Source organism: Nonomuraea corallina (assembly GCF_027620315.1).
Classification (GTDB): Bacteria; Actinomycetota; Actinomycetes; order Streptosporangiales; family Streptosporangiaceae; genus Nonomuraea; species Nonomuraea corallina.
The window spans coordinates 1-57,467 of the sequence record NZ_JAPNNL010000016.1; the positions used below are offsets into that span (position 1 = coordinate 1).

At 70.6% G+C, this 57,467-nt stretch carries 50 protein-coding genes (1 of these 50 running past the window's edge); 20 read left to right on the plus strand and 30 right to left on the minus strand.

Features of this window, described 5'->3' with window-relative positions:
• Window positions 1-316: AfsR/SARP family transcriptional regulator (locus OUY22_RS06540; protein WP_270153876.1), on the minus strand; the 316-nt coding region annotated here is incomplete at its 3' end.
• A 55-nt stretch (window positions 317-371) separates the two neighbouring features.
• Here OUY22_RS06540 and OUY22_RS06545 point away from each other — a divergent pair.
• Window positions 372-1,649 (plus strand): FAD-binding oxidoreductase, encoded by a 1,278-nt coding sequence (locus tag OUY22_RS06545; protein WP_333486620.1) that lies wholly within the window; start codon window positions 372-374, stop codon window positions 1,647-1,649.
• Between the two features lie 112 nt (window positions 1,650-1,761).
• Here the strand turns inward: OUY22_RS06545 and OUY22_RS06550 are convergent, their stop codons facing one another.
• The 5 genes from OUY22_RS06550 to OUY22_RS06570 form a co-directional block, all read right to left on the minus strand.
• A complete protein-coding gene (locus OUY22_RS06550) occupies window positions 1,762-2,511 on the minus strand; it encodes a crotonase/enoyl-CoA hydratase family protein (RefSeq protein WP_270153877.1) in 750 nt (249 codons plus the stop codon).
• 660 nt (window positions 2,512-3,171) lie between these two features.
• Window positions 3,172-3,726 (minus strand): hypothetical protein, encoded by a 555-nt coding sequence (locus OUY22_RS06555; RefSeq protein ID WP_270153878.1) that lies wholly within the window; start codon window positions 3,724-3,726, stop codon window positions 3,172-3,174.
• Between the two features lie 568 nt (window positions 3,727-4,294).
• Entirely contained in the window at window positions 4,295-4,834 is a 540-nt protein-coding gene (locus OUY22_RS06560) for a hypothetical protein (RefSeq protein WP_270153879.1), read from the minus strand.
• Between the two features lie 11 nt (window positions 4,835-4,845).
• Entirely contained in the window at window positions 4,846-6,912 is a 2,067-nt protein-coding gene (locus OUY22_RS06565) for a DUF6571 family protein (RefSeq protein WP_270153880.1), read from the minus strand.
• Window positions 6,912-7,157, minus strand: a complete 246-nt coding sequence (locus OUY22_RS06570) for a hypothetical protein (RefSeq protein WP_270153882.1) — start codon at window positions 7,155-7,157, stop codon at window positions 6,912-6,914. The genes OUY22_RS06565 and OUY22_RS06570 overlap by 1 nt, the downstream gene beginning before the upstream one ends.
• 350 nt (window positions 7,158-7,507) lie before the next feature.
• Between OUY22_RS06570 and OUY22_RS06575 the strand changes: the two genes are divergently transcribed.
• Window positions 7,508-8,014, plus strand: coding sequence for a hypothetical protein (locus tag OUY22_RS06575; protein WP_270153883.1), 507 nt, complete (start codon window positions 7,508-7,510; stop codon window positions 8,012-8,014).
• A 67-nt stretch (window positions 8,015-8,081) separates the two neighbouring features.
• Here OUY22_RS06575 and OUY22_RS06580 read toward each other — a convergent pair whose 3' ends face one another.
• Genes OUY22_RS06580 through OUY22_RS06590 form a run of 3 tightly spaced genes read right to left on the minus strand, consistent with a single transcriptional unit; the run spans window position 8,082 to window position 11,027 of the window.
• Complete coding sequence (locus OUY22_RS06580; protein WP_270153884.1) at window positions 8,082-8,384, minus strand: hypothetical protein; 303 nt, start codon at window positions 8,382-8,384, stop codon at window positions 8,082-8,084.
• Between the two features lie 4 nt (window positions 8,385-8,388).
• Window positions 8,389-8,982, minus strand: coding sequence for a hypothetical protein (locus OUY22_RS06585; protein ID WP_270153885.1), 594 nt, complete (start codon window positions 8,980-8,982; stop codon window positions 8,389-8,391).
• Window positions 8,979-11,027 (minus strand): DUF6571 family protein, encoded by a 2,049-nt coding sequence (locus tag OUY22_RS06590; RefSeq protein ID WP_270153886.1) that lies wholly within the window; start codon window positions 11,025-11,027, stop codon window positions 8,979-8,981. Before OUY22_RS06590 ends, OUY22_RS06585 begins: the two co-directional genes overlap by 4 nt.
• Window positions 11,028-11,346: 319 nt before the next feature.
• On the opposite strand from OUY22_RS06590, the gene OUY22_RS06595 reads away from it, so the two are divergent.
• Both OUY22_RS06595 and OUY22_RS06600 read left to right on the plus strand, forming a co-directional pair.
• A complete protein-coding gene (locus OUY22_RS06595; protein WP_270153887.1) occupies window positions 11,347-11,583 on the plus strand; it encodes a FitA-like ribbon-helix-helix domain-containing protein in 237 nt (78 codons plus the stop codon).
• Window positions 11,580-11,966, plus strand: a complete 387-nt coding sequence (locus OUY22_RS06600; RefSeq protein WP_270153888.1) for a type II toxin-antitoxin system VapC family toxin — start codon at window positions 11,580-11,582, stop codon at window positions 11,964-11,966. Before OUY22_RS06595 ends, OUY22_RS06600 begins: the two co-directional genes overlap by 4 nt.
• A 62-nt stretch (window positions 11,967-12,028) precedes the next feature.
• On the opposite strand, the gene OUY22_RS06605 is transcribed toward OUY22_RS06600, so the two are convergent.
• The 4 genes from OUY22_RS06605 to OUY22_RS06620 form a co-directional block, all read right to left on the minus strand.
• Window positions 12,029-12,322, minus strand: a complete 294-nt coding sequence (locus OUY22_RS06605; RefSeq protein WP_270153889.1) for an antibiotic biosynthesis monooxygenase family protein — start codon at window positions 12,320-12,322, stop codon at window positions 12,029-12,031.
• A 420-nt stretch (window positions 12,323-12,742) separates the two neighbouring features.
• Window positions 12,743-15,073, minus strand: coding sequence for a PKD domain-containing protein (locus OUY22_RS06610; RefSeq protein ID WP_270153890.1), 2,331 nt, complete (start codon window positions 15,071-15,073; stop codon window positions 12,743-12,745).
• A gap of 349 nt (window positions 15,074-15,422) precedes the next feature.
• The gene (locus tag OUY22_RS06615) at window positions 15,423-16,475 is read right to left on the minus strand and encodes a DUF6183 family protein (protein ID WP_270153891.1); all 1,053 of its coding nucleotides are present in this window, start codon (window positions 16,473-16,475) and stop codon (window positions 15,423-15,425) included.
• Between the two features lie 68 nt (window positions 16,476-16,543).
• Window positions 16,544-16,915, minus strand: coding sequence for a DUF5997 family protein (locus OUY22_RS06620; protein ID WP_270153892.1), 372 nt, complete (start codon window positions 16,913-16,915; stop codon window positions 16,544-16,546).
• Between the two features lie 53 nt (window positions 16,916-16,968).
• On the opposite strand from OUY22_RS06620, the gene OUY22_RS06625 reads away from it, so the two are divergent.
• Entirely contained in the window at window positions 16,969-17,745 is a 777-nt protein-coding gene (locus OUY22_RS06625; protein ID WP_270153893.1) for a LysR substrate-binding domain-containing protein, read from the plus strand.
• A 4-nt stretch (window positions 17,746-17,749) separates the two neighbouring features.
• On the opposite strand, the gene OUY22_RS06630 is transcribed toward OUY22_RS06625, so the two are convergent.
• The 3 genes from OUY22_RS06630 to OUY22_RS06640 form a co-directional block, all read right to left on the minus strand.
• Window positions 17,750-19,444, minus strand: coding sequence for an acyl-CoA dehydrogenase family protein (locus OUY22_RS06630; RefSeq protein WP_270153894.1), 1,695 nt, complete (start codon window positions 19,442-19,444; stop codon window positions 17,750-17,752).
• 14 nt (window positions 19,445-19,458) lie between these two features.
• Entirely contained in the window at window positions 19,459-20,433 is a 975-nt protein-coding gene (locus OUY22_RS06635) for a hypothetical protein (protein WP_270153895.1), read from the minus strand.
• A 113-nt stretch (window positions 20,434-20,546) separates the two neighbouring features.
• Window positions 20,547-21,932 carry a glutamate--cysteine ligase gene (locus OUY22_RS06640; RefSeq protein WP_270153896.1) on the minus strand — a complete coding sequence of 462 codons (1,386 nt, stop codon included), beginning with the start codon at window positions 21,930-21,932 and terminating at the stop codon, window positions 20,547-20,549.
• 142 nt (window positions 21,933-22,074) lie between these two features.
• Between OUY22_RS06640 and OUY22_RS06645 the strand changes: the two genes are divergently transcribed.
• The 4 genes from OUY22_RS06645 to OUY22_RS06660 all read left to right on the plus strand — a co-directional run bounded on the left by OUY22_RS06645 (window position 22,075) and on the right by OUY22_RS06660 (window position 25,807).
• The gene (locus OUY22_RS06645) at window positions 22,075-23,130 is read left to right on the plus strand and encodes a zinc-dependent alcohol dehydrogenase family protein (RefSeq protein ID WP_270153897.1); all 1,056 of its coding nucleotides are present in this window, start codon (window positions 22,075-22,077) and stop codon (window positions 23,128-23,130) included.
• 4 nt (window positions 23,131-23,134) lie between these two features.
• Window positions 23,135-24,103, plus strand: a complete 969-nt coding sequence (locus tag OUY22_RS06650; protein ID WP_270153898.1) for an aldo/keto reductase — start codon at window positions 23,135-23,137, stop codon at window positions 24,101-24,103.
• A gap of 52 nt (window positions 24,104-24,155) precedes the next feature.
• Window positions 24,156-25,040 carry a prenyltransferase/squalene oxidase repeat-containing protein gene (locus OUY22_RS06655; RefSeq protein WP_270153899.1) on the plus strand — a complete coding sequence of 295 codons (885 nt, stop codon included), beginning with the start codon at window positions 24,156-24,158 and terminating at the stop codon, window positions 25,038-25,040.
• Window positions 25,041-25,201: 161 nt separating this feature from the next.
• Complete coding sequence (locus tag OUY22_RS06660) at window positions 25,202-25,807, plus strand: response regulator transcription factor (RefSeq protein ID WP_270153900.1); 606 nt, start codon at window positions 25,202-25,204, stop codon at window positions 25,805-25,807.
• Between the two features lie 144 nt (window positions 25,808-25,951).
• Here the strand turns inward: OUY22_RS06660 and OUY22_RS06665 are convergent, their stop codons facing one another.
• The 6 genes from OUY22_RS06665 to OUY22_RS06690 form a co-directional block, all read right to left on the minus strand.
• Window positions 25,952-27,928 carry a prolyl oligopeptidase family serine peptidase gene (locus OUY22_RS06665; RefSeq protein ID WP_270153901.1) on the minus strand — a complete coding sequence of 659 codons (1,977 nt, stop codon included), beginning with the start codon at window positions 27,926-27,928 and terminating at the stop codon, window positions 25,952-25,954.
• Complete coding sequence (locus OUY22_RS06670) at window positions 27,925-29,712, minus strand: ATP-binding cassette domain-containing protein (protein ID WP_270153902.1); 1,788 nt, start codon at window positions 29,710-29,712, stop codon at window positions 27,925-27,927. Before OUY22_RS06670 ends, OUY22_RS06665 begins: the two co-directional genes overlap by 4 nt.
• Window positions 29,709-31,382 carry an ABC transporter ATP-binding protein gene (locus tag OUY22_RS06675; protein ID WP_270153904.1) on the minus strand — a complete coding sequence of 558 codons (1,674 nt, stop codon included), beginning with the start codon at window positions 31,380-31,382 and terminating at the stop codon, window positions 29,709-29,711. The genes OUY22_RS06670 and OUY22_RS06675 overlap by 4 nt, the downstream gene beginning before the upstream one ends.
• Before the next feature lie 76 nt (window positions 31,383-31,458).
• On the minus strand, window positions 31,459-31,590 hold the full coding sequence (locus OUY22_RS06680) for a SapB/AmfS family lanthipeptide (protein WP_270153905.1): 132 nt from the start codon (window positions 31,588-31,590) through the stop codon (window positions 31,459-31,461).
• Between the two features lie 4 nt (window positions 31,591-31,594).
• The gene (gene lanKC, locus OUY22_RS06685) at window positions 31,595-34,258 is read right to left on the minus strand and encodes a class III lanthionine synthetase LanKC (RefSeq protein ID WP_270153939.1); all 2,664 of its coding nucleotides are present in this window, start codon (window positions 34,256-34,258) and stop codon (window positions 31,595-31,597) included.
• 282 nt (window positions 34,259-34,540) lie between these two features.
• On the minus strand, window positions 34,541-35,620 hold the full coding sequence (locus tag OUY22_RS06690; RefSeq protein WP_270153906.1) for a sensor histidine kinase: 1,080 nt from the start codon (window positions 35,618-35,620) through the stop codon (window positions 34,541-34,543).
• Between the two features lie 846 nt (window positions 35,621-36,466).
• Here OUY22_RS06690 and polX point away from each other — a divergent pair.
• From polX to OUY22_RS06710, 4 genes are all read left to right on the plus strand, one after another.
• Window positions 36,467-38,149: a DNA polymerase/3'-5' exonuclease PolX gene (gene polX, locus OUY22_RS06695; protein ID WP_270153907.1), complete on the plus strand. Its 1,683-nt coding sequence runs from the start codon at window positions 36,467-36,469 to the stop codon at window positions 38,147-38,149.
• A 267-nt stretch (window positions 38,150-38,416) separates the two neighbouring features.
• The gene (locus OUY22_RS06700) at window positions 38,417-39,685 is read left to right on the plus strand and encodes a sulfite oxidase (protein WP_270153908.1); all 1,269 of its coding nucleotides are present in this window, start codon (window positions 38,417-38,419) and stop codon (window positions 39,683-39,685) included.
• Between the two features lie 141 nt (window positions 39,686-39,826).
• Window positions 39,827-41,392 (plus strand): WS/DGAT/MGAT family O-acyltransferase, encoded by a 1,566-nt coding sequence (locus OUY22_RS06705; protein ID WP_270153910.1) that lies wholly within the window; start codon window positions 39,827-39,829, stop codon window positions 41,390-41,392.
• 77 nt (window positions 41,393-41,469) lie between these two features.
• Entirely contained in the window at window positions 41,470-42,399 is a 930-nt protein-coding gene (locus OUY22_RS06710; RefSeq protein ID WP_270153911.1) for an aldo/keto reductase, read from the plus strand.
• A 29-nt stretch (window positions 42,400-42,428) separates the two neighbouring features.
• On the opposite strand, the gene OUY22_RS06715 is transcribed toward OUY22_RS06710, so the two are convergent.
• Window positions 42,429-43,448 (minus strand): polyprenyl synthetase family protein, encoded by a 1,020-nt coding sequence (locus tag OUY22_RS06715; protein WP_270153912.1) that lies wholly within the window; start codon window positions 43,446-43,448, stop codon window positions 42,429-42,431.
• A gap of 125 nt (window positions 43,449-43,573) precedes the next feature.
• Between OUY22_RS06715 and OUY22_RS06720 the strand changes: the two genes are divergently transcribed.
• The 7 genes from OUY22_RS06720 (at window position 43,574) to OUY22_RS06750 (ending at window position 51,265) form a co-directional block, all read left to right on the plus strand.
• Entirely contained in the window at window positions 43,574-44,932 is a 1,359-nt protein-coding gene (locus tag OUY22_RS06720; protein ID WP_270153913.1) for a cytochrome P450, read from the plus strand.
• Entirely contained in the window at window positions 44,929-45,813 is an 885-nt protein-coding gene (locus OUY22_RS06725) for a terpene synthase family protein (protein WP_270153914.1), read from the plus strand. The genes OUY22_RS06720 and OUY22_RS06725 overlap by 4 nt, the downstream gene beginning before the upstream one ends.
• Complete coding sequence (locus OUY22_RS06730) at window positions 45,810-47,348, plus strand: prenyltransferase/squalene oxidase repeat-containing protein (RefSeq protein WP_270153915.1); 1,539 nt, start codon at window positions 45,810-45,812, stop codon at window positions 47,346-47,348. Before OUY22_RS06725 ends, OUY22_RS06730 begins: the two co-directional genes overlap by 4 nt.
• 165 nt (window positions 47,349-47,513) lie before the next feature.
• Window positions 47,514-49,919: a sensor histidine kinase gene (locus OUY22_RS06735; protein WP_270153916.1), complete on the plus strand. Its 2,406-nt coding sequence runs from the start codon at window positions 47,514-47,516 to the stop codon at window positions 49,917-49,919.
• Entirely contained in the window at window positions 49,916-50,326 is a 411-nt protein-coding gene (locus OUY22_RS06740; protein ID WP_270153917.1) for a roadblock/LC7 domain-containing protein, read from the plus strand. The genes OUY22_RS06735 and OUY22_RS06740 overlap by 4 nt, the downstream gene beginning before the upstream one ends.
• On the plus strand, window positions 50,323-50,700 hold the full coding sequence (locus OUY22_RS06745; RefSeq protein ID WP_270153918.1) for a DUF742 domain-containing protein: 378 nt from the start codon (window positions 50,323-50,325) through the stop codon (window positions 50,698-50,700). The genes OUY22_RS06740 and OUY22_RS06745 overlap by 4 nt, the downstream gene beginning before the upstream one ends.
• Window positions 50,681-51,265, plus strand: coding sequence for a GTP-binding protein (locus tag OUY22_RS06750; protein WP_270153919.1), 585 nt, complete (start codon window positions 50,681-50,683; stop codon window positions 51,263-51,265). The genes OUY22_RS06745 and OUY22_RS06750 overlap by 20 nt, the downstream gene beginning before the upstream one ends.
• Before the next feature lie 56 nt (window positions 51,266-51,321).
• Here the strand turns inward: OUY22_RS06750 and OUY22_RS06755 are convergent, their stop codons facing one another.
• The 7 genes from OUY22_RS06755 to OUY22_RS06780 form a co-directional block, all read right to left on the minus strand.
• Window positions 51,322-52,941 (minus strand): solute symporter family protein, encoded by a 1,620-nt coding sequence (locus OUY22_RS06755; protein WP_270153920.1) that lies wholly within the window; start codon window positions 52,939-52,941, stop codon window positions 51,322-51,324.
• The gene (locus tag OUY22_RS06760; protein WP_270153921.1) at window positions 52,938-53,267 is read right to left on the minus strand and encodes a DUF485 domain-containing protein; all 330 of its coding nucleotides are present in this window, start codon (window positions 53,265-53,267) and stop codon (window positions 52,938-52,940) included. Before OUY22_RS06760 ends, OUY22_RS06755 begins: the two co-directional genes overlap by 4 nt.
• Before the next feature lie 168 nt (window positions 53,268-53,435).
• A complete protein-coding gene (locus tag OUY22_RS06765) occupies window positions 53,436-54,590 on the minus strand; it encodes a trans-sulfuration enzyme family protein (RefSeq protein WP_270153922.1) in 1,155 nt (384 codons plus the stop codon).
• A gap of 351 nt (window positions 54,591-54,941) precedes the next feature.
• Window positions 54,942-55,520 carry a hypothetical protein gene (locus OUY22_RS06770; RefSeq protein ID WP_270153923.1) on the minus strand — a complete coding sequence of 193 codons (579 nt, stop codon included), beginning with the start codon at window positions 55,518-55,520 and terminating at the stop codon, window positions 54,942-54,944.
• Between the two features lie 111 nt (window positions 55,521-55,631).
• Complete coding sequence (locus tag OUY22_RS36865) at window positions 55,632-55,823, minus strand: NucA/NucB deoxyribonuclease domain-containing protein (protein ID WP_408638115.1); 192 nt, start codon at window positions 55,821-55,823, stop codon at window positions 55,632-55,634.
• Window positions 55,780-57,147, minus strand: a complete 1,368-nt coding sequence (locus OUY22_RS06775) for a DNRLRE domain-containing protein (RefSeq protein ID WP_270153940.1) — start codon at window positions 57,145-57,147, stop codon at window positions 55,780-55,782. Before OUY22_RS06775 ends, OUY22_RS36865 begins: the two co-directional genes overlap by 44 nt.
• A 212-nt stretch (window positions 57,148-57,359) precedes the next feature.
• A protein-coding gene (locus OUY22_RS06780; RefSeq protein ID WP_270153924.1) for a sodium/solute symporter crosses the window boundary here: on the minus strand, window positions 57,360-57,467 show its end. It continues 1,380 nt past the right edge of the window; only the last 108 of its 1,488 coding nucleotides appear in the window; the start codon falls outside the window, past its right edge; it ends in the stop codon at window positions 57,360-57,362.

Genomic DNA, 57,467 nt, shown 5'->3' on the forward strand with positions numbered 1-57,467 from the left:
CCGCGTCCGTCTGCGCCGGGGTGATGTCGAGCAGGTAGCCGGGCTCGCGGGTGAGCAGCAGCCGGGGCGGCGTGCGCGGCCTGCGTCCGGGCTCCAGCACCCGCCGCAGGTGGGAGACGTACGCCTGCAGGGTCGCCGTCGCCTTGGCCGGAGCCTCGCCCGCCCACAGTTCCTCGACGAGCCGGTCCAGCGAGACCGGGCGGCCGGGGCTGAGCGCGAGCATGGCGAGCACCGCCCGCTGCTTGCGGGTGCCGGGGTCCAGCCGCTCCCCGGCGGAGCCGACCACTTCCAGAGGGCCGAGCAGTCGCACGTCCACGAACCCCAAGTCAACCCCAAGTCCCCCGCAAACCGTAAAACGCATGCTGATGCGCATGAACGAACTGAAGAACTTGATCAAGGGCAGGCTGTGGCTCCCGGGCGAACCCGGGTTCGACGAGGCGCGCACGCCGTGGAACCTCTCGGTGGACCAGCCGGTGGCCGCGGTCGTCGAGGCGGCCGGAGCCGACGACGTGGCGGCGACGGTCGGCCACGCCGCGCTGCACGGGCTCACCGTGACCGCGCAGGCGAGCGGCCACGGCGCGGTGGCCGCGCGGGACGTGATCCTGCTGCGCACCCACCTCATGGACGACGTCGAGATCACCGGCGGCGTCGCCCGGGCAGGCGCCGGCGCGCGGTGGGGGCAGGTGCTGTCCGCCGCCGGGCCGCTCGGCCTGACCGGCATCGCGGGCAGCTCGCCGGTGGTGAGCGTGACCGGGTACACGCTGGGCGGCGGGCTGGGCTGGTTCAGCAGGAAGTACGGGCTCGCGTCGGCGCACGTGCTGGCCGCCGACGTCGTGGACGCCACCGGGGCGCCGAGGCGGGTGACGGCCGAGTCGGACCCGGAGCTGTTCTGGGCGCTGCGCGGCGGCGGCGGCGACTTCGCGGTGGTCACCGGGCTGGAGTTCGCACTGCAGCCGGCGCCCGTCCTCTACGGCGGGCGGATGACGTGGCCGGCGGAGCGGGCGGCCGAGGTGCTGGCGGCCTTCCGCGAGGTCACGGCGAGCGCGCCCGAGGAGCTGACGGTCTGGTTCGGCCTGCTGAAGTTCCCCGGCGCGCCGGGGCTCGTCACCGTCGACTGCACGTACCTGGGCGAGCACCCCGGTGAGCTGCTGCGGCCGTTCGACACGATCGGCGGCGCGACCGGCGACACCAGGGCCGTGCTGCCGGTCGCCGACCTGGGCGCGATCTGCGCCGAGCCGACCGACCCGACCCCGTCGGCCGGGCGCGCGGAGCTGCTGACCGGGCTGGACGACGCGGTGGCGGCGGTGCTGCTGGGCGAGTCCATCGAGCCGCTGTTCAGCGTGCAGGTGCGGCACCTGGGCGGCGCCCTGACCCGCCCGTCCGGCGGCGCAGCCGGGAGCGTCACGGAACCGTACCTGGTCTACATGGTGGGCCCGGCCGCGCCCGGCACCGCCGAGCGGATGGACCTGCTGACGAAGGCCCTGATGCCGCACACGAGCGGGCGCAAGCCGTACACGATGCTGCACGGCGACGACCGGGCCGCAGCGGCCTTCGACGCCGGGACCCTCGCCCGGCTACGCGACCTCAAGCGAGCCCGCGACCCGCACGGCGTCCTGCGGGCCAACTACCCGGTCCTGGGCGGCGCGTAGCCTCCGGGGCGGATCGGTCCCGATCCCGCTTGACCCCCCGGCGGTCGGATCGATCCTGCCCCCGTAGCGTCCAGCGGGCGGATCGGTCCTGATCCCCCTTGGCACCCGGCGGTCAGATCTGCCGGAAGTCACCGTGCCGTCCCGCGCCCCCGGCGAAACGGCCGGCGCCGGACGCGGCCTCCGGCAGGGACACCCGGCCATGGCGCAGCTCGTTGCGCATGGCCTCCCCCTCCCCCAGCCCATCCTGCTCCAGCAGGGACATCCGATCCCCGCGCAGGCACGCCTGCGGGAACCGGGCGATCTCCGCGGCCAGCGCCTCCGCCTCCTGCCGGGCCGTCCCGTCGGGCACCACCCGGTTGGCCAGCCCCATCCCGTACGCCTCGCGCGCCCCGACCGGGCGGCCGGTGAGAATCAGGTCCATCGCCCTGCTCTGTCCGACGAGGCGCGGCAGCCTGACCGTGCCGCCGTCGACGAGCGGCACCCCCCACCTGCGGCAGAAGACGCCGAACACCGCGCTCTCCTCGGCCACCCGCAGGTCGCACCAGAGCGCCAGCTCCAGCCCGCCGGCCACCGCGTGGCCCGAGACGGCGGCGACCACCGGCTTGGACAGCCGCAGCCGGGTCGGCCCCATCGGCCCGTCGCCTCCCTCCCCGACGTGGTTGTCCAGTTTCTTGAGGTCGGCCCCGGCGCAGAACGTGCCGCCTTCTCCCCAGAGCACGGCCACGTCGGCGTCGGAGGCGTCGAACGCGCGGAAGGCGTCGGCGAGCGCGGCGGCGGTCTCACGGTCGACAGCGTTGCGCGCCTCCGGCCGGCTGATCACCACCGTGGTGACCGGGCCCCGGCGCTCCACCCGTACGGTCATCGTCCCTCCTCGGAAGAGTGCCGAGCGTACGCCGCCACCGGACCGCGCGGCGAGCGTCGGCCCGCGCTGGCCGGTGTTCGTCTCGTACGCGGGAAGACCTTCTCACCGGGAGAAGGAAGATCCGCGAAACGAGGGCGAGGGCGCCGTGGCGCATGTGGGAGCCCGAACCGGACGGTCCGGCCGAGCCCACGCCGCCTCACTTCCCATCGCGTCGCCACGGCCGCCAGGAGGTGCAGGCCCCGCCCGCCGGTGCACTCGGGGTCGTCCCGGAACCGAAAACCCGACCACCATCCCCGTGACCTCGACCCGGACCAGACCGGCACCGAGCCGCACACGGACCCGAAATGAGCCTTTGCTCCATCGGACGGAGATCGTGTGTCTTATCGCGTGACCGGCAAGCTCGGCCGTAAGCAGACGCAGGTTATCCAGCAACTCTCCGTCGTCAGCCGCCTCGGTAGCGCGACCACAAGCCATCGAGTCGCATAAATGCGTACATCACTCACAATTTCTGGATGTCCAGGAAATTGCATCTCACCGATAACCCGTATGCCGTGCACAGCAATACCTGCACCCATTCGAGAATGTTTGCGCACCAGTAATGATCTGATTGAGATCCTGTTAAATGGATAACGAGTGGACCGATTTCTCGGGTGTGCGATCTCAGGTGGCCCTGTCCAGCAGTAGGGGTTTGAGTTGGCGGAAGAACTCGGTGGCGTCCGCAACAGAGTCCCGCCCAGGGGCGTTCTCGATGATGTTGATCATGAGCAGGCGCTTGTAGTCCGAGGTCCATCCGTAGACGAAGGCGACGGTCTTGTCCTTGGCGTTCTTCCGCCGCGCCACGAAACCAGGCCGCAATTCTGCAGGCAGATCGGTCCCGCGAGCGGATCGCTTGGTGTTTTCCAGTCCTTCCTGGCTGATAGGGGAAGGCTCGAAGACTTCGATTATGAGTCCCAGGCTGCTGTCAGAGACCCCTTCCTCGCGCACGGAGCATGACGCGAAGCGTCGGCCCATATCCCTCTTCGTGCCGTAGGCCGCATAATGGTCAAGACCGGTTGCGATCTTGATCGCGTTCGCGGATATCAAGCCGCATTCCTGGGGAGCGGCGGTTACATCACCCAGTGCACGGGTGTCCGGGAGCACAGGAGAAGGAGACGAACACGCCGCCGCCAAGACGAGTACGGCGAGGCCGAAGCCCACTGACGGCTGGATTCTCATGAGCCACCGTAATAGTTGCCGGAATCGCTGAAGCCATTTGAGATGGCGTCACCTGGTCGGCCGAGCACAGGGCCGACGTCGCCAAGACCAAGCCAGTTGTTGTAAGCCCTGAGCTGATCAGCCGGGGCTCCGCAGTTGGTAGTCACACAGGACTCCAGAAACGGCATCTGACCAGGCAAAACAATGTTACTGGCGAGTACGGCGTGTGCCTACAGCATCGCCAGACACTTCGATCGCCTCTGACCTGCAAGGATGTCGTTTCTGCACGAGAAGATCAAGACTTGTTGTGCCCTGCTCGGGGCGGAACAATGGTGTTGGTTCCTCGGCATGGACACACATCGGAGAATTGAAGCAAAGGCTGGGGGGTGGTGAGGGTGCGTCCTTGCAGGCACAGACGGATCTCCGAAAAGGCCGTGGCGCATCATCGTATCCACCGTGAGATCTTGGAACATATTCTTGGACACTTCTAGAGCGTTTTCTGCGCCTCCGCGAGCCCGGTCTTCGTTACTGGACTTTGTCTTTGCGAAGATTTCCTCCTTAGCTTCGTCGACCATGAACCCCGATAAACTTACCCTGTGGCCCCGTCCAGCAGTAGGGGTTTGAGTTGGCGGAAGAACTCGGTGGCGTCCGCCAGAGAGTCGCGGCCCGGCGCGCTCGTGTAGATGTTGACCGTGAGCAGGCGCTTGTAGTCCGGTGTCCATCCATAGACGAAAGAGACCGTCTCGTCCTGGGCGTTCGTCCGTCGCGCCGCGAAGCCGGGCCCCAAGTCATCGGGCAGATCGTTCCCTTGGGTGGACATCTTTGTGTTCTCCAGGTCTTCCGGGTCATGCGGTGACGGATCGAAGACTTCGACGACAAGCCCCAGATCTCCTTCCGGAGTCAGATCCTCCGCTACCGAACACGAGGCGAAACGCCCTTTGTCCCTTTTCGTCGCCACCGCCTTATAGTCGTCAAAACCTGTGGCGATCTCGATGGCCTTCGCCGAGATGAGTTCGCATTCCTGTGGGGCGGCGGTGATGTCGCCCAGCGGTCGAGTGTCCGATGGCGAGTATGGAGGAGGTGAACAGGTAGCTGCTAGAGCGAGGACCGCGAGGACAGGAATCGTCATCAACTGGATTTTCATGTGCCGGGCCTGGTATAGCCGGCCTGGGCCTCCTTAAAGCCGAGCGCGATCGACTCGTCGGGCCGGTTGAAAACTCGACCTGTCTCGTTCAAATTCAGCCACTCCTCGTAGGCCTCACGCTCGTCTACGTTCATCTCAGCGAAGGGCTTGATTTCCCCGTTCACAATGAAGTGCCCCTTTGAGCCTGGGGAAAAATCCTTGTGCCGGTATGGATGCGTCTTGGCGGGCACCGAGCCATCCCCGAACAGGCCATGGCGGTACATGGTGGCCGCAGTGAGATCTCCGAACATGTGCTCAGCCGCTCCCATCGCAGTGTCCGCGTCCCGACGAGCACGGTCCTCGTGACTGGACTTGATGTTTCCGAAGATCTCACTCTTGGCCTCGTCGACCATGAACCCGACGAACTTCCCCTGCGGACCTGGAGCCAGACCCACGACCTTCTCCGTCATCTCCTTGAAGGCCGCGACGCGGGCATCCCTCGCCTGCCCCTCTCCGATCTTGGAGACGTTGGCCGCGTCGGTGATCATCCAGGTCGTCATGCTGAGGCTGCGCGTCGCCCGGGAGAACTCCGCACCTCCGCTGCGGCTCATGCGCTCTTCGAGTATGTCCTGCCGTGCGGCCTCGATCTCCTGCTGTGTGGCCTCTGGGTGCGCCTTCCGCCATGCCTCGAAGTCGGCGTCCACCTCCTTCCGGATCTTGGCGGCCAGCTCGTCCAGCATCTTGGCGGCGTAGAGCCCATGCGCGGCGGCCACGGACTTGAAAGCGTCCTCGTCCTCGAACGCCCACGTCATCGCTTGTTTGAGCTCTGGCGCGGAGAATTTGGCACCGTACGGCTCCCCTCCCCGCAGGTTCTTGTCCGGGTCCTCCCCCGTCACCACTCCCGGCATTTTGTCGCTGAAGGATTGCGTGTCACGGTGCACGTCTCCGGTGTACTGGCCCAGGATCGAGCCGACGTGGGCGCGGGTCCCGGGAAGGTTCGCCTGGACCTTGGGGTCGCTCCAGAAGCGGACCGCCCAGGAGCCGATCAGCGCTGACTTGTACCCACGAGAGTTCCCGGGCGGCAGGTCATGATCGCGGAACTCCGTACTGGCCACCTGAATCACCCAGCCGAGTTCCGCGTCGGCGTCGCCGTTCCAGTGATGCTGCCGCATCAGGTAGGCCAAGGGCTTGCGCCGCGGGTCGGTGAGGAAGTCCTGGGCGACGGCGGGATGGTGGGCCAGCGCGGTCAGGACTGTGCCCATCGGGCTGAGATCCCCGGGTGAACCGTCCTTGGGGCCGGGCATCGTCCAGGGATGCCGCGGCAGACTCGGGTCGGGCGGATGCGCCACGTCCTTGTCATACAGCTTCTGCGCCACTGTGAGCAGGAACTTGTGGTCGAACTCGCCGGCCTGAAGCAGTTTCTTCAGCGCGAACGCGTCCTGCGGATTCTCGACGCCGTCGACCAACTGATCGGCGTAACCGTCGGGCAGCTTCATCCGGCCCGCCCCACGCGAGGCCGTGCCCAAGATCTTGCTCAGCATGGTGGCGAGCCGCTCCTGGGTCCTGACGTCGCGTTGGAACGGACGCTCCGACTGCGGGAAGCCGGCTCCGTACGTCCTGTTGATCAGTGCCTTGAGCTCGCGCGGCGGTATCTCCTTGACGAACGCGACGGCGAAGTACGGGTCGTTCTTGTGCCGCTCGAGCTCGGCCACCGTCTTGGCGTCGAGGGAGCCGCTGTCGACCTGATCCCGTAGCTTGGCGGCCAGGGCTTTGGCCGATGCCGCGCCCTCGGCGGGAGACTTCGACAACCAGTCCGATTCGTTGGCCCATAGTGTGCCGCCTTTGCCGGGTTTCCGATCCGGCTCGGCGAGTATCAGATCGAGGCGGCCCTGGAGTGCGGGGATCTGATCGCTCATCTGACGGCCGATGGCGTGCAGTGGCCCCGGGCCCCATAGAGGGACGTCCAGCGAGGTCAGAGCCCGTTCCACCTGGCGGCCGATCTCCGGGAGTGTGTCGCCGGCCCGTTTCATGTCGTTGATGAGCCGCGTCATCAGCGTGGGGTTGATACCGACCATGGGGCTCATCAGGTGGGCGCTCCCGTGGCCGGGTCGGACGGCTGGAGAGAGTCCAGCAGCGACAGCGCCCGCGTGAACAGGTCCTTGAACGCCCGGTCCCATGCCCGTAGATCAGCGGTGAGCCTGTCACCGGCCTCGCCTTTGAGCGCACCGTCATCGACCAGGCGGACCAGAGCGATCAAGTCGTTCGCATGCTCTTCACGCAATCGCTCGATATGACGCCGGGCGGCGTCGATCTCTTCCTTGGTCGCCATCGTCGCCCGTTCTCGTTGAGGTGGGAGATGCCGGGGTCGATGGCATGGTAACCATCGAGAAGGGGGCCTCAAAGCGGAATCCTGCGATCCCAACGATATGGATATAGATGAGTTGATTCGTACGAAGGAGAAACACGGGCTGTTCACCAAGGAGGAGCCGGCTCAGGCCTGTCGCGCCTCCACCTGCTGGTTCCCGGCTGAGAATCACGTGTGCTGGAGAAGGGGCGGAATCTGGCACCACTCGGGCTGGTGAATGGGCCTGGTCATTCCCGGCTCCGAGACGAGACACCATGCTGTACGTACCCGGCGCTCTCCAAGGTTGGCCGTGGCTTCAGACGGTTTCACAGAGAGTGCAGCTGGATCTTGGCGACCGGTTCCGGGATCGGCGCGAACGGAAATACGGGTACGACTTCATCGACGAGGTGTTGGTGCGGTGCCCTCGGTGCGATGGGTGCGCTGTCGTCTTGGCGCATCCGAGGACGCTTGAAAACGGCGAAACGGCAACCATCGGGGTCATGGACTTCCGTCGCCGCTCGCGCTGTGGGGGGTGCGGCTCCTTCAGGGACGAGATGGTCAGCTCCGCTGTCGTCGGCGGTCCTGTTGATCCTTTCTTTCAGCGGCCGGTGTGGCTGCAGGCGAGTTGCTGCGGACATGCGCTGTGGGCCTATAACGTCCGGCATCTCGACCTGATGGAGGCCTATGTAGCGGCGAAGCTGCGCGAACGTGGAGATCTTGCGGCTCGGGCTCCGGCAAGTCTGGTGGAGCGCCTGCCCACGTGGCTCAAGACCGCCAAGAACCACGCCGAGGTCTTGCGAACGATAGGGCGCTTGCGCTTGACGCTGCCCGGTGACGGATAGCGGTGGTGTACGACGCGGCCCTCGACGATCCGCCGGGGGCCGCACCCGGACCGGGTCCCGCCGGGCCTCAGGCCAACCTGTATCTCCGCCTGATGGAGGCGGCCTCCTCCTCGGTCACCTCGCTGGGCGTGCGGCTCAGGACCTGGCGCAACTCGTCCACGATCGCTTGCCCTGAGGTGCGGGCCCGGGAGCTGAACTGGGTGAGCTGGGCGTCGAACTGCCTGGCGGACGGCCCGGTCCAGACCTTGCCCGAGTGGAACAGCCGGCAGGGACGGTCGACGTCCGCGTTGATCTGCTCGATCATCGGGCCGATGGTGCTGACGGCCTGCTGGAGCGCCTCGTACAGCGGGTTGCGCACCATCGCGGCCATCGGCTCAGTCCTTGGTCTTCTCGGGAGCGGGCGTCGCGTCGAGGATCAGCTTCGGCGCCACCAGCTTCATCATGGCCACCACGTCGGCGGCGTTGTCCCGCCCTTTGACGCCATGAATGAGTTCCACGATCACCTCGTCGAGGCCGTGGACCAGGACAGCGGCCGCCTGAGTGTCATCAGCGCTATCGTCACCGCCGTAGTAACCGACCGCACCGGGAACGATTTCCGGCAGGCGCCGTGCTCCTTGACTGACCTCCCATTCAACCTCCTTCTCCGACCCGGCGGGAGACAAGGAAATCTGCAGCACCTTGGGCTTGTTTCCCGTCGACTGGTAGATGAAGCACGCACCAGACCCGTAGTCCTTGCCGTCCAACTCCTTGCCAACGGTCATGTTGAAATCTCCGCTGACGATTGGATCCTGCACGCCGGTCATCAGTCGTACCGCATCGAGCGGGATGTGATCGCACACATACGGCGGAGCCGCAACCGACGGAAGTGGCGTCATGTTCACCTGACGCTCCCCTTGCCGCTGCTGGCAAGCAGTGAACAGAGGTAATGCGCCCAGCACCGCAATCGCGATAACAAATCGAGGCTTCATCTTGGCTTATGCTCCGAAAAGCCCATTTCAAATCCCTTGCTCAGCTCATCCTCGATGCTCTTCCACTCGTCCCCGGCCAGGCCGTCGTAGAGCCATCTTCTATAGGAATCCAACCTCGGCTGGGCACTGCCTGGGTACGGCGCCATTTCATGCAGTGTCATCAGCGAGTTCCCATCATCCTTCAAGAAATTGTTGGACGACTTACGAGGATCTTCTCCCTTATCCACTCCATCCAGGGAACTCCACGGATGGGAACTGCCGTCAGGCTTGCCGAACAGCCCGTGTCCCAGCATGGCATCGACAGCGAGCTGATCGAGCAGGAACCTTGCCCTTTCCTTGGCCATGTTGGCGTCGTACACGCCTTCGTCCTCGTTCCTCTGGGTCTTGGCCGAGTCTTCGATCAAGCCGGTCCACGCGCCGACGACGCCCGCGGTGATCGACCAGGCGGGTGCCTGCGGGATTGCAAGTCCGACGTTGGCTGCGGCCATGATTATCTTCAAATTCCGCTCCTGGGCCTCGTCCAGCTCCTTTCCTTTCTGGATGCCGGCCAGCCCACTCGCATCGGTAATCAGTCCGAAGGTCGCTCCGGCTTCTCTCGCATGAGCCATAAGAGCTTGCTTGCCTCCGCCGCCGGCGGCCTCCATGGCGCCGTGGCTCAGCAGTCTTCGTGACCAAGCTATTTGTGCCGCCGTGACGGTCGCCAGCGCCTTCGGATCATGTTTGAACGCGTCTGCCATGACCTTGCGCAGGTCCTCCCTTCTGAACTGCGCACCCCAGACCTGATCCTCGTCCGGCAGGTGTGGACGTCCAGCCCCGGAGACGTCCGAGCTGCCAGGAAGCGGAGTTTTGGCAGCGCGGCCCACGTCGTTCATATAGGCGGCAAGGATTCTGGCGGTGCTGCCGGTGGTGGCGAAGGAAGGCCCTTCGGTTCCCGCCAGAACGCGCTCGGCCTCCCAGCGGATGAAATCCGAGGCGATCGCCGCCGAGGTGAATCCCGGCGACGGATTCTGGGGTGAGCCGTCGCGGTCGCGGTACGTCAACGTCGCCGCTTCCACCGCCGCCCCGAACGCCACCCCGTCGTCGAGCATCGGCCGTTCGGTGACGTAGCGCTTCATGATGCTGGGGTCTCCGACGAAGACGTCCTGGGCTGCCTTGGGATGGTTGGCGAGCGCCTTCATGACCCCGATCATCGGGTCGTGCGGAGTGCCGGTCGCCGGCCTCTCGTTCCAGGTCTTCCGGTCCAGGCCCTCAAGCGTTTTGGCGGCGGCCACCAGGAAGTCCCGGTTGAATTTCCCGTACGGGAGCACTGCCGCGAGCGCGTGCTGGTCCACCGGCACCCGAAGATTGTCGAGCAGTTCCTTCCGCCATGACTCGCTCAGCCGCGGGCTGGCCGCGCCGAGCGCCTTGCCCAGCGCCGCCTGTAATCGCTGCTTACGCTCGTCCTTGTGGTACACCAGCGCCGCCGCGAGGTGGCGGAACTTCTCCGTCCCGAGCGCGTGCATCAGCGAGGTGGCGAACTCCGGGTCGCCAGCCCGTTTTTCCAACTCGGCGACGGTCTTCTCGTCCACCTCGCCGTTCCGGTCGAGCTCGCCCAGCTTGAGCGCCGCCGCGTACACGTCGGGCTTGCCGGAGGCGGCGCTGTAGAGGCGCTCGTCGAACGGGGTCATCCCGCCGGCCCCGGCCGCGCCCCACTCCGGTTTCGCCGCCTGGATCGTCTCGTTGCGGCGGCGCAATTCCGGCCGCTTGGCGCCGATCCAGTTGCCCAGTTCCCGCAGCGCGTTCAGCCGTGAGGTGTCCAGGTCAAGGTCTTCCAGGGTGCGGCGGATCCGCGGTTCGTGCCTGCCGAGCGCGGCCTCCGCCTGGCCGAGGCCGCGCTCGAATTCGCTCATGAGCTTCGGGTCGATCCCCGAATAGTTCCAATCCGGCGGCTGCGCGACCGCCGGCGGGGTCAAGGAAGGGTCCGCCTGACCCGGGTCGGTGCGGGATGAGGGCTTTTCCGGTGGGCGCTCGGGCGACGGCTGGGGATTCGGCGACGGGGTCGTCATCACGGGTCTCCGGCACGGTCGAGAACAGCCGGATTATCTCCCCGCCCAGGGGTCTCTGTAGGTGTCGCATAACGGAACGGCATGGTCATCTCCGGCTCCGAGACTGAGACACCATGCTGTACGTACCCGGCACTCTCCAAGGTTCGCCGTGGCTTCAGTCGGTTTCAGCCGCACCGACGCGCATACCGCAGCGTGCTTGCCCTATGGCGGACACGACACGTATCACTGTGACGTTGCCGAGTGATCAGGTGACGGGTCCGCCGACCAGGCGGCAGCCCTACGCTTATCCCACATGCAGGGAAAGCATTATGCTTGAAGCATGGATGCCACCCTGCAAGTCAGAGGCCTGGACGAGGAAGTGGTCGCCGAGTTGAAGGCGCGGGCCGCCCGTAAGCGCATGTCACTGTCCGCATACGTGGCCGGCATCCTCACCGAGGTCGCCGCCACCCCATCCCCGGACACGATCAGAGAACGGCTGGAGGCCCTCCGGTCACTCGGCGGCGGCGCGAGCCACGACGACGTCGTCGCCGAGATACGGAAGATCCGCGAAACGTGATCGTCATCGACAGTTCCGCACTCGTCGAAGCCTTGGCGGGGGACTCCCCCACAGACGCACTGCTTGCTCGCGTCGCCGAAGCCCGGCTCCATATCCCCTATCTGCTCGACTACGAATTCCGCAACGCCATGCGCGGCCTGCTCCTCGGCGGGAAAATCAGCGCGGCCCGCGCCGAGGGAGCACGGATGGTCAAGGCGGGCCTGCCCTTCACCCGCCACGCCGACGACCTGACCGCTGATCGCGCCTGGGACCTGCGAGCCGACTTCAACGGCTACGACGCCACCTACGTCGCCCTCGCCGAATCGCTGGACTGCACTCTGGTCACCACCGACGAGAAGATCCACAACGTCGCCCGCAAGTACATCAACGTCGAACTCTGCTGATCTCGCGCCCGTGTGCGCTGAAGAGCAACCGGCGCGGCGGGCCAGACGCCGGTGAGCCGTCGTCAGCTCTCGATCGTGCCGATCTCCTCGTACTGCTCGATGGCGGAGGAGGTGTCCATGCCGGGCGCCTCCCGGTCGGAGTGGGCGGCCTTGAACGAGTCGGAGCGCAGCCAGGCGACGAAGTCCGCGCGGGTGTCGAACTCCATCGTGGACACGTACGGCTGTCCCTCCTCCGTGGGGCGCAGGAGGGAGCTGCGCCGCAGGCCGGGCACACCGGCGAGTGTGGCGCGCATGTTCTCCAGGAAGGTGGCCTCGAACGCCTTGGCGTCCTCGGCGGGAACGTCGATGCGGTTCATGATCATGTGCATGGGGATCCCTTACTCCGCAGCGCCACGGCTTCTTTCCTGACGCCCTGTCGGAATGATACCAACGCGGCGTCGTTATCTTCCTGAGGATCTCTAGCTCGCAGACCTCCCCGGTCACGCTCCGCCTGACTCTCGGAATTCCCGCCGGCGGCGTGTGGTCATCTTCGACCGGCGGCCCGAAGCCCCGCTGTGGAAGGAGCGCGGGAGCATCGCCGCAGCCATGCCGCCGTCCGGCCGCCAGGTCACCGTGCTGCGAGGACAGGCCGGCCCATCGAACAGGGTCCCGTACGCATGACAAGGCGGCAGGCCCGAGCCGCAGGTCGCCGCCATGCCCGCCCTGGACGTGATCAGAGAACGACGGCGACCCGGGGAGCAGGCGGGTCGCCGGGGACCCGCCTGCTCCCGGTGCGATCAGTTGTGCGCCTGGACCGAACCGTGCGCGATCTCCTGTGGCCGGGCCACGTCGAGGTCGAACCCCGCGCCTTTGACGTTGTCGTACGTCAGGGTGTCCTGCGGATAGGCGCCGGCCGACAGCGGCCAGACCACCAGCCGCACCCCGTCAGGGTCGGCGTCATAGGAGTACTGGACGAACCCGTACCCCGCCTCCCCGTTGACGGTGCCCGTGCCCTTGACGGCGATCTTGTCGTCGGGAGTGACCACCAGCCATTCGAGAGTCGTCGAACTGAGGTCGAACGCGGAGGGATCGACCCGGAAGGAGACCTTGCCGTTGCCCGGCTCGGGTCCTTGGTCGTGCGGCTGGTACTTCACGTTCGCCTGGAAGTGCCCCTTGCCACTCGCCGACGGGGCATCGGTGATCGCTCCGACTGGGGATGACAACCACCCTCCCTGGGTGCCGAAGCCCGCGTCAGGGTCATAGACGATCACCATGACCTCGTGCTCTCCCGAGCCGGTGTCGTCGTCGGTCACCTCGGTCTTGATCGTGTACATGCCCGGCCGCGTGTACCGATGGCTGTCCTGGCAGGTCAGGCCGGTGGCGGCACGGCTGGAGGTGGTGCCATCGTCCCAGTCGGTCAGGCAGGTGTGGGTGTCGTTGGCCCCGGGGTCGGTGAAGGGCACGCTGAGCGACACAGGAGTGCCGGCGCGGAGCACCTGCCACGGCTGCGGCGTGCGAACCGCCGCAGCCCGGGCCGCCCTTGGGGTCGCGGTGACCGGTGCCACGTTGGTCAGCGTCAGCCTCGCCTCGTCGCCGACCGCCGCGTTGACGCCGTCGTCGGCCGACAGCCGGATGGTGAAGGTACCGTCGTCGTCGCAGATCACCGTCGTACGGACCACCATCGGGTTGGCGATGACGCAGGAGGCTCCCGCGTCCACGTCAGGACCTGGCTGCACGCTCCACTGCACCGCGGGAGCGCCCCGGTCGTCGTTGGCGAACCCGGACAACTCGATCGTCTGCCCCTCCGCGCCCGTGACGTCCGGCCCTGCGGACACGACCGGCGGCTGGTCGGGATCGGGATCCTGCGGTCCGCCCGTGTGGTTGTAGATGGTTCCCGTTTCGCCGACGAAGGGCGAGTCCGTGCTCAGCTTGAGTATGTAGCTGCCGTACAGGCCGTGGACCGTCTTCTCACAGACGCAGTCCGGTCCGCCGACGGCGTCACCTTCGTCGACGACGACGCCGTTCGCGGCGTCGATGAGCTTCCAGTGCATGGTCGAGCCGAGACGGGCGCCGATCTCCACCCTCACCCAGTGCTGGCTGCGGTGGGAGCGCAGCGGACGGTCGGTGCGGCACTCCCCCTGCGGAGAGGCGATGAAGCAGTCCTCATCCTCGAAGTCCCAGCAGGTGTTGTCTCCGTTCAGCTCGCGGATGCCGCAATTGACCTGTTCGGCCACCTTGTTGATGCGGGCCACGCCGTTGCGGGGCCAGGGGATGTAGGGGAGTTCCTCGTTGCGGTCGCTGAGGAAGGCCGTGACGTAGTCGTAGCCCTGGCTGCCACCGGAGACGTACCCGGCGACGTTCGTACGCCACTCCTCTTTGTCCCCGCCGAGCTTGCTGAAGCCGACCTTGAGCGCGTGGGTGGTGCCCGGCGGGGCGAACGAGTCGACCCCGTAACGGGGCTCGGCACGGCGCAGGAGGCTGAGCGCGTACGCCCGCCGCGTCTCGTTGATGACCGGGTTGGGCGAGCTGAACAGCCGGAACAGCCGGACCTGATCCCTGGCCGTGGTGTGGGTGTCGCCGAAGGCGCCCTCGTCGTCCGGATAGGTGTTGTCCATGCCCGCCGCCTCCAGGAACTGCCGGAAGAGGGTGCACGGTCGGACGTTGTCGTTGTCGTCCTTGCCACAGCCGAGCGCCTCCCGCCACAGGCGCAGAGAGGTGTCGTTGTCGGATTCGAGGATCATCTTCTCCACCAGCGGCCGCTCGGCGTCGCTGATGTCCTGCGGCCGGTACAGCAGTGCGCCGAGAATGGACGCCTTGACCAGGCTGGCGGTCTCGAAGAACTTTTCCGTCGTGCTGTAGCACTCGGTGCCGGTGACGTGGTCGTAGAAGGCGACGCCCGGCTCGCGCAGCCCTTCCAGCCTGACGACGGTCCCCACGTTGACCGCGAGCCGGACGAAGTCGGCCATCTGGTCGGCGAACTGCGGATAGCGTTCGGAGGTGCAGGTCACCTCGGGTTTGCGGTCGTACTCGCCGGCCTGCGCGGGCTGCCCGGTCACGACCAGCGTGCCGATCAGCGCGGCGACCGCGATGACGACCTTGGATAAGCCTTTCCCCGTTGCCTTTGCCATCACGTTCCCTCTCAGGGCACAACGGCATGGCCGCACCGTCAGACCGGGCGGCACCGGTGATCCCCGTAGCTGTGAAAGGTGCCTTGGCTCGGAATTACGCGCGAATTCCCGGCCCAATGTATAGTCCGCCGACCATCCATCGCCAGAGCCCGGCTCCCGGGCACCTGTCATTGACCGGCCGGCGTCGAGCAGGGACACGTCATCCATGCAAAGCCGCATGTCCGCGCCGGCCGTTTCCCCTGGCTGCGACGGGGAACCCGCGGCGCACGGAGTCGGCCGAGGCCGTGCTTGCGCCTGATGGAGGCGGCCTCCTCCCGGTCACCTCACTGATCGTACGGCTCAGCTCGGGTCAGTCGGTGTCGGTGGCGGCCAGGACGTGGAGCACGAGGCGGCCGGGGTCGAGGGCGGCGACGCCCAGGTCCCACGCGACCTGGTGGAACCAGGCGGTCGAGGCGCTGAACAGCGCCCACGTCCGGTCGGCGGCGTCCTCGATGCGGCTGCCGCCCGCCAGAGCCGTCATCGACTGCCAGGCCAGCAGCCTCCCGTAGGCGCCGCCGCGGCCGCTGCCGTAGGCGGAGCCGGTGGCGGCCGCCGCGAAGAGCACGGTCATCACCTCCGACGGCGTGGCGGCGCGCACGGCCAGTTCGCCCTCGCCGGCGAGGCAGGCCAGCCCGAGCCCGTCCAGCAGCGCCGCGTCCAGCTCGGCCGGGACCGCGAGCCGGAACGCCCTGGCCTCGATCCGGCCGTTGGAGTCCTGGGCCCAGTTCTCCACGGCGGCGGTCAGCAGGCCGGGGGCGAGGAGTTCGACTGCGGGCACCCGGTGACCCGGCCGCCGCAGGGCTCCGGGCCGCTCGCCGGGGCCGAACGGGATCGCGTAGGAGGTCCCGCGCAGGCCGTACGAGGGCAGGTCGAGCCCGTCCTCGAAGTCGAGCAGGGTCAGCGGGAGAACGGCCAGGGGGTGGTTCCCGTCCGCCAGGTGGGCGGCGACCCGGCGGACGGCGCCTTCCTGGCCGAGGTCCGGGTGGCGGAGGACCAGTTCGTGCGTCAGGCAGGCGAACAGTTCGGGTGCCTGATCGTATCCGTCGAACAGCGGCAGCAGGTGCTCCAAGGGCTGCGCGGAGGCGAGGAGGGCGGCGGCGAGCCGGACCCGTGCCTCGTCCTCCTCGGTCGCGGCCAGGCGCACGGCGTGGGCGGCGTGGGCCGCGCCGGGCGTCAGCGCCAGGGCCTGCAGGATGCGGAGCAGGACTGCGTCGCGCTGCCGGCTCGATCCGGTGCGTAAGGTCAGGGCCAGCGCGTACAGCTCCCCGGCCCGCCCCTCGGCCGCGGCGCGTTCGACCCGGGCGCAGCGGCGACTGACGTCCTCGGCCTCGTCGATCCCGGCCGACAGCTCATCGAGCGGCATGCGCGTCCTCACGTTGATCGGGCCACGCAGCATACAAGGCGGCCCGATCGCGGGCGACCCCCTGACGCTCAGCGCTGCTTGAGGCGCTGCGTCTCCTTGCGGACCTCGGCCTGGACGGACCGCTCGTGCTCCAGCCAGGCGGGGCTCCGCGCCTTCAGCTCGTCGATCTCGGCGGTGGTGAGCGGGCCGGTGATGCCGTTCCTGAGCAGGCCGGAGATGGACACCCCGAGCTTGGCGGCGACGACCTGCTTGGGGTGCGGGCCGTTGCGGCGCAGCTCGGCCAGCCAGGTGGGCGGCTCGGCCTGCAGCGCGTTCAGCTCGCTCCTGGAGACGACGCCCTCCTGGAACTCGGCGGGGGTGGCCGAGAGGAGGATGCCCAGCTTCTTGGCCGCGGTCGCGGGCTTCATCGTCTGGGGCGTCTTGGGCTTGGGCGAGGTCATGGGTCCAGGGTAGTCAGTCGGACCGGCTCCTCTTACCTCGGTAGCCTGACGGGGTGACTGGTGAGGAGACGGGCGGGGCGTTCCGGCTGGCGTACGCGCCCGGGGTGACGCCCGGGAAGTGGGCCGGCATCTGGGCCGAGCGGGTGCCTGACGTGCCGCTCACCCTGGTCGCGGCGCCCGCGGCCGAGGTGGTGGGGCTGCTGCGCAGCGGGGAGGCCGACGCCGGGTTCGTCCGGCTGCCGGTCGAGCGCGACGGGCTCAGCGTGATCCCCCTGTACGTGGAGACCACGGTGGTCGTGGTGCCGAAGGATCACGTGGTGACCGCGGCCGACGAGGTGACCCTCGACGACCTGGCCGGCGAGGAGGTGTTCCACCCACTGGACGACGCCGTCGAGTGGGCGGCCCGGCCCGGGGTTCCGGCGTTCGAGCGGCCGGCCACGACGGAGGACGCGATCCGGCTGGTGGCGGCCGGGGCCGGGCTCCTGCTGGTCCCCCAGTCGCTGGCGCGGCTGCACCACCGCAGGGACCTCACCTACCGGCCGGTGCCGGACGCGCCGCGGTCGCAGGTGGCGCTGGCCTGGCTCGCGGACCGGACGACCGACCTGGTGGAGGACTTCGTCGGCATCGTCCGCGGCCGTACGGCGAACAGCTCGCGCGGCCGGGCTCCGGCTCCTCCGGCGGACAAGCCCGCGAAGAAGCCGGAGAAGAAGCCGGAGAAGAAGCCTGAGAAGAAGCCCGCGAGGAAGCCGGACCGCAAGCCGGCCCAGGGCGGCTCCGGGCGCCGGGCGGCCCCCGCCCCCCGGGGAAAGAAGGGGCGCCGATCCCGGTGAGGCGTCAGAGGGCGAGGGCTCCTGAGGCGAGGTCGTCGAAGCGGTCCAGGTCCTCGGCGGGGCGGTCGAGGCCGCGCAGCGGGCCGTGGTCGGCGAGGTGGGCGTCGGCGTAGAGGCGGGCGACGAGGGCCTTGCGGTCGCCGTGGCCGGCCCGCTGTTCCCATCCCGCCTGCTCCACCAGCAGCGCCGCGGCGTACACGTCGGCCATGAGCTGGGCCAGCGGGAACAGCCGGGCCTCCGCCACCACGGGGTCCAGGGACGACCAGACGGTGATCGCCTTGCGCAGGCCGGCGATCCGGTCGCGGACGAGGCCGGCGGTGGCCGGGTCGTTCGCGGGGGCCTGGGCGACGGCCGACTCCAGGCGTTCCAGGAACGGCTCGTGGGCGCTCTCGCGCAGCATCGCCCGGCGGACGTCGAGGCACAGGATGTGGTCGCCGCCCTCCCAGATGGGGTTGACCTGGGCGTCGCGCAGCAGCCTGGCGACCGGCCACTGCTCGATGTAGCCGTTGCCGCCGTGCACCTCGACGGCGTCGCTGGCGGCGGTGAGGCCGAGGCGGGCGGCGCGCAGCTTGATGAGGGCGGGGGCGAGGCGGAGGCGGGGGCTGACGTGGCCGTCGAAGACGAGGGTCTGGACGGCCTCGACCTCGACGATGAGCTCGGCCAGTTTGCGGCGCATGAGGGGCTGGTCGGCGAGCGGCCGGCCGAACGCCTCGCGGGCGCGGGCGTAGCGGAGCGACTCGACCAGGGCCCGCCTGGCGACTCCGGCGCCCATCATGGCGACGCCGAGCCTGGAGGCGTTGGTGAGCTTCATCATCGTGCCGAGGCCGGAGCCGGAGCCGGGTCCGGCCAGCAGGAACGCCTCCGCGCCGGTGAACTCGACCTCGGCGGAGGCGACCGAGCGGGTGCCGAGCTTGTCCTTCAGGCGTCTGATCCGCACGCCGTTGCGGGTGCCGTCGCGGCGCTCCCACAGGACGAGGAACGGCGCCACGGTGTCGTCGTGCCGGGCCAGCACGACGAACGCGGACCCGTTGGCGTTGGAGGCGAACCACTTCAGGCCGGTCAGCGACCAGGCGTCGCCGGCGGGTTCGGCGGTGGCCTGGAGGGCGGCCAGGTCGGAGCCGCCGGTCCGTTCGGTGAACATCTGGGCGGCTTCGCCGGAGTAGTAGCCGTTGGCGAAGATCTCCCGTACCCGTTCCTTGACGTCGTCGGGCGCGTGGCGCTCGGCGAGGGAGACGACCATGTCGCCGCCGGTGCCGAGGGCGCAGCCCATGCCGATGTCGGCCTGGTCGAGCAGGTAGGTCCAGGCGGCGGCGAGCGCGTCGGGGTCGGCGCCGTGGGCGCGGGCCTGCTCGGTGAAGGCCGGGGAGGTGAAGTTGTCGGCCATGAGCGCGTCGCGGGCGGCGTGGAACGAGGGCGGCATGACGACCTCGCTGACGTCTCGCCCCCATTTGTCGTACTTCTCCAGGCGCGGCGGGTTGCGATCGGTCTCCTCGGCGTACGCGGCGATCGGGCCGCCCATGAGCGCCCCGAGGCGGTCGAGGTGCGGCTCGGCCCAGGCGTAGCCGTCGCCGAGGTGGCGGCGCATGAGCAGCTGGAGTGACGGGTCGCAGCGCCACCAGTTGAGCCCGGCGGCGCCCTGGTAGCGCTCGGTGGCGTAACGGTCCCCGGCGTCGAACGGTTCTACGAGATAGCGGCCCATACTCTCGAACGTTCTCAGAGATTGACGCCGAACACCACCCGCCTGTTCCTGAACTCGGTGACGCTCCACACCTTGCCGCCGCGGGCGGTCAGGTCTTCGGGGCCGATCGGGAACGGCCGGCGGGCGGGCGCGCCGCCGGAGTAGACGATCAGGCGTCCGTTGGCGCCGGAGCCCGCGGACTGGCTGAGGTACCACCTGCCGCTGTGGGAGATCGCGCCCTGGATCTTCTCGTGGCCCATCACGTGGGCGTCTCTCGGCTGGCCGTCGAGCTCCAGGTTCCAGCGGGCGACCCGTCCCCGGGGGTGGTCCTCGGCGTACTCGCCGGAGATCAGCGTGTGCGGGGTGGTGGTGCGGTCGAGGCCGACGAAGGAGAACCGGGCGCCCGGGACGGCGACCCTCCAGAAGTCGGTCTGCGGGATGACGTAGCGGTAGCCGAAGGCGTGCAGCCGGCCCCCGTGACGGCCGATCCGCGTCCCGTCGCCCACGCCGGACTGCACGCTGGTCAGGTCGAGGATGTGGTTGAGGTCGAAGACCCGCAGCCCTCTGGTGGTGTCGGCGACGTAGAGCAGGTCGCCGTAGCAGGCGACGCCCCCGGCGTGGATGTCGATGGGCTTGAAGGACCCGTCGGGCGCGGCCTCCACCAGCAGCGCGTGCCGGTACTTGAGCGTGGCGGGGCTGAGGAAGGTGAGCCTGATCCCGCGCTCCCCCGCCTCGGGCCTGAAGTACCACGTGGCGAGGAACACCGACACCGGGATCGTCCCCGAGTCCGCCCCGCAGGTCAGCCCCTGGGGGTACCAGTCGGGGGTCTGCTGGTCACCCTCGTCGAACGCGTACCAGACCGACGGCCTGGACATCGACCCGAACGCCGCCGGGGCTCCCCCGCGCACGGCCTTCCTGTTGGCGTCGGCCAGCACCCGCTCGACGGGGGCGGCGCGGAGCTCGCCCGCCAGCTTCGCCGCCCCTTCCGCCAGGGTCCCCGTGTTCCGCACTAACCGGAAGGGGGTCGCGTCGGTGGGGGTCATCCCGGTCTGAGCCATGCCTGCCTCGCTTTTCCGTCAGTACGCAAGAGTCTGACGGAGAGGGCGGCGAGATGGTTGCGTCACTATGGCCACAGATGTACCGGGAGCCCCGACAGGGCCAGCTCCCGGTAGCGGCGCACCAGCCGGGCCCGGTCGCCGCCGAACTCGGCCAGCTTCTCCCGCTGCCAGGCCGCTCCGGTACGGCGCAGCCGGGTGCGCTGCTCGATGATCTCCAGCGCGGCGTCCACGTCCTTCACCGACACCCCGTTGGCCAGCAGCGCGGCGCGCGCCTCGGGCAGCAGGCTCAGCACCAGGTCCGCGGCCTCGAACTCGCCGTCGCGCCCCGGCCACGACAGCTTGGCGTCCAGCCCGTGCATGGCGGCCCGGTAGAAGTTCTGGTACGCCTCCGCGAACCGGTAACCGGTCAGGTCGCGCTCACCCTGCGCCAGCGTCAGCCCGAGCAGGAACGCCGTGTTGGCGGTCATGTCGGCGCACGACGGGCCGGCGGGCAGGGCGCGCATCTCGATGCGCAGGTGGCCGCCGTCGGCGGGGTCGTAGACGGGCCGGTTCCAGTGCCAGATGGTGCCCTGGTGCAGCCGCAGCTCGGGCACGTCCGCCCGCTCGCCGCCGTCGATGAGGTTGGGCACGACCGGGTTGTAGTCGTTGACGTACCGTTCGAAGAGCTCGTACGCGCCCTCGCGCACCCAGTCGGAGCCGAACGTCACCCGGCCGTCCTTGCGGTAGAGCCGCTCCACGTCGCGGTCGTCGGCCGCCTCCTCGAAGAGCGCGATCCGGGTCTCCTCCCACAGCGTGCGGCCGAGGAACATCGGCGAGTTGCCGCACGCCGCCAGCACCGGGCCGATCGCCAGCTGGGCGGCGTTGAACAGCCGGGCGAACCGGCCGGGCGGCACCCGCAGGTGCACCTGCCAGGAGGTGTTGGCGCTCTCCAGGATGACGTGCTCCACCCGCAGCTCCAGGTCCTCGATCTTGACCAGGAACGGTTCCAGCCGCAGCCGCCGCAGGCCCCTGCGCAGCGCCTCGTAGCGGTTCTCGTCGCTCATCGCGTCGGCGGTGAAATCGGTGGTGTCCAGAGTGGGCAGGATGCCGATGGGCAGCGCGCCGCCGCCCTCGACCGCCTCGTCCACCTTGCCCATCGTCTCCTGGATCTCCGCGCCCATCCGCTCGAACGGCTGTCCGGCCAGCGGGATCGGGGTGAGGTTCACCTCGATGTTGTAGCGGCCCAGCTCCAGCACCACCCGGGGGTCGCCGAGCCGCTCGCGCACCTCGCTGTTGCGCGGCAGCGGCCGGCCCTCCTCGTCGACGAGGAAGAGCTCCAGCTCCGCGCCGATGGTGACCGGGCCCTCGCCGAAGCCGGGCCGGTCCAGGAGCTCCCGCAACACGGCGAGCTGCTCGTGGAGCCGCCCGTCGAACTCCTGGAACTCGCTTTCGGAAAACCGTGCCTTATCCAAATCTTGTCCCATGACCCCCATCTGTCCTGGGGGAACGGCTTGACACCTGTCACCGGGGTACAGCTCCGTCACAGCGACGGCAGGCCCGTACCGCGCCCCCGCGCGTGGTGCGACCTGCGGCGGGTGACTCTAAGCTCATCAGATGCACGCTGTTGCCTTCGACGCCTTCGGTGGCGAGCTCGACCTGCGCGAGCTGCCCGACCCGGCCCCCGCTCCGCACGGGGTGGTGATCCGCGTGGAGGCCACCGGCCTGTGCCGCAGCGACTGGCACGGCTGGCAGGGCAACGACCCCGCCATCCGGACGCTGCCGCACGTCCCCGGCCACGAGCTGGCGGGCGTCGTGGAGGCGGTCGGCGCGCAGGTGCGCGGGTGGCGGCCGGGGGCGCGGGTGACGGTCCCGTTCGTCTGCGGGTGCGGGTCGTGCGCGGCCTGCCAGGTGGGCGAGCAGCAGGTGTGCGAACGGCAGACGCAGCCGGGGTTCACCCACTGGGGGTCCTTCGCCGAGCTGGTGGCCGTCGACCACGCCGACGTCAACCTGGTCGCGCTGCCGGAGGAGATGCCGTACGCGACGGCGGCGTCGCTGGGCTGCCGGTTCGCCACCGCCTTCCGGGCCGTCGACCAGGTCGCCGAGGTGCGGGCGGGCGAATGGGTGGCGGTGCACGGGTGCGGCGGGGTCGGCCTGTCGGCCGTCATGATCGCCACGGCGGTGGGGGCCAGGGTCGTGGCCGTCGACGTCAGCGCCGACGCCCTCCAGCTCGCCGAGCGAGCGGGGGCCACCCACTTCGTCGACGGCTCCGCCGGTGACTCCGCCGCCCAGGTGCGGGAGCTGACCAGGGGCGGCGCGCACGTGTCGATCGACGCGCTGGGCAGCCCTCACACCTGCGCCGCGTCCGTCGAGAGCCTGCGCACGCGCGGCCGCCACGTCCAGGTCGGGCTGCTGCCGGGCGGGCCGACGCCGGTGCCGATGGACCGGGTCGTCGCCCTGGAGCTGCGGCTGCTGGGCAGCCACGGGATGGCCGCGCACGCGTACCCGCGGATGCTGGAGCTGATCAGGGCCGGCGTGCTCCACCCCGACCAGCTCGTCACCCGCGTCATCGGGCTCGCCGACGCCGGCAAGGCGCTCGTCTCGATCGGCTCCGTGCCGGGCGTCACGATGATCATGCCGGCGGTCAGTCCTGATCACGGGGTCCTAGGCTGATCCCATGGAATACACGCGACTGGGTGACACAGGGCTGAAGGTTTCGCGGATCTGCCTGGGCATGATGAGTTACGGCGATCCGGCCCAGCAGGAATGGGCGCTGTCGGAGCAGGAGGCCGAGCCGCTCGTCCGCCGGGCGGCCGACGCGGGCGTCACGTTCTTCGACACCGCGGACGTCTATTCGCAGGGCGTCAGCGAGACGATCACCGGCAGCCTGTTGCGCAAGATCTTCGGCAGCCGGGACGACTACGTGCTGGCGACCAAGGTGTTCTTCCCGATGGGCCCCGGCCCCAACGACCGCGGCCTGTCCCGCAAGCACATCCATGCCGCCATCGACGCCTCGCTGCGCCGGCTCGGCACCGACCACGTGGACCTCTACCAGATCCACCGGTGGGACCCCGAGACGCCGATCGAGGAGACGATGGAGGCGCTGCACGAGGTGGTCAAGGCCGGCAAGTCCCGCTATCTCGGGGCCTCCTCCATGTGGGCGTGGCAGTTCGCCAAGGCGCAGCACGTGGCCGAGGCGAACGGCTGGACCCGGTTCGTGGCCATGCAGAACCACTACAACCTGCTCTATCGGGAGGAGGAGCGCGAGATGCTGCCGCTCTGCCTCGACCAGGGCGTCGGCGTGATCCCGTGGAGCCCGCTGGCCCGCGGCGCGCTCGCCCGCGCCGGCGCGCCCGCCGACACGACGAGGGCCGGCTCCGACCCGCGCATCGACTACCTGTACGAGCCGGAGAACGACCGGCAGGTGCTGGACCGGGTGGCGGAGCTGGCGCGCGAGCGCGGCCTGCCTGCCGCGCAGATCGCGCTGGCCTGGCTGCTGCACCAGCCGGCGGTCGACGCGCCGATCGTGGGCGCCACCAAGGACCGCCACGTGGACGACGCGGTGGCGGCCGTGGGGGTGTCGCTGTCGGACGAGGAGCTCTCCTTCCTGACGGAGCCGTACCGGGCGCGCGAGGTCCGCTTCTGACACGTCCGATCGGTACAAGACCGTGAGGGGGCGGCCGTCGGAGCATGGGGTCATGGCTTACGACCTTTCGACGGCCGCCTCCTTCATGGCGGGCCATGCCCGAGTTCTGGACCGGCGCCGCTTCGAGCTGATGGAGGGCGGCGGCGACGTGGCCGGCGTGCTGGCCGCGCTCGACGCGTACCGCAATCCCGACGGCGGCTACGGGTGGGGGCTGGAGCCCGACCTGCGCTCGCCCGAGAGCCAGCCGGGAGCGGCGCTGCACGCGTTCGAGGCGCTGGCGGAGATCGCGCCGCGGACCTCGCCGCGGGCGGCGGAGCTGTGCGGGTGGCTGGAGTCGGTGACGTGCGACGACGGCGGGCTGCCGTTCGCGCTGCCGCTCGGCGTGCCCGCCGCGACCGCGCCCTGGTGGTCGGGCGCCGACCCGTCGGCCTCGTCGCTGCAGATCACCAGCGTGTCGGCGGCGATGGCGCACCGGGTGGCCAGGCACGACCCGGCCGTCGCCGCGCACCCGTGGCTGCGCCGGGCCACCGACTACTGCCTGACGGCGATCGGCGCGCTGCGCGAGCCGCCCGGCGCGTACGTGCTGGCCTTCGCGGTGCGCTTCCTGGACTCGGTGTACGGGTCGCGGCCGGAAGCGGCGGGGCTGCTGACGCGGCTGGCCGCGTTCGTGCTCCCGGACGGGCGGGTGCCGGTGGAGGGCGGCACCGAGAGCGAGGCGCTGCGGCCGCTCGACTTCGCCCCGTACCCGGACAGCCGGGCGCGCGAGCTGTTCGCGCCCGAGGTGATCGAGGCGGACCTGGACCGGCTCGCGGGCGAACAGCGCGACGACGGCGGCTGGGCCGTGGACTACGCGCGCGTCTCCCCCGCGGGGGCGCTCGACTGGCGCGGCGCGATCACCGTGTGGGCGCTCACCGTCCTGCGCGGCAACGGCCGCTGAGGGATCACCCAGTCCGACCAGGGAATTCGCCAGCATCGCCATATTCCTGCTTTCTCGGCATACTTCCTCAGTGACGGGGCAGGTTCAGGCGGTGAGCAGCGGGCCCCACCGCTGCGAAGCGTCAGGACCCGTGGATTTGCTGGCTGACCACAAGGACAACCGTGATCCGAACTCTGCTCGCTGAGGACATGCATCTGGTGCGCGGAGCACTCGTGGCTTTGCTGGCGTACGAGGAGGACATCGAGGTCGTCGCGGAGGTGGACCGCGGTGATCGCGTGGTGACCACCGCCTGCGACGTCCAGCCGGACGTCGCGGTGCTCGACGTCGGGTTACCCGGCAAGGACGGCCTGGAGGCCGCGGGCGAGTTGCACGAGACGCTTCCCGACTGCGGGGTCCTGATCCTCACCGGCGTCGGCACGCCGGGGCTGCTGCGGCGGGCGCTGGACGCGCACGTGCGGGGCTTCATGGCCAAGGACGCGCAGCCCGGCCAACTGGCGGACGCGATCCGCCGGGTCGCCTGCGGTGAGCGCGTCATCGACTCGGAGATCGCCATCGCCGCGATGTCCTCCCCCGACGCGCCCCTGACCGCGCGCGAACTCGACGTGATCGGCGCCGCCGCCGAGGGGGCGTCCGTGTCGGAGATCGCGGCCTCGCTGTTCCTGTCCAAAGGAACGGTCCGCAACTACCTCCATCGCAGTACGGCCAAGCTTGGCGCGCGCAGCCGCATCGACGCCATCCGCATCGCCCGGGAGTCGGGCTGGATCTGAACGCCTGCATCTGAACGCCTTAAATCTGAACCGCCGCCCGGTCCCGGGCGGCGAACAGCCACGGACCGGCGCGGTCCGTGGCTGTTCGGCGTTCCGGCGGTGAGCGCCTGATTCGGTCAGCCCGGTTCGGTCAGCCTGGTTCGGTCAGCCCGGTTCGGTCAGGCCGGTCCGGTCGGCCACGAAGGCCAGGACGTCGGCGGCGAGCGTGATGGAACGGCTGGCCGCGCGGGCGCCGTGCCCCACGTCGGGCTCGTGCCGCAGCAGGATCGGCCGGTCCCCCGAGGTGGCGTGCTGCAGGGCCGCGCACATCTTGCGGGCGTGCAGCGGATCGACCCGCGAGTCGCCCCCCGAGACGGTGAACAGCGTCGCGGGGTAGTCCACCCCGTCGCGGACGTGGTGGTAGGGCGAGTAGGCGAGCAGCCAGGGCAGCTGCTCGGGGTCGTCGGCGGAGCCGTACTCGGCCGTCCAGGAGGCGCCCAGGCCGGAGCGTTCGTACCGGACCATGTCGAGCAGTCCCGCCGAGCAGACGACCGCGGCGAACAGGTCGGGCCGCTGGGTCAAGGCCGCGCCCACGAGCAGGCCGCCGTTGGACTCGCCCCAGACGGCCAGCCGCTCGGGCGTCGTCCACCCGTCGGCGATCAGGCGCTCCGCCGCGGCGACGAAGTCGTCGAAGACGTTCTGCTTGCGGTCCAGCATGCCGTCGCGGTGCCAGGTCTCCCCCTCCTCGCCGCCGCCGCGCAGCCCGGCGATCGCCAGCACCCCGCCCGCCTCCACCCAGGCGCGGGAGTCGGCGGCGTACCCGGGCGTCAGCGTCATGCCGAACCCGCCGTAACCGGTCAGGATCGCCGGCCTGGGGCCCTTCCGCCCGGGAAGCGCGGAGATCACCATGCGCACGAGCGTGCCGTCGGCGGAACGGTACTCCACGTGGTGGCTCTCCACCCCCGGCAGCGGCACGTGACCCGGCGCCGCGGCCCATCTGACCGCCCGGTCCGCGCGCGCGTCGTAGTGCCACACCTCGGCGGGGGTCACGGCGTCGGTATAACCGAACCACGCCTCGTGGCCGCCCCCCGGCCGGGACGTCAGCGAGGTGACGGTTCCGCTGCCGGGCAGGGGTACGGACCCCAGCAGCGCGCCGCTCGCCGCGTCGTGCACGCCGATCTCGCCGACGGCGTGGCGGGTCCTGGCGATCAGGAGCCGGTCGCCGTCGAGGACGGTGAAGGCGCCGAGCACCGCCTCCGGGTCCTCGGGGATCAGCTCCTTCCAGGCGCCGGGGGCGGCCGGGTCGGCCACGCACAGCCTGCGCCGGGGCGCCCCGTGGTCGGTCAGCAGGTAGAGCCGCCCGTCGTGGCCGACGGCCACGGCCGTGTTCGCCTCCAGCCCTTCCTGCACGACGCGCAGCTCGGGCCGGCGCGCCGAGCAGGCGGACAGGTCGGCCAGCCAGACGTCGTTGCCCGCCCTGGCACCCGTGGAGATCGTCAGCCAGCGCCCGTCGTCGATCCGCAGCCCGTACGGCACCGCGCCGCGCGTGAAGACCTCGATGTCGTCCGGCTGCCCCAGGCGGTGCAGGTAGACGCCCTGGCGGAAGCGGACGTACAGGAACGCCGCCTCGCCGGGCAGCCAGGCGACCGGGGAGTAGCGGCAGCCGCCCACCGGGCCGTCGATCACCTGGCGGGTGCCGAGGTCCATGACGTACAGGTCGGCCCGTTCGTCGCCGCGCCTGGACACCTGGTAGGCGAGCCGCCGGCCGTCCGGGTCGGGCTCCCAGTCGTCGAGCGTCGTCAGGCCGCTGGGGTCCAGCCGCATCGGATCGAGGACCACCTCGTCGTCGAGGCAGAGCACCGGATGCTCCTGCCCGGCGGACCGGGACAGGTGGAAGCGGCGCTCACCCCGCCACACCGGCGGGCTGACCATCCCCGTGACGGCCAGCTCGGCCAGGCGGTCGGTGAACCGCTCACGCAGCGGGAGCCGGGCGGCCCACTCGCTCCACAGCCGGTCCTGGGCGGTCTGCCAGGCCCAGGCCGCGGGATCGTCGGGGTCCTCCAGCCAGCGGTAGGGGTCGGCGACCTGGTGGCCGTGCAGGTTCTCGACGAGGGGCAGTCGCGTGGCCGCTGGGTATCTCATGACACGGGCTCCGGTTGCCAGTGGCCGACCAGGTCGGCGTACAGGGATGAGGTGTGGACGAGTTCGTCGTGGGTCCCGGCCTGGACCCGGCCGCCGTCCATGAGCAGGACGCGGCCGGCCCGCCGGGCCGAGGTGATCCGGTGGGCGACGACGACCAGCGTGCCGCCGCGGGCCGCGAACGCGTGCTCGACCAGAGCCTCGGCGGCGGGATCGAGGTGGCAGGTGGCCTCGTCCAGGATGATCAGGCGGGCGGGTGACAGATAGGCGCGCACCAGGGCGACGAGTTGCCGCTGCCCCGCCGACAGCGCGCCGGGGTCGAGGCGGGCGTCGTAACCGCCCACGGCCGCCACCAGGTCCGCCGCCCCCAGGGCGCGCACGGCCGCGTCGAGCTCGGCCGCCCCGGGCCCGGCACCGTCCGAGTCGCCGTCACCCGGGTCGTGGTCCGGGTCGTGGTCCGGGTCGTGGTCCGGGTCGTGGTCCGGGTCGTGGTCCGGGTCGTGGTCCGGTGGGGTGCTGAGGTAGGCGAGGTTCTCGCGCAGGGTGCCGCGGAAGACGTACGCCTCCTGCGGGATGAGCACCCGGGCGGCGGGCTCGGCGCGGTCCGCGGGAACGCCGCCGACCAGCACCTCCCCCGCGTCCGGGCGCAGCAGTCCGCTGATCAGGGAGGCCAGCGTGGACTTCCCCGCCCCGCTCGGCCCGACGACGGCCAGGTGCTCGCCCTCGGGGACGTGCAGCGAGAGGCCGTCGACGACGGGGGCGGAGTGCGGGCCGTACGCGAAGGTGACCTCGCGCAGCCGCACCTCGGCGGACGCGGGCCGCAGGCGGGTGGGACGCAGCGGCGGCGGCTGCGCGGCGGCGGTGATCCGGTCCAGTGACGCGGCGAGCTGGATCCCGCTCACCCCGAGTCCCTGCACCAGCCCGCCGAGGGCCGGCGCCAGCGACTGGGTGACGTACGCCAGCGCGCCGACGACGACCCCGGCGCCCGCGCCGCCGCTCAGCAGCCACGGCGTGCCGGCGAGGACCAGCACCACGGGCAGCCAGCCGCCGACGCCCAGCGCGGCCGTGCGGACGGCGGTCGCCCTGGCCAGGGCGCGCGCGGCGGACGCCTGGGCCTCGACGTGGGTGGCCATCCGGGCGCCCTGGCGCTCCTCCGCGCCGCACGCGACGATGTCGCGCAGCCCGCCCGCCATGGCGGTCATCTCCTCGGCGAGCCGCTCGTCGGCCAGCAGGAACTCCCGCTGCCGCCGGGTCAGGAGCGGCAGCGACGCCAGGAACAGGACCAGCCCGGCCGCGAACGGCGGCAGCACCAGCAGCGCCGCCCCCGGCGCCAGCGTGAGCAGGCCCAGGACCACGCTCACCACGGTGAAGGCGAAGCCCCGCACGGTGGTGACGACGGCGGCGAAGGCGTCCCTGGCCAGCTCGACCTGGAGGCCGACCCGGGTGACGGCGGCGCTGTCCTGGGCGGCGCCGGGCGTGGCCGCGGCGCGGCGGACCGCGCCGCCGACGACGTGGGTGAGCAGGTCGTCGCGGAACGGCTCCGCGATGGCCGCCACCGCCAGGACGATCTGGCGGGCGGCCACGGCGGCCAGCACCCAGGCCAGGCCGAGGGCCGCCAGCCAGGCCAGCCCGACGTCCACCCGGGCGGCGGCGAAGCCGTCCTCGATGGCGCGGGCGACGGCCAGGCCGATGAGGAAGGCGGGGGCCGCCTCCACCAGCGACCACAGGCAGATCCGCACCAGTTGCCCCGGCTCCCGGCGCAGCGCGCGCCACAGCAGTGCCCTCATGGCCGCTCTCCCTGGAAGACCGCCCGGTAGGCGGGGTCGCGCCACAGTTCGCGGTGCTGTCCCAGGCCGCGTACGACGCCGTCCTCCAGCCAGACGACTTGGTCGGCGCCGGCGGCCGTGGCGAGGCGGTGCGCGACGACCAGCCGGGTGCGGCCGCCGTTGGCGGCGGTGAGTGCGCGGCCCACCTCGCGTTCGGTCACGGTGTCGAGGCTGGAGGTGGCGTCGTCGAGGACCAGCAGCCGCTCGCCCTGGGCGAAGGCGCGGGCCAGGCCGAGCCGCTGGCGTTCGCCACCGGACAGCGGCGCGCCCGCGGTGGGGGTGGCGTACCCGCGCGGCAGCCGCTCGACGAACCCGTCGGCGCGCGCCGCCCTCGTGACCGCGTCGAGCTCCGCGTCGTCGGGGGCGGCGCGGCCGAGCGCTATGACGTCGGCGATCGTGTCGCCGACCAGTACGGGACGTTCGAAGGCGTAGCCGACGGCGCGTCTCAGCTCGTCGTGGCTCAGTTCGGGCAGCGGGACCCCGTCGAGCAGGACCGTGCCGCTGTCGGGGTCGGCCAGCCGGGCGGCGAACGCCGCGAGCAGCGACTTGCCGGACCCGGACCGTCCCACGACGGCCGTGACCGAACCGCCGGGGACCACCAGTTCGGGCACGCGCAGGTCGGCGCCGGTCACGTCGCGGAACTCGACGGTGCCCGTCCCCGGTGGCAGGGATCGGGTCCCGTGGCGGGGCCGGGCCACGGCGAGCACCTCGGCCACCCGCCCGGCCGCCGACCGTGCCCTGGCCAGGCCGCCGACGAAGCCGAGGGCGCCGCTGAGCGCGGCTCCGAGGACCGCGTACCTGGCGGCCGCGTACAGCTCGCCCACCGTGAGGTCGCCGGCGGCGAGCATGAAGCCGCCGACCGCCAGCACGGCCACCTCGACCAGCGGCACCACGAGCCCGGCGCGGACCCCGGCCGTGGCGTTGGCCCGCCACAGCAGCAGCCCGTGGCGCCGCAGCCGGGGCAGCGGCCGCAGCACCCGCCGGGCCTCGCGCTCGGCGGTTCCGGCGGCGGCGATGGTGCGCGCCCCGTCGAGCGCCTCGACGAGGCCGGCGGCCAGTTCGCCCTGCGCCTCCTGGTAGCCGCCCGCGATCGTGGTGGTGGAGCGCAGGAACGTGTTCAGCACAAGCAGGATGAGGACGATGCCGGCGAACAGGGTCAGGGTGAGCACGGGCGCGATGAGGGTCAGCGCCACCAGCGCGCCGACGGTGGGCACCAGCAGCGCGAGCGCCCCCGTCACCGACTCGGGGGCCCGCCCGACCTCTTCGGTGTTGAGCCCGGCGCGGGTGACGATCTCGCCCTCGGGAAAGCGCCGGGTGACGGCGGGGCCGGCGCCGAGCACGTGGCGCAGCACGCCCAGACGCAGCCGGGCGGCGGCGCAGGCTCCGCTCGCGCCCGCGGCCCACACGCCGAGGCTCTCGCAGAGCATCACGCAGGCGACGATCGCCGCGCAGCCGGTCAGCCACCGGACGGCCGCGGGGTCGGCCGCGACGAACGCGTCGACGGTCCGGCCCGCCACGTACGGCAGGGCCAGCTCGGCGGCGGCGCCTCCGACGGCGGTGGCCACCAGGAGCGCGGTCCACGGCCCGTTGCGCCGTACCGCTTGCGTGACCAGCCGGTCTCCGGCGAGCACCCCGGGGCCTCCTCGGGTCAAAGTCGGAGATCCCCGCGCCGTCCTCGTGGGGCGGCGCGGGGATCGGTACTACGGATCAGTGGCAGAGCGCGACACTGAGGTTGCTGGGCTTGCCGGAGTTGCATCCGAGCACCGTGAGCGTGCTGCCGCCGCTCGCGACGTCGCTGCTGGCCGGGGTCTCGAGGCCCTGAAGGTCGAGGAGTACCATGGTCTTACACCTCCTTCTGAAGGTCGTAGGTGACAGGCCGCACTGCGGATGCGGCCTCGAGGAACGGCAGGTGTCCCGGCTCTTCGCCCAGAACCGTGTGCAGGGCGAACAGGACACCTGCCGAACCAGTCGAGAAATCCATGGAGAGCCGTAGCAGTTGGTCGCCCGGGAAGGCCAGGCCACCTCCGTACGGCAGTGCGTGCCAGCGCAGCCCCTTGACGTGGGCTTCCAGCACCTGAGCGGTGTCCGGCTCCGCCGGCACCCCGGCCAGCGCGGCGATGATGCCGGCGCGGCCGGTGAACAGGCCCGGCTGCACGAAGAACCCGGAGCGGGCCGCCTTGAGCAGGTCCGCGAGCGCGGCGGCGAGCGCCGGGTCGTCGCGGTGGGAAAGATAGCGGGCGAGCACCAGCGCGATGCCCGCAGAGCCCTCGTCCACGTACGGCAGCAGCCGCCAGCCCTGGTTCACCTGGAGCGAGCCGTCCTGGGCCTCCCGGCACCTGCGCAGGTCCTGCTGGAGCGCGGTCCGCGCCAGGTCGAGCAGCGACGGGTCGCCGGTGTGCTCGTACGCGTGCAGGAAGAGCAGGGCGGGGCCGCTGGAGCCGTACATGAGCCCGGCCCGCGGGTTGGTGCCGCCGCTGACCTCGGGAACGTCGTCGGGACCGCCGAGCCGGTCGGCGCAGATGTCGACCGCGCGCAGGCCGGCCTTGGTGAGCTCGGGCTCGCCGAGGTGCAGCAGGTTCAGCCCGATCCCGGCCAGTCCGGTGTGGAGCGCGGACTCCAGCCCTTCCCACTTCTCGCGCAGGCAGATGTCCACCACGTCCAGGGCGTCCTGCCGGTAGCCGAGCCGGTCCAGCACGTAGGCGATGCCGTGCAGTCCGTCGTACAGCCCGAGGCCCGATCCGGGGATCGGACGCCGTGCCCGCTCGCGCAGCCAGTCGTCGTACTCGGGGAAGCGTCCGGCGCCGGTGACCGCCAGCGCGTACAGGACGCCGGCCGCGCCGTGGGCGAGGTTCAGGCCGCCGCCGGGGCGGAACTGCGCCACGTCGCCGGGGAACAGCCGGTCGTCGCGATCCGATGTCGCCGCGGCCGTGATGGCGCGGCGGAGCGCGTCACGCAGGTCCGGCCAGGGCGCGGAGCCGGGCATGGGCGGGTCCTCCGCCCCTGTCTCCTCCGCCCTCGTCCGGCCGCTGTCTGTCCGGCCGCCGTCGGTCGAGGCGGGCTCGGAGGGGGCGGGCTCGGAGGGGGCGGGCCTGGACGGGGCGCTGCCCATGATGGTGGCGGCGGCCTTCCTGGCCATGTCGCCCGTGCCCGGGAAGGTCTCCGCGACCAGCTCGCCGAGCTGCGCGACCTTCTTGGGAGAGAGCGGGAGCATGATCGTGCACTGGGGCGCGAACAGGCCCAGCCGCAGGCACGCCATCGCGTACCTGTCGACGTCGGCCCCCTGCCGGTCGGGCGGCGCCACGAACGCCGGGTGAGCCAGCGCGGCCCGCGCCCCGTCGTCGGTCAGCGTGGCGACCTCGTAGTCGATGAGCACCACGCGCCCGTCCTCGGTCAGCAGGATGTTGTCCGGGTGCAGGTCGCCGAAGACGACGCCGCGCTCGTGCAGCGCCTCGATGGCCGCCTCCACCTGGTCGAGGGTGTCGAGCGCCCAGCGCGTGTAGGTGTCCAGGTCCTCGGCGTCGCAGGTCGCGCGGGTGAGCGGGTAGCGGTGCACCAGGCGCCGCTGCAGCGGGGTGCCGTCGACGAACTCCTGCACGAGGAAGTGGTGCTCGCCGACGGTGAAGTGGTCGCGCAGCTGGGGCGCCACGCCGAGGCCGGCCAGGCGCTCCAGGATGGCGCGCTCGTGCGCCAGCCGCGTCACCGCGTCCCTGCCGAGCGCGTCGAGGCCGGCGTGCGGCCTCGCCTCCTTCAGCACCACCTGGTCGCCGGTGTGCAGGTGCCGGGCGAGGTAGACGCCTCCGCCGTTGGAGAAGTGCAGCACCCGGTCGATCTCGTACGGCAGGTCGCTCATGGTGACGGCGTTGCGCGCGGCCAGGTGCGGCTTGAGGAACTCGGGCAGCGTCGTCCACGGCGGCACGGAGAAGATGGCGCCGCGCACGTCGGGGACGAGTGTTCCGTCGCCGTCCTCGACGGCCAGCACCCGCTCGCCGCCGGACAGGCAGTGCCGCTCCGCGAAACCGCCGTACCTGACGAACAGCGGGCCTTTTCCGTAGCGCAGGTCGCTGAGGATGTAGGGGCCCTGGACGTCGCGCAGCAGCTCGTCCAGTTCTTTCAGGACGAGTTCGAGCTGCGCCTCGTCCCTCGGATAGATCGTGATCAGTTTACCGCTGGAAGCGCGCGAGGCGGCCTTGGAATTCACCATGACCAGAACCGCGGGCCCCCGCAGGAACTTGAAGGGGATCATCCGGGGAATGCAGTAGTCATAAACTGCGGCAATCGCCTTCTCGGCGTCGTCGAGCCGGGCGGAAACGTGAATCTTCCATCCCTGCGCCGGCATCGGCGGCTCGTTGCCGGGAGCGTAGTAACACCAGGTCTCGGTGGTCTCGGATGACCAGCCGGCCGGCGCCGGGCGGTGCAGAATGGAGAAACCAGCATCGGCGGCCGTGCTGTGCTCAAGCGTGTCATAAAAATGACGATCCGCGAGGCAGTACAGCTCATACTGGTCCATCACGCGCCTTCCCGAAGAGGTCTACGCAAGAAGAATGGCGGCGCGCCGATATTTAGTCCAGATAACACGGGACACCACTACGGGGTGTCGAACACACTGCCCTATGTGCGTTTCGCACAAATGGTTTCGGTAGAACGGCAACAGTCATTTCCCGGCCGCGCCTGAAGGGCTCTGTGACCAGGGAGAAGGATCGGGGCGGCGCTCGTCACGCTCGCCTGCGGGCGCGGGTCGCGTCCGGCCGGCGGGGGCGTCGTCCCGGCCCCGCCGCGCCTCGGCGCGCCCTCAGTTGCTGCGCGGGATGCGGATCTGGAAGAGGAAGCTGCCGCCGCGTAAGGTCGTCGTCTCCAGCGCGCCGCCGAGCACCGCGATGCGTTCGGTCAGGTTGATCAGCCCCTGCCCGCCGTCCTTCGGGTAATAGGGCTGGAGGACTCCGTCGTTCCTGATCGACAGGCTCACGAGCCGGTCCTGTTCGAGCAGCTGGATCGCGCACTCGCGGGCGGTGGCGTGCCGCAGCACGTTGGTCACGCCCTCGCGCAGCGCGTGGGTGAGCGCCTCGCCCACCTCGCGTGACAGGTCGCGGCACGAGACCCGCATCTGGCAGCGGATCCCCACCGACTCCAGCAGGGCCCGCGCCGAGCTCAGCTCGTTCTCCAGCGAGGAGCGCTGCTCGCCGTGGGCGACGGCGCGCACGTCGGAGGCCAGGGCGCGCAGCAGCGCCAGCGTCTCGTCCAGTTCCTGTTCGGCCTTCTCGTCGTGCTCGTGCACGAGCCGCTGGACGAGTTGCGCCTTCAGGACCAGGACGGTGAGCCGATGGCCGACCAGGTCGTGCAGGTCCCTGGTGAAGCGGCGGCGTTCCTGGACCACCGCGCGATGGATCACGTCACTGCGCGTGGCCGACAGGCGGTGGGCCTGCCCGGCCAGGCTGACCAGGGTGAACTCCACCAGGCCGAGCAGCGGCGCGGTGACGGCCCAGCCGACGTCGCTCAGCGCCCCTGAGGGGGTCGCGAGGAACACCGGCCCGCAGACCAGGGACAGGAGAGCCAGGGCGAACGACCGCATCTGGTGGGCCGCCAGCAGCAGGGCCCCGGACAGCAGCGCCGACACCGGGATCCAGGTCGCTCCGACGAACGTCCACGGCAGGTAGGTCAGCCACGCCTGGATCGCGATCAGCCACCATCCGACGCCCTTGCGGGTGAGGATGCCCAGCACGAACCGGGCGTGCACCGCAAGGAGAACGAGCAGGACCGCCGAGCCCTCAAGGAGGTATCCGGTGTCCGCCAGCCCCCGGTGAACCGGCACCGTCAACGCCGGCACCCCGGCCATCAGGCCGAGGGTGCCCAGCATGAGCGGCGAGGAAGGCACCGTGGCCAGGGAACGCGATCGGCGCGCGAACCAGCTATCTGTTCCGTCCACCCGTCCCCCCGCAATTGCCTCGGTCATACCGGACGCGTCCCATCGCGAAAGCCTAATGCCCGACTCACCCTTCCAATCGACCCGATCGTTCTGCCCCTGTAAAGCACGTGACGGACATTCGACACGGCCCCGTTACCGTGATCAGAACATTTCAGGACATATAGATACCTGCCAGGGCTACATGGGATTGGGTGAAAGTTCCTCGCGTCTGTCTCGAATGGCAGGCGATCGGACCAAGTGTCACCCCAGGGCGGCCGCGGTGCCCGGCCACCGCGACACGGACGGACCCGCCGCACGGCCTGCTCGCGGGCGAGGAGATGTTCCGCCGTCGCCGCGGGAGCGCGTGTCCTGCCCGGTCTCTCCGTCCGTCAGGCCGCACGCCGCCGGCCGTGGTGGCCGCCGGCGGCATGGCGTTCGGGACCGGGAGCGGCCTTTCTCGCCGACGTGCGCCGGCCTTCCTTCTCATTCTTCGTACGGCCTCATGACGCGCCTGCGCCCGGCATGGACACCGGGTCCGCGCGAAGCCGCCGACCGATAACACGGTATTCGGTGGGCCTATTTCATGAGCTGGGACTTCTCACGCAATAGTCACCCTAATGCCAGAACTTATCCACATATGTGACAGCGTCGCCCAGCATGTCGCAGCTCTTTCGTGAAAGCCCTTAAGCATCCGCATACCGGAATAACGGCCCGCCGAATAAGCCGGTCGCCTATGCGCACGAACGGCCGGTGCCGCCGGGAGCGAGGCGGCCGGTGTGGCCGGGAAGTGTCGGTGCCGCCTTCTAAGCTGTGCGCATGGCACGGGCAAACGAGGAGGCGGCCGCCGCCCTCCAGGAGTACGCGGAGCTGTTCGCGCTGACCGGCGGCGACGCCTTCCGGGTGCGGAGCTACCAGAAGGCCGCCAAGGCGATCGCGGGCTTCCCCGAGGACATCGCCACGGTCGAGGTGCGCAGCGTGCCCGGGGTGGGCGAGGCGATCGCGAAGAAGATGGAGGAGTTCCTGCGGCGCGGGAGCTTCCGCCAGCTCGACGACCTGCGCGGCCGGGTGCCGGAGGGGGTGCGGCGGCTGACCCGGGTGCCGACGCTGGGCCCGAAGACGGCGATCATGCTCTACGAGGAGTTCGGCATCGACTCGCCCGACGCCCTCGGCGAGGCGATCACCGCCGGCCGCCTCGACGGGGTCAAGGGGCTCGGCCCGAAGACGCTGGCCAACCTGCAGAAGGGCATCGAGCAGCTGGAGCAGTCCGGCCGCCGGGTCCACATCGGCGTCGCCATGGCCCTGGCCGAGCAGGTGATGGCCTCCCTGGAGGCCGAGCGCATCGCGTACGCGGGGTCGCTGCGCCGGATGCGCGACACGATCGGCGACATCGACATCCTGGCCGTGGCGCCCGAGTCGATCATGTCGGAGTTCCGCGCCCAGCCGTACGTCGCCGAGGTGATCGCCGCGGGCGAGAAGAAGACGTCCGTCCGCACCACCTCGGGCATGCAGGTCGACCTGCGCGTGGTGCCCGCGGAGTCGTGGGGCGCGGCGATGCAGTACTTCACCGGCTCCAAGGAGCACAACGTCGCCATCCGGGAGATGGCGGTCAAGAAGGGCTGGAAGCTCTCCGAGTACGGCCTGTTCGAGGGCGAGCGCGTGATCGCCACGGAGTCCGAGGAGGAGATCTACGCGGCGCTCGGCATGCAGTACGTACCGCCGCCGATGCGCGAGGACGGCGGCGAGGTGAAGGCGGCGCTGGCCGGCGAGCTGCCCGTCCTGGTGGAGCTGTCCGACCTGCGCGGCGACCTCCACACCCACACCGATCTCACCGACGGCATCGCCTCGCTGGAGGACATGGTGGCGGCGGGCGCCGCCCTGGGCTACTCCTACTACGCGGTCACCGACCACGCGCCCGACCTGGCGATGCAGCGGATGACCCTCGACAAGGCGCTGGAGCAGCGCGGGCGGGTGGCCGAGCTGCAGAAGCGCCACCCCGGCATGCGGCTGCTGCACGGCACCGAGCTCAACATCGCCCCCGACGGCTCGGTCGACTGGCCGGGCGAGGTCCTCCGGGGCTTCGACGTGTGCGTGGCCTCGGTCCACTCCCACTTCACGATGAGCCGCGACGAGATGACCCGCCGCTTCATCGCCGCCTGCGAGAACCCGTACGTCGACATCATCGGCCACCCGACCACCCGCAAGATCGGCAAGCGCGGCATGGTCGACGCCGACTGGGACGCCGTCTTCCGCGCCGCGGCCCGCACGGGCACCGCGATGGAGATCGACTCCTACCCCGACCGCTCCGACCTGCCGTCCGACCTGGTCCGGCTGGCCAAGCACCACGGGGTCAAGTTCTCGATCGACAGCGACTCCCACGCGATCCCCCACCTGGCGCACCAGCGGTTCGGCGTCGGCATCGCGCAGCGGGCGTGGCTGACGAGCGACGACGTCATCAACACCTGGCCGCTGGACCGGCTGCTGACGTTCCTGGGACGCTGACCTCGGCCCGCCCTCGGGCCGGTCAGCTTCCGGGTAAAGGGCGGCGCGCCTGCGTGACATCCGGCGGCCGGGTGCGGTGACGGGAGCCTTTTCCGTCATGGTTTTCGGGGGGCCTTGTCGTGATGCTGCAGAAATCGGATTATCTACCGGTCTAGAACCGTTCACCTGCCGGTGATCGGGGTATGTCCCGGTGGTATCCGGCTGGAACGATCCACCTGCCGGCTCCCCTCATACGCCTGTAGTGACATATCCGGGAGGTGAAGGCGGTTGAGGGGGACCTTGGGCGCGATCGTCAAACCGCTGCCCGCCCACCTGTTCATCCGGCATGCCGCCGACGCCGAGCACGGCTGGGACAGCGGCGATCCTCCGGCGGGCGCGTTCGGCCCGGACGCCGGAGCGGAGTTCCTCCCGGACGACACCTCAGGGCACGCGGCGGACGCGGCCCGGGCCGGAGCCGGGCACATGACGGGTGACGCGGCGTCGGCCGACGACGCCGGGCACGCGATGGATGACGTGGCCGGGGGCGCCGCCGGCGAGGGGACGCTCGGGAGCGGGAACGCCGAGATGCGCTGGGAGAGCATGGCCGGGCAGGGCTACCACACGCCCACCGACCGGTTCTTCGTGCGCCACCACACCTTCACGCCACTGATCGACGCGGCGACGTGGCGGCTGCGGGTGGAGGGCCACGGGGTGCGGCGGCGGGCCGAGTTCGGCTACGACGAACTGCTCGCCATGCCGGCCCGCACCGTCGACGCCGCCATCGAGTGCGCGGGCAACGGCCGGCGCTTCTACGCGACCCAGCAGGGCATGGCCGCCCCCGGGACGCAGTGGGGGCTCGGCGCCATCGGGGTGGCCCGGTGGCGCGGCGTGCCGCTGAGCGAGGTGCTGCGCGAGGCGGGGGTGCGCGACGAGGCGGTGGACGTGGTGGCGGCGGGCCTGGACGCACCCTTCGAACGGTACGGGCGGGTACGCCGCCCGCTGCCCGTGTGGAAAGCCATGGACGACGTGCTGGTGGCCTACGAGATGAATGGTGAGCCGCTTTTGCCGGACCATGGTTTTCCGGCCCGGCTGGTGGTTCCCGGCTGGGCCGGAATCGCGTCGATCAAATGGCTCGGCGAAATCGAGGTCTGCACGACCGCCGCATTCACGCCGTGGAACACCGTCTTTTATCGCGGCGTGATCCGGCAGCCGGTGAAGAGCGCTTTCGAACTCGCCTGGGACGCCCGGCTGCCCGTCGGCGAGCCGGTGGTGCTGCGCGGGCGGTCATGGTCGGGCCGGGGGCGGATCGTCCGGGTGCAGGTCAGCTTCGACGGCGGTTGGAGCTGGCACGACGCCGATCATCGGGGGCAGCACCTGGTCGGGGCGTGGTTGCCGTGGCATGTGACGTGGGTGCCCGAGCACCGCGGGCCGCAGGTGCTCATGGCCCGCGCGACCGACGAGTCGGGCATCACGCAGCCGCTCGTCACCGCCTGGCATCCGGCCGGCTATCACTTCGACGCGGTCGTGCACCATCCCATTCACGGGGTGCGTGGTTAGAGAAATGTCACGCGTCTCGACTGAGCCGGGTAATCGCGCACGGCCCGCGCAGGCCGTGAAATTCATCTGGAAGACTCGCGCAGAAACGTCAGGGAAATGCCTTCGTGCCATGCTGACCACGTCCCAGGGAAGGGAGAGCAGATGCGCCAGCTGACCGCGCTCGACGCGCAGTTCCTCAACGTCGAGTCCGCGACCACCGCCGCGCACGTGGCGGGCCTGGCGATCCTCGACGCCAGCGACGGCCGTCTGGACCGTCAGGCGCTCGCCGAGCTCCTCATGGAGCGCCTGCATCTGGCGCCCGCGTTCACGCTGCGGCTGGTGGAGGTGCCGCTGGGCCTCGACCGCCCGTACTGGGCCGGCGACCCGGAGTTCGACATCGACAACCACCTGTTCGAGCTGACGCTGCCCGCGCCCGGCGGCGAGCGGCAGCTGGCGGAGGCGGTGGCGAAGATCCACGCCCGCCGGCTGGACCGGTCGCGCCCGCTGTGGGAGATGCATCTGATCCACGGGCTGGCCGGCGGGAAGGCCGGCGTCTACACGAAGGTCCACCACGCGGCGATCGACGGCGTCTCGGGCGCGGAGACGCTCGCCGCCCTTCTCGACCTGGCTCCCGGGGCCGGTCCTCGCGCCGTCGCGTGCAAGACCCAACCGGCCGCCGGGCCGGTCCAGGGCGACGGGGTGGTGCGGGAGCTGCCCACCGCCAAGGGAGGGACCGGCGTCGCGAAGACCCGCAAGGCGCGGGAGGCACGGGAGGTTCCAGGGCTGTTCGACATGCTGACGGGGGCGGCCGTCGCCGGGGTGACGCACCCCGCGCGGGCGCTGCGGTCCATCGTGCGGGCGGCCGGGGACCTGGACGCCATCCCGCTGGCGGCGAACGTGCCGGGATCGCGGCTGATCGCCAGGGCCGCCCGGATGGCGGTGGGCGACGCGCGCGAGCGGCCGCCGCTGCCCGGCCTGGCGGCGCCGCGCACCCCGTTCAACGGGCCGATCAGCCCGCGGCGTCACCTGGCGTTCGGGTCGGTGTCCTGGAAGGACGTCAAGAACGTCGCCAGGGCCAACGGCATGAGCGGCAACGACGTGGTCATGGCGCTGTGCACGACCGCGCTGCGGTCCTGGCTGATGGAGCGCGACGCGCTGCCCGACGAACCGCTGATCGCCGCCGTGCCCGTGGCGCTGCGCCCGGCCCGCGCGCAGGAGCGCGTCGGCAACCAGATCTCCGCCATGGTCGCCCCCCTGCCGACGGACACGGCCGATCCTCAGGAGCGGCTGCGGCTGGTCGGCAAGACGATGAACGCCGCCAAGCGCCGCTTCGCGCTGGCCCCCGCGAGCTGGCTGGGCGAGCTGTGCGCGCTGCTTCCCGCCCCGGTCACCGGTCTCGTCACGCCGGCGATCTTCCGGCTGGCCTCGGTGGCCTGCCCGCCGGTCAACCTGATCATCAGCAACGTGCCGGGCCCGCAGTTCCCGCTCTACCTGTGCGGGAGCCGGGTGCTGTCCTACTACCCGATGTCGGTGCTCAGCGACGCGACCGGCGGGGTGAACATCACCTGTTTCTCCTACGACGGCATGCTCGACTTCGGCGTCGTCGCCTGCCCGGAGCGGATGGACGACGTGTGGGGTCTGCTCGACCACCTGCGGCGGGCGCTGGACGAGCTGGTGGACAAGCCGGACGAGTACCGGGAGGCGGCGGCGGAGGTCCTGCCGGGCTGAGCGCCGCCGCCACGGGCGCGGAGCTGTCGCGGTGGTGCCTCCTGAGGCGGTGGTGACGGCGTACGGATAATGGCCTGATGAGATCGATAGGAACCACAGATCTGTCCGTCCACCCCCTCGCGCTGGGCACGAACGTGTTCGGCTGGACCGCCGACAAGGAAGCGTCCTTCGCGGTGCTCGACGCCTACGTCGAGGCGGGCGGCAACTTCATCGACACCGCCGACGTCTATCCGTACTGGGCCACGGGCGAGTCCTCCTCCGAGTTGATCATCGGCGAGTGGATGGAGAGCCGGGGCAACCGCGACCGCCTCGTGCTGGCCACCAAGGTCGGCATGCTGGAAGGGCTCAAAGGGCTGGCCCCGCAGACGATCAGGACGGCGGTGGAGGCGTCGCTGCGCCGGTTGCGCACCGACCGCGTCGATCTCTACTGGGCGCACGTCGACGACCGCGACACGCCGCTGGAGGAGACGCTGGGCACGTTCGGCGAGCTGATCGGCGAGGGGAAGGTGCGCCACATCGGCGCGTCCAACCACGGCCCCGCCCGGCTGGCCGAGGCGCTGAGGGTGTCCGACGAGAACGGGCTGCCCCGGTACGTGGCGCTGCAGCAGCCGTACAACCTGGTCGAGCGGGCGTACGAGGGAGAGCTGCGGGACGTGGTCGCCAGGGAGGGGCTGTCGAGCACTCCCTACTGGGGGCTGGCGCGGGGGTTCCTGACCGGGAAGTACGCGGGCGGGGCGGCGGTCGACAGCCCGCGCGCGGGGTCGGCCGCCCACTACCTGAAGACGGAGCACGGGCGCAGGGCGTCGGAGGCGCTGGCCAAGGTGGCGGCCGCGCGGCAGGCGGAGCAGGCGACGGTGGCGCTGGCGTGGCTGGCCGCACAGCCGACGGTGGCCGCGCCGATCGCCAGCGCGCGCAACGTGGAGCAGTTGGGGCCGCTGCTGGCCGCGGCCGAGCTGGAGCTGACTCCGGAGGAGCTGCGCGTGCTCGACGAGGCGTCCCGGCCGTAACCGCGGGCGCGTCAGTGGATGCCGGCGCGTCAGTGGATGCGGTCGATCAGGGAGCCGCAGAGGGCGCGCAGGTCGGCGGCGTCCGGCAGGCAGGCGTCCATGGTGTCCAGCGCGGACGAGAGGTAGTGGTCCGCCAGAGCCTCCGCTTCGGCGCGTCCGCCGGCCTCCTCGACGAGGCGGGCGGCATGCCTGACCGCCTCGTCGTCCGCGGCGCCCGCGGCGAGGAGTGCGGCGAGGTCGCGGGCGGCGGCGCCGTCGGTGGCGAGGGCGGCGAGCACCGGATAGGTCTTCTTGCCGCGCCGCAGGTCGCTGTCGGCGGGTTTGCCGGTGACGGTGGGGTCGCCCCAGATGCCGAGGATGTCGTCGGCGAGCTGGAAGGCGACGCCGAGCTCACGGCCCATCCGCCACATACGCGGGGCCAGCTCCGCCCCGCCGCCGAGGACGACGCCGGTGGCCGCGGCGGCGCCGAGCAGGCCGCCGGTCTTGCCCAGGGTCATCTCGGTGTACTCGTCGACGGTCACGGCGCCGGGGCCGCGCCACGGCCGGTCCTCGAAGGCCATGTCGGCGGTCTGGCCCTGGACGAGTTCCATGAGGGCCGACGACAGGTAGGGCATGGCCTCGGCGGAGCCGGCGAGCTGGGCGACGGCGAGCGCCAGGAGCGCGTCGCCGGCCAGCAGCGCGGGGCCGGTGCCGTACGCCTTCCACAGGGCCGGGCGGTGCCTGCGCCGCTCGTCGAGGTCGATGATGTCGTCGTGGACGAGGGAGAAGGCGTGCACCAGCTCGACCGCGACGGCCGCCGGCACCGCCGACGCGGCGTCCGCGCCCGCGGCCTCGGCGCAGAGCAGGGCGATGGCCGGCCGCACGCTCTTGCCCACGTTGCCCTCGTACGGCCGTCCGTGGGCGTCGGCCCAGCCGAGGGTGAACGACGCCATCCTGGCGCTCCACGGGTGCAGGGCCGACACCGCCTCGCGCAGGGCGGGCTCGAAGAGACGCCGGCAACGAACGATCACCTCATCGGCCGGTGGGATGTCCCACTCAGCGGCATCCACGGCTCACCTCCCACTCGATCTTGAATCTACAGGCAAGATCATGTGATACTCCATCCTAGATTTGGCTTTTGTGGGCAAATGTCCCCTCTGCTGGGGCAGCGTGATGCGGGCTTGGAGGCACGACCGTGGCGACCAGCGCCTCCCCCATCCGGACCCTTCCGTTCCTCAGCAGGCTCACCAAGCACCACCGGATCCCCGTCCACGCCCTGGAGGAGGCCTCCGAACAGGCGGGAGGCGAGCTCGTCCGGCTCAACATGGGTCCGTTCCGCCCGTACCTGGTGACCCATCCCGACCACGTCCAGCACGTGCTGGTCCAGAACCAGTCCAACTTCGTCCGCGAGGGCATGTTCTGGGAGCCCCTCGCGCCGCTGCTCGGCGAGGGCATCCTGTCGGACGGCGCGACGTGGGCCGAGAGCCGGCGGATCCTGCAGCCGCTCTTCACGGCCCGGTACGTCAACGCGCTGGCCGAGCAGATGGGGGTGATCATCAACGAGCTGATCGACGAGACGATCACCCCGGGCCGGCCGTTCGACATCTCTCGGGGCATCTCGGCCATCGTGCACCCGACGATCGTCCGGCTGTTCTTCGGCTCGAAGATCTCCGTGGCGGACATCGCCCGGCTGGTGCCGGCCTACGACGTCGCGGTCACCGCCAAGGCCATGCGGCTGGTGATGCCGTTCGTGCCGGAGGGTGTGCCGATGCCGGGCGACAGGGCGTTCCGGCGCGCGATCAAGGCCATCGACGCGGTCGTGTACCCCCGGATCCGGGAGGCCAGGGAGCGCGCGCGGCAGGGCCTGGACCAGGACAGCGTGGACGTCGTCGCGCGCCTGGTCAAGGCACGCGAGGACGTCCCGGGCGAGGAGGGCGAGCGCCGGATCAGGGACGACCTGGTGGCCATGCACGGCGCCTCCACCGAGACCTCCGCCACGGCGCTGACCTGGGTGTGGCCGATCCTCGACGCCCACCCGGGGGTCGCCGCCAAGGTGTACGAGGAGATCGACCGGGTGGTGGGCGCCGACCCGGTGAGCACCGAGCACCTGCCGCACCTGCCGTACCTGAAGATGTTCGTCAGCGAGCTGCTGCGCTGCTACCCGCCGGGCTGGATCCTGCCGCGCAAGGCCGTGGCGCCGGACGTGATCGGCGGGGTCGAGATCGAGGCCGGGTCCACCGTGCTGCTCAGCCCGTACCTGACCCACCGGCTGACGGAGTTCTGGGACGCGCCGTCGGTGTTCGACCCGGAGAGGTTCGCGCCGGGGCGGGAGTCGGGGCGGCACCGGTACGCCTACTGGCCGTTCGGCGCGGGCCCGCACGTCTGCCTGGGGCAGCACCTGTTCATGATGGAGGCGCCGCTGCTGATCGCCGGCATCCTCCGCAAGTACCGGCCGGTGGTGCACATCGACCGTCCGGTGACCCCGCGCCTGGCCTCCTCGCTGCGCCCGCCGCCCGGCCTGACCATGACCCTCGTCCCGGCAGGGCGCTCGTGAACGATGCCGGCGCGCTGGCCGCCGCCGGGCGGACGTGCGCGCTCGCGGTGAGCGCCGGGCGGGACCTGGAGCGGTGGGCGGCGGGGTACGAGGGCCTGTTCCCGCGTGAGTCGTTCGACTCCGGCCTCTACGGGTCGCTGGCGCTGGCCGGCGCGTTCGGCTCGCCGTGGGCGGAGCCGGCCGCGCTGCGCGGGGTCAACCGGGCGTCGCTGCTGGTGTTCGCGGTGGACCGGCTGTTCGACGAGGAGGCGGCCACCCACGACGCCGTGACGGCGCTGCGCGCGACCTGTGCGGCGGCCGGGGCCGGGCTCGCGGCCGGGTCCGCGGTCCCGTCCCACGCGCTCGCCGCCCGCTGCCTGTCCGACCTGCGCGCCGAGCTGGCCGCCGCGCCCGCGTTCGCCGCGCTGGAGGCGGACTGGCGGGACCGGCTGGAGCTCATGCTCGGGGCGATGGCCCGCGAGTGGGAGTGGAGCCGGGGCCGGGACAGGCCCGGCCTGGAGGAGTACCTGGCCAACGCCGGCAGCAGCGGCGCCCTGTTCATCGCCGTCTCCCACTGGATCTACACCGGCGCGGTCACCGCCCCCGGCGACCTGGCACGGCTGCGGGCCGCCGGCGAGACGACCCAGCGCTACCTGCGGCTGCTCAACGACCTGGCCACGCACCGCAGGGAGTCGGCGTCCGGCGACGTCAACGCCCTCACCCTGGGCCTGACGGCGGACGAGGTGAACGCGCGCGCGGCCGAGCTGTCGCGCGAGGCCGCCGCGCTGATAGAGCCGCTGCGCGACGACCTCCCGCGGGCCGCCGAGTACCTCTGGTGGCAGCTCCACTACAGCGCGGGCTTCTACGGGCTGTCCGATTTCTGGGCTTCGAGGCAATCATGACCACTGACATCGCCCGCCGCGCCGCCGACCTCGTCACCGGCCTCATGACCATGCCGTGGGGCCAGGTGTCCCCTTCGGTGTACGAGACGGGACGGCTGGTCACGCTGGCCCCCTGGCTCGCCGGTCATCGGGAGCGGATCGCGTTCCTGCTGGCCGAGCAGAGCGCGGACGGCTCCTGGGGTCAGCCGGGCGGGTATCGGCTCGTACCGACGCTGAGCGCCACGGAGGCGCTGATGAGCGCGGCGTGGGACGCCGGCGACGAGGTGCTGCGGGCCGCGAAGGCGGGGCTGGAGGCGTCGCGGCGCATGCTCGCCGAGCGGCCCGAGCTGCCGGACACCCCGGCCATCGACCTCATCGTGCCCTCGCTGGTGGCGCTCATCGACGCGCACGGCATGGGCGAGCCGCTGGAGTGTCCGCCCGGGCTGGACGGCTCGCGGCTGGGGCTGCTCAGGCGGCTGCTGGAGTCGGGCGGCAACCCGCCGCAGAAGGTGCTGCACGTGCTGGAGGCCGTGCTCCCCCCGCGGACGGCGCTCCCCCCGCGGACGGCACTCCCCCCGCAGACGGCGCCGGACGAGTGGGCGGACGCGGTGCGGCCGACGCCGATCGGCACGGTCGGCGCGTCGCCGGCGGCCACGGCCGCGTGGCTCGGCCGCTCCGCGCCGCCCGACCCGGCGGATCCGGCCCGGCATCACCTGGAGGCGGTGGTCAAGCGGTTCGGCGGGCCGGTGCCGGTCGGCCTGCCGATCACGGTCTTCGAGCGCGGCTGGGTGCTGAGCTGGCTGGCCAGGGCGGGCGTCCCTGTCGAGGCGCCGCCGGAGATGATCGCCGACCTGCGAGCGGCGATCACCCCGGAGGGCACGCCGGCCGGGGCCGGGCTGCCGGCCGACGCGGACACCACCAGCGTCGTCCTCTACGCGCTGGCCATGCTGGAGGCGCCCTGCGACCCGGCCCCGCTGCTGCGGTTCGACGCGGGCACGCACTTCTGCACCTGGCAGGGCGAGGACGGCTTCTCGCCCAGCGTCAACGCCCACGTGCTGGACGCGTTCGGCCAGTACGTGCGCGTCAGGCCGGCCGCGGCCGAGCGGTACGGGCCGGTGATGGCCCGGGTGGCCGGGTGGCTGACCGGATGTCAGCGGCCCGACGGGAGCTGGGACGACCGGTGGCACGCCTCCCCCTACTACGCGACGCTGGCCTGCGCGCTGGCGCTGGGCGAGTTCGGCGGGCCGGCGTACGCCGGCGCGGTGCGGCGGGCCCGGGAGTGGGTCCTGGCCACGCAGCGCGACGACGGGTCGTGGGGGCGGTGGGCGGGCATGCCGGAGGAGACCGCCTACGCCGTGCAGACGCTGTTGCTGACAGGACCGGAGCCGGACGAGGCCGCTAAGCGGGCAGCAGGGCGCGGATACGACCATCTTCTCCAGATGGTTGATTTACCGCACTTCCCGCCAATGTGGCATGACAAGGACCTTTACTCACCGACAGCCATTGTGCGAGCCGCGGTGCTGGCCGCCCTGCATGTGGCGAAGATGCACGTGTAACACTAAATTAATCGGATAAATCGGACATAGGCCCTCAATCGTGCCGATTTGCGTTGAGGGAGTACTACCGCATTGCTAGGGTGACCCGGGTGTCAGATTCCCTGTGTGCCTATTCCGCTGCCTTGACAAGGTGTGCTTACGCTGCTTGTCCGCCTGGTGGGCTCGATGCGCTTCCGTAACGCGAGCGTCCGCTCCAAAGTCACGGCCCTGATCGTGTCGCTCACCCTGCTGTGGGCGTTCGCCGCCTGGGTGACGCTGCGTGAGGGCGTCAACCTGCTCGGAGCGGCCACCATCGACGCCCAGCTGGTCGAGCCGAGCGAGCCGCTCCTCGTCGAGCTGCAGCGGGAGCGCCGTCAGACCGCCACCCGGCTGGGCAGCGGGGCCAGGGGCGCCGACAAGGCGCTGCGGGACCAGCGGGCGCGCACCGACGCGGCGCGGGCCGAGTTCGCGGCCTCCCTCGACAGCACCGCCCTGTCCGTGGCGGCCGACGACGCGCTGATGGATCACGTCCGGATCGTCCGGGGCGAGCTCGCCGAGCTGGACACGGCCAGGAAGTCGATCGACACCGGACGGGCCGGCTCCATGCGGGCCGCCGCCGCCCCGTACAACGACATCATCGACTCCCTCTACCGGATGTACGACTCGGTGGCGGCGTTCGACGACAAGGAGATCGCCAAGGACGGGCGGACCCTGTCGGAGATCTCCCGTTCCCGCGAGTGGCTGGCGCGCGAGGACGCGCTCCTGGCCGGCGTCTTCGCCAGGGGCGACTTCATCGGGGACGAACACCCCGAGTTCGTCTCCACCGCGGGCGTCTTCCGCCACACGCTGGCCGAGGCCATGTCCAAGCTCCCGGACGAGGACAGGAAGTCCTTCGACGCGTGGGCGAAGAGCGCGGCCGCCACCCGGATGCAGGCCATGGAGCAGCGGCTCGTCCAGCACCGGGCGGGACCGCTGCCGGTGGACGCCGAGGAGTGGCGCAAGACGGCCGAGGCGACGCTGGCCGACATGCAGCGGACCACGCTCGCGGCCGGCGACCGGCTGGCGGAGCGGATCGTCCCGGTCGCCGTGGGTGTCGTCGCCCGCCTCGCCCTGGCCGGCGGCCTCGGCCTGGTGGCCGTCATCGCCTCGATCGTGCTGTCGATCACCACGACCCGCCACCTGCTCGCCCAGCTCAGGAAGCTGCGCGACGCCGCACACGAGCTGTCCGACGAGCGGCTGCCGAAGGTGGTGGAGCGGATCGGCCACGGCGAGGTGGTGGACGTCTCCAAGGAGGTGCCCGACCTCGACTTCGGCGACGACGAGATCGGCCAGGTGGGCCAGGCGTTCAACGCCGTGCAGCACACCGCGCTCAGCGTCGCCGCCGAGCAGGCCGAGCTGCGCCGCAGCATCCGCGACATCCTGCTCAGCCTGGCCCGCAGGACGCAGGGCCTGGTGCACCGGCAGCTCACCGTGCTGGACGTGATGGAGCGCCGCGAGACCGACCCGGAGGAGCTGAAGGAGCTGTTCCGGCTGGACCACCTGGCCATCCGCATGCGCCGCAACGCCGAGAACCTCATCGTGCTGTCCGGCTCCTCCCCCGCCCGCACGTGGCGGCGCTCGGTGCCGATGCTGGACGTGGTGCGCGGCGCGCTGGCCGAGGTGGAGGACTACACGCGGGTGACGATCATGCCGCTGGGTGACGTGGTGCTGGTCGGCCGCGCCGTCGGCGACGTCATCCACCTGCTGGCCGAGCTGATCGAGAACGCCGCCTCGTTCTCCCCGCCGTACACCTCGGTGCAGGTCAGCGGGCAGCTCGTGGCCAACGGGTACGTGATCGAGATCGAGGACCGCGGCCTCGGCATGAAGCCGGAGGACCTGGCCGCCGCCAACGCGCGCATCGCCGACCCGCCCGAGTTCCGCATCACCGGCACCGCCCGCCTGGGCCTGTACGTGGTCAGCCAGCTCGCCAGGCGGCACGACATCCAGGTCCGGCTCAAGGCCTCCCCGTACGGGGGGACGACCGTCGTGGTGCTGCTCCCGCAGGACCTCGTCGAGGTCGGCACCGATCCGCTGCCGCACCAGGGCGAGGCGCCGCCGGTGCTGCCGCGCAGGGCGGTCGCGGTGGCCGAGCGCGCGCCGGCGGCGCACAACGTCCGCCAGCTCAAGGTCGCCTCCGAGCCCTCCCGGCAGCAGCCCCTGCCCCGCCCCTTCCAGGACGAGCCCTTCGAGTCCCCGAAGCAGCCCCCCAGCCGGCCCCCGAACCAGCCCCCGAACCAGCCCCCGACCCGGGACCCGAACCATCAGCCGGCTCCGCGCGCCGTGCCGGCGCCGACCGGCGAGTCCGAGGAGACCGTGGAGCCGAAGAAGACCGAATTCACCCCCGGCGGCCTGCCCCTGCGAGTCCCGCAGGCCAACCTGGCCCCTGCCCTGCGCGAGGAAGGCCCGGGCACGCCGGACGACACCGAGGAGGACGATGACATCCGTTCGCCGGAGGAGATCCGCGCGATGATGGGATCCCTGCAGTCGGGCACCCGCCTGGGCAGGTCCGAAGCCGCCAAGATGATGGGCGAACAGCCGGGGGGTGACACGTGACCCCCAGCGCGGGCACCGACCTCAACTGGCTGCTCGACGACCTGGTCGGGCGAATCGGCGACGTGGAGCACGCCATCGTGCTGTCGTCCGACGGGCTGCTGATGGCCTCGTCCGCCGGGCTGGTGCGCACCGACGGCGAGCACCTGTCGGCGGTGGCCTCCGGGCTGCAGAGCCTGGCCAAAGGCGTCTCCGAGCACGTGAAGGGCGGCGCCGTCAAACAGACGGTGGTGGAGTGGAAGTCGCAGTTCCTCATCGTCACCACGGCCGGCGAGCGGGCCTGCCTGGCGGTGCTCTGCGGGCAGCAGGCCGACATCGGGCTCGTCGCCTACGAGATGGCCATGATGGTCGCCCGGGTCGGCCAGTACCTCACCTCGGGCGCGCGGTCAGAGGCGGGGAGCGAACGGTGAACACCACCGACGGCCCCACGGACGAACACTGGATCGATCCCGAGATCATCCGCCCGTACGTGGTGACGCGCGGCCGGACCGCGCCCACCCGGGGCAGGTTCGACCTCATCTCGATGGCGCTCGCGATCGGCCCGCCGCCGGGCCCGGACGCGGGGCTGGATCCCGAGCACCTGTCGATCCTGCGGCTCTGCCGCGAGCCCAAATCCGTGGCGGAGATCGCCGCCCATCTGAACCTGCCCGCGGGCACCATCCGCGTGCTGCTCGGCGACCTGTTCGACAGGGAGCTCGTCTCGGCTCAGGAACCGCAATCCGAGGTGGACATGCGTGACGTGAAGATGTACAGGGCGGTGCTCGATGGCCTTCGATCGCTCTGAGCGGCCTCGCCTCCCGCGAGCCATCAAGATCCTCGTCGCCGGCGGCTTCGGCGCGGGCAAGACCACCCTGGTCGGCGCGGTGTCCGAGACCCGGCCGCTGCGCACCGAGGAGGTCCTCACCGACCGCAGCGTCGGCGTGGACGACCTGTCCAACGTCGAGGCCAAGCGGACCACGACCGTGGCGATGGACTTCGGGCGCATCACGCTCAACGACGAGTACGTGCTCTACCTGTTCGGCACGCCCGGACAGGAACGGTTCTGGTTCGTCTGGGACGAGCTGGCGGAGGGGGCGCTGGGCGCGGTCATCCTGGCCGACACCCGGCGGCTGGCCGACTGCTTCCCCTCGGTCGACTACTTCGAGCGGCGCGGCACGCCGTTCGTGGTCGCGGTCAACTGCTTCGAGGGGGCGCCCTCGTACGAGCTGGCCGAGGTGCGGCTGGCGCTGCAGCTCAACCCGGAGATCCCGATCGTCATGTGCGACGCGCGCAAGCGCGACTCCAGCCGCGAGGTGCTGATCACCCTGGTCAAGCACTCGGCCCGGCTGCGGGCCGAGCCGGTGGGCTGACGCGTACGGCGGGCCCGGAGCGCCGGGCCCGCCGTGCGGGTTCAGGGTTTCGGCCTTCAGTGCTTGGCGGCCTTCTCCGCGCCGACGCCGGTGAGCGAGCGGACCTCGATCTCGGCGTACTTGGCGGCGTTGTACTCCTTGCTCATGATCGTGCCGAGGTAGCCGCACAGGAAGCCGAACGGGATCGAGACGATGCCCGGGTTGCTGAGCGGGAACCACGCGAAGTCGAGGTCCTTGAACAGGGACGTCGCGCTGCCGGAGACGACCGGCGAGAAGACGACCAGCAGCAGGGCGGACAGCAGGCCGCCGTAGATGGCGCTGACCGCGCCCGAGGTGTTGAACCTCCGCCAGAACAGGCTGTAGAGGATCGCCGGCAGGTTGCCCGAGGCGGCCACGGCGAAGGCCAGGGCCACCAGGAAGGCGACGTTCTGGCTCTGCGCGAGGATGCTCAGGCCGATCGCGATCGCTCCGATGACCAGCGCGGAGATCCGCGCCACCACGACCTCCTGCCGCTCGCTGGCCTGGCCGCGCCGGAAGACGTGCGCGTACAGGTCGTGCGCGAAGCTGGAGGAGGAGGCGAGTGTCAGGCCCGCCACCACCGCGAGGATCGTGGCGAAGGCGACGGCGCCGATGAAGGCCAGCAGGACCGTGCCGCCCACCGAGCCGAAGATCTCCTCACCGATCCGCAGGGCGAGCAGCGGCGCCGCCGTGTTGCCGCCCGGGTCCTGGGCGACGATCTCCTCCCGGCCGACGATGGCGCCGGCGCCGAAGCCGAGCACGAGCGTCAGCAGGTAGAAGGTGCCGATGATGCCGATGCCCCAGATCACGGACTTGCGGGCGTCCTTGGCGGTCGGGACGGTGTAGAAGCGGATGAGGATGTGCGGCAGGCCGGCGGTGCCGAGCACCAGCGCGAGGCCGAGGCTGATCAGGTCGATCTTGCCGGCCAGGCCCTGCGCCTCGGTGCCGTACTTCAGGCCGGGGATGAGGTACTGGCCGGGGTTGCCCGCGGGGCCGCTGGTCGCGGCCGCCTGGCCGAGCAGCGCCGACAGGTTGAAGCCGAACTGGGCGAGCACCAACACCGTCACCAGGCCCGCGCCGGTCATGAGCAGCACGGCCTTGACGATCTGGACCCAGGTGGTGCCCTTCATGCCGCCGAAGACCACGTACACGATCATGAGGGCGCCGACGGCGATGATCGTCCAGGCCTTGCCCGCCGGGGAGGTGACGCCGAGCAGCAGGCCGACCAGGGCGCCGGCGCCGACCATCTGGGCCAGCAGGTAGAAGATGCTCACCACGATGGTGGAGGTGCCCGCGGCGGTACGGACCGGGCGCGGGCTCATCCGGAAGGCGAGCACGTCGGCCATGGTGAACTTGCCGGAGTTCCGCATCAGCTCGGCCACCAGCAGCAGCGCCACCAGCCACGCCACCAGGAAGCCGATCGAGTACAGGAAGCCGTCGTAGCCGGACAGCGCGATGATGCCCGCGATGCCCAGGAAGGAGGCGGCGGACATGTAGTCGCCGCCGATGGCCAGGCCGTTCTGCACCCCGCTGAAGGACCGGCCGCCGGCGTAGTAGTCGGCGGCCGTCTTGGTCTGGCGGCTGGCCCAGACCGTGATGCCGAGGGTGGCCGCGACGAAGGCCAGGAAGAGGATCGTGGACAGGGTGGTCGAGCTCACGGGGTCTTCTCCTCCACCTCGTGCCGCAGCTTGTCGGCGATCGGGTCGAGCTTCTTGTCGGCGTGGCGGGAGTAGGCCCACGCGATCCAGAAGGTGGACACGAACTGGAGCAGACCCAGGACCAGCCCGACGTTGATGTCACCGATCAGCTTGATCCCCATGAAGTCGCGCGCCCAGCCGGACAGCACCACGTACAGGAGGTACCAGGCCAGGAACGCCACCGTCATCGGGAACGTCCACCGCCGGAAACGCCGCTTCAGCTCTTGGAACTCACTGCTCTGTTGCACCTCTTCATAGACGGACGCGTCATGTTCTCTAGTGGTCACGAGACCTCCACTGTGATGCGGATCACGCACACGGTAAGAGCGGTACGTACCCGCCGTGGAGTGCTCATGCGGCGCGCATCGCCGAGCCGCCGACGAGCGGCGTTCAGCTGGAGGGCCGTTGCGGTGAATGGTCAATCCAGCGCGACGAACGGTAGATCGACCGCCGGGTCAGGCCACCCGGGCGAGCGCGCCGGCGAGGTCCTCGATCAGCGTCGCGGCCGGTTCGAGGCCGACCGACAGGCGCACCAGCCCCACCGGGACGCCCATGGTCGCCCGCACGCTCTCCTCGACGGACAGCGCGGGCGCGTTGACCAGGCTCTCGAACCCGCCCCAGGACACGCCGACGCGGAAGTGACGCAGCTCGTCCACGACGGCCGCGACCTCCTCGCGCGACTCGGTGTCCAGCTCGAAGCTGAACAGGCTGGAGAAGCCCGACATCTGGCCCTTCGCCACCCGGTGACCGGGATGCGAGGGCAGCCCCGGGTGATTGACCCGCCGGACCGCCGGGTGGCCCTCCAGGAACGCCGCCACCGCCAGGCCCCGCTCCTGGTGGGCGGCCATCCGCACCGGCAGCGTGCGCAGCCCTCTGATGACCTTGGCCGCGTCGTGCGGCGACATGGCGGCCCCGTAGAGTTGGTACTCGGTCAGGGCCAGCGGCCTGATCAGCCGCGAGGGGCCCGCGACGACCCCGCCCACCAGGTCGCTGTGGCCGCCCGCGTACTTCGACAGCGAGTGCACGACCAGGTCCACGCCCATGGTCAGCGGCTTCTGGAAGATCGGGGTGGACCAGGTGTTGTCCATCACGGTGACCAGGCCGCGCCCGGCCGCCCAGCGGGCGACGGCGGGGATGTCGAAGATCTCGTACCGCATGTACGAGGGAGACTCGAAATAGAGCAGGCGGGTGTTCTCCTTGACAGCGCTGTCACACGCGCCGAGATCGGCCACATGCGTGTGCGTCACGCCGAACTTCTCCAGATAACGCAGGAACTGGGTGGTCGGCCCGTACACCGCGCCCAGCACCAGCACGTGATCGCCCGCCGACACCAGCGAGGAGATCGTCGCGGAGATCGCGCCCATGCCGGAGGCGAAGCACTTGGCCCGCTCGGCCCGCTCCAGCGCGGCCAGCTTGCGCTGCGCCAGGTCGACGGTGGGGTTGGTGCCGCGCCAGTAGACGTACCGCTCGTCCTCGTTCCTGATCGCCTCGCCCAGCTCGGCCATGCCGGCGAAGGTGAACAGGGAGTTCTCGAAGATCGGCGGGTTCACCGCGCCGAGGGCCCACGGCTCGTCCTCGCCGAGACGGCCGCAGATCCATGCATCGTCCATGAGGGGACACTATGACGACCCGCGCGACCGGCATCCTCCAGACGCTCCACGAACGTGGACTTCGAGGACCTCGCGCCAGCCGACGTGTTCAGCCCCGGCATCACCGTGGTCCGCTACGACGTCGGACGGCTCGCGGGTTCAGTGTGGCCTTGTACGGGACAGGGCGCGTGTCAGCTCCAGCAGAAACACCTCTTGGGTGAGGGCCTGGCCTGGGGCGGGTTCTACGTGCTCGCCGTCGGTGTCGTTCATCGCCCTGTCTCTGCCCACACGGCTTGGACGCGGGACTCCCGCACGCCTCCAGGCGATCACACAGCGCGATCGCCAAACTCGAAGTGCGCTGGACGTGAAAGCTCACATCCAGGCGTCATCCGGGATTCGGTAGAGCGCCCGGGTCTCGGTGAGCCACACCTGGTCGATGAAGCGCCCGGTTATCCGGCCGACCAGGGTGAGAAAAGCGGACAGAGATCGCTTGTCTCCAGGAAACTCCAGTCCCGCCTGGTATTCGCCGAGCACTGATCCCGGCCTGGTCTCGCCGTCATGCATGGGGCCTATCGCCTCGACGAACGCACCGTCGCAGAAATGATCCAGATCGTGGAGCCCATCGACGTCGCGGTCGTACTCCACCCGGAAGACGCTGCGCCCTCCCCTGCTGAGCACGTGTTCTTCGAGATAGCTCCCACTGATACTGAGGACGTGCGTCCAGCCGGGGCTGTGCGGGCCGATCCAGACGATCTCATGCTCAGAGTAGGGCTCGTACCAGCGCATGGCCGTGTCCAAGTCGCAGTCCAGCCGAGATTCCGGATCTGCCCTGAGTTGCAGGGCGACCTCCTCGGGGTCATCGTTCTGCACCCACAGCCCGGAAAAGCGCGTAGTGAAACCGCGCGCCGTCAGCAGACTCCATTGGTCCAAGAGGGGAAACGCGTTTCTCATTCCGCCGTTCATATCTTCCCTATTCAGCACCTCTGGCCCCACCAGGAAAGCGGCAGGGGCCGGGTGCGGCCTGACACGACCCGCACCCGGCAGCGAACGCTTACATTCCGATCAAGAGACGATCCACACCCAGAAAGGGTCTCCGGGAATGATTCGGTATTTGGTGTAGAACCTGCCGAGAGTGCCTCCATGTCTGCTGTTGTGTTTCTGAGAGAGCGCCCTCACCGAGTAATTTCCTGCCGCCTCCTTCGCACCCTGCTTAGCGGAGGCGAAGGGGTACTCGTCGCACTGAGCAGTTCTCACCGGCGTAGCCGGCGTATTCGGTGTCTGCTCCGGTGGTGGTGATGCGCGGCTGGGATGCCCACGTCAAGGTGGAGACGTCCCAGCGTTCCGTCACCTGGTAGGCGGTGATGCCGGATCCGACGAACTCGCCGCAGTCGCTGGACAGGTGGTTCCAGAGGACCAGGTCGGCGTTCTGGATCGTTGCTCCCCGGATGGGGTGGTCGTCCGGGAACTCGTCGAAGCGGATGTAGCTGCGCCAGCGGACGGCGCCGTCATTGGACTTGCCGACCAGGATCCGGTCCAGGCCGCTGTTGGCGTAGCCGTTGGGGTAGTCGGTGTTGTTGACGAAGGTGTCGTTGCCCAGGTCGGGCTCCCACCAGTCGTCGTCGAACGCGGTCAGCGTGACCGGGTAGGCGACCGCGGGGTCGGCGAGGTAGGCGGGGTCGGGCGTATAGACCAGCGCCGAGGCGCCCTCGTCCAGGGTGACTGTGGCTCGACCCACCTTGCCCGCGTCGATGTCGCTGTCGAGGTCGGTCGCGACCGCGTCGAGAAGCAGGGCCGGGGGCAGATCGGCGATCTTCTTGCCTTCGGAGAGCAGCGCCGGTTGGGCCGTGGTGTCCTTGTCGAGGGCCAGGCTCTTGGGCACTGTCGCAGGGATGCGGAAGCTGACCGGTTCGGTGCTCCGCTCCCTCAGGACGATCTCCTGCTTGAAGCCTGTCGCGGTGGCGGTGACGACCAGGTCTATCCCGTTGCCGTAGACCGAGGGGTAGGTGGCGGTGCTGCCCTTGAGGGTGGGCTTGGGCAGTTCGCCGGGGCTGCCGATGGTGGCCGAGCCCTTGCTGCCCTTGCTCTTCAGTACGAATGCGTCGTCGCCGGCCGACAGGGTCAGATCGCCCTTGACGGCCTTCGGCTTGATGACACCGTCAGTCTCGACCAACGTGGTGTCGACAGATGTGAAGCCGTCGCCCTTGGCGTTCTTGACCCGGATGGGTTGCAGATGCTGTTCCATCCGCACGGTCTTGCCGTCGGGGTTGGCGTAGTAGGTGGCGTTCTCCGAGCGCAGCGACTCGATCTCGACCGGCGGTTGTCCTTCTTCGCCTGCGCGAGCGCTTTGCTGGTGGGCGTGGCGGGTGTGTTCCGTGGCGTCGTGGAGGTGGGGGCCGGAGTGGTGGTTGGTGGTGGCGTTGGGCCCTGGGCGATCGCGGGCGCGCCCATGAGCGAGAGCGGCATGATCAGAGCCGCGACCAGGGCAGCCCGGCGGCGCGTCCGCCTGGATAAGCCGGACGCTGTTCGTGATGGGTTCACTCGTTCCTTTCGAACATATGTGGCAAAACAGAATGATCATCACAGATGTCTTGATCGCTGTAAAGATCAGATCTCAGATCCCTTCGGTAACGGAAAGGGAATTCCGCGAGCGCCGGATCGGTGAAGCCGCATCTTGGCGAATCCCCCATGCTGCGCGGAATCGGCCACACCTGCCTTGCCCACCGCCACGCCCTCGCGGGCACTGGAAGGCCATGCGGTCGCCGCGTGGTGTTATTGCCGTTTTCTATGGGATCAGGAGGAACGGGGACGCCAGTCGCCGCGGTCGAGGTCGAGGTTCTCCGGGGTGTGCAGGCGTACCATGATCGTGCCCACGCCCCTCGGCACACGGTGCTGCGTGCC

Excerpts from the sequence above, each read along its gene's own strand:
- OUY22_RS06620 (WP_270153892.1), bottom strand. The coding sequence starts at position 16,915 with ATGACCTCGCCCAAGCCCAAGACGCCCCAGACGATGAAGCCCGCGACC.
- OUY22_RS06565 (WP_270153880.1), bottom strand. The coding sequence starts at position 6,912 with ATGAGCCCCATGGTCGGTATCAACCCCACGCTGATGACGCGGCTCATC.
- OUY22_RS06550 (WP_270153877.1), bottom strand. The coding sequence starts at position 2,511 with ATGACCGTACGGGTGGAGCGCCGGGGCCCGGTCACCACGGTGGTGATC.
- OUY22_RS06645 (WP_270153897.1), top strand. The coding sequence starts at position 22,075 with ATGCACGCTGTTGCCTTCGACGCCTTCGGTGGCGAGCTCGACCTGCGC.
- polX (WP_270153907.1), top strand. The coding sequence starts at position 36,467 with ATGGCACGGGCAAACGAGGAGGCGGCCGCCGCCCTCCAGGAGTACGCG.
- OUY22_RS06770 (WP_270153923.1), bottom strand. The coding sequence starts at position 55,520 with ATGAGAAACGCGTTTCCCCTCTTGGACCAATGGAGTCTGCTGACGGCG.
- OUY22_RS06580 (WP_270153884.1), bottom strand. The coding sequence starts at position 8,384 with ATGGCCGCGATGGTGCGCAACCCGCTGTACGAGGCGCTCCAGCAGGCC.
- OUY22_RS06670 (WP_270153902.1), bottom strand. The coding sequence starts at position 29,712 with ATGAGGGCACTGCTGTGGCGCGCGCTGCGCCGGGAGCCGGGGCAACTG.
- OUY22_RS06560 (WP_270153879.1), bottom strand. The coding sequence starts at position 4,834 with ATGACGATTCCTGTCCTCGCGGTCCTCGCTCTAGCAGCTACCTGTTCA.
- OUY22_RS06590 (WP_270153886.1), bottom strand. The coding sequence starts at position 11,027 with ATGACGACCCCGTCGCCGAATCCCCAGCCGTCGCCCGAGCGCCCACCG.
- OUY22_RS06705 (WP_270153910.1), top strand. The coding sequence starts at position 39,827 with ATGCGCCAGCTGACCGCGCTCGACGCGCAGTTCCTCAACGTCGAGTCC.
- OUY22_RS06710 (WP_270153911.1), top strand. The coding sequence starts at position 41,470 with ATGAGATCGATAGGAACCACAGATCTGTCCGTCCACCCCCTCGCGCTG.
- OUY22_RS06765 (WP_270153922.1), bottom strand. The coding sequence starts at position 54,590 with ATGGACGATGCATGGATCTGCGGCCGTCTCGGCGAGGACGAGCCGTGG.
- OUY22_RS06750 (WP_270153919.1), top strand. The coding sequence starts at position 50,681 with ATGGCCTTCGATCGCTCTGAGCGGCCTCGCCTCCCGCGAGCCATCAAG.
- OUY22_RS06735 (WP_270153916.1), top strand. The coding sequence starts at position 47,514 with ATGCGCTTCCGTAACGCGAGCGTCCGCTCCAAAGTCACGGCCCTGATC.
- OUY22_RS06595 (WP_270153887.1), top strand. The coding sequence starts at position 11,347 with ATGGATGCCACCCTGCAAGTCAGAGGCCTGGACGAGGAAGTGGTCGCC.
- OUY22_RS06775 (WP_270153940.1), bottom strand. The coding sequence starts at position 57,147 with ATGATCATTCTGTTTTGCCACATATGTTCGAAAGGAACGAGTGAACCC.
- OUY22_RS06655 (WP_270153899.1), top strand. The coding sequence starts at position 24,156 with ATGGCTTACGACCTTTCGACGGCCGCCTCCTTCATGGCGGGCCATGCC.
- OUY22_RS06570 (WP_270153882.1), bottom strand. The coding sequence starts at position 7,157 with ATGGCGACCAAGGAAGAGATCGACGCCGCCCGGCGTCATATCGAGCGA.
- OUY22_RS06615 (WP_270153891.1), bottom strand. The coding sequence starts at position 16,475 with ATGCCGCTCGATGAGCTGTCGGCCGGGATCGACGAGGCCGAGGACGTC.
- OUY22_RS06680 (WP_270153905.1), bottom strand. The coding sequence starts at position 31,590 with ATGGTACTCCTCGACCTTCAGGGCCTCGAGACCCCGGCCAGCAGCGAC.
- OUY22_RS06585 (WP_270153885.1), bottom strand. The coding sequence starts at position 8,982 with ATGAAGCCTCGATTTGTTATCGCGATTGCGGTGCTGGGCGCATTACCT.
- OUY22_RS06545 (WP_333486620.1), top strand. The coding sequence starts at position 372 with ATGAACGAACTGAAGAACTTGATCAAGGGCAGGCTGTGGCTCCCGGGC.
- OUY22_RS06630 (WP_270153894.1), bottom strand. The coding sequence starts at position 19,444 with ATGGGCCGCTATCTCGTAGAACCGTTCGACGCCGGGGACCGTTACGCC.
- OUY22_RS06730 (WP_270153915.1), top strand. The coding sequence starts at position 45,810 with ATGACCACTGACATCGCCCGCCGCGCCGCCGACCTCGTCACCGGCCTC.
- OUY22_RS06650 (WP_270153898.1), top strand. The coding sequence starts at position 23,135 with ATGGAATACACGCGACTGGGTGACACAGGGCTGAAGGTTTCGCGGATC.
- lanKC (WP_270153939.1), bottom strand. The coding sequence starts at position 34,258 with ATGGACCAGTATGAGCTGTACTGCCTCGCGGATCGTCATTTTTATGAC.
- OUY22_RS06605 (WP_270153889.1), bottom strand. The coding sequence starts at position 12,322 with ATGAACCGCATCGACGTTCCCGCCGAGGACGCCAAGGCGTTCGAGGCC.
- OUY22_RS06610 (WP_270153890.1), bottom strand. The coding sequence starts at position 15,073 with ATGGCAAAGGCAACGGGGAAAGGCTTATCCAAGGTCGTCATCGCGGTC.
- OUY22_RS06555 (WP_270153878.1), bottom strand. The coding sequence starts at position 3,726 with ATGAGAATCCAGCCGTCAGTGGGCTTCGGCCTCGCCGTACTCGTCTTG.
- OUY22_RS06665 (WP_270153901.1), bottom strand. The coding sequence starts at position 27,928 with ATGAGATACCCAGCGGCCACGCGACTGCCCCTCGTCGAGAACCTGCAC.